Source organism: Marinomonas piezotolerans (genome assembly GCF_003362755.1).
Classification (GTDB): domain Bacteria; phylum Pseudomonadota; class Gammaproteobacteria; order Pseudomonadales; family Marinomonadaceae; genus Marinomonas; species Marinomonas piezotolerans.
Window position 1 is genome coordinate 689943 of the sequence record NZ_QKRA01000002.1, and the last position, 57671, is coordinate 747613.

Here is a 57671-nt window from a genome sequence, read left to right on the forward strand (position 1 = left end):
TACTGTGATTAAGTGTGTCGTATACGGTCACTGCACCGTTCATTTCTACTGCTAGACGATTCGGGAACACCGCGTAACGCAAATTGTTTTGCGCACCACTGCTAAAGGGCTGACCTAGGTTGGCTGGCCACCACTGGTTACTGCCAGGTGTGCCAGCAGGAATAACAGGGAAAATGGTCATATTTGCGAGGCCGTTCGCCAATTCATTACAAAGGTTGTCGACGGTGTTTTTTAAACCATTGTTAAACATGTCGCCAACCATGGTCATACCGCCTCGCATCCATTGGCCTGATCCGCCCAGTTCTGGGCAGTTAAATTGTGCCATACCACCACCGCCATTGTTAACGGCGATAAGCATATGGATGACGGCGTCTTGGCTAAGACCGTATCGATTGGATACGTCGTTTACAAAGTTGCGGCCTGTGTCGGTGAGTTGTTGCATGTGAGTCTTCCTGAATAATGCCTTTCCTTGATTACGAGTGCTTGTTAGCACTGACTACGATGAAGGTGGGGCGATGAGTGAGCGCTGCGCGATCGTGCCGCATCGTATGAGGGATTAGAATAGACGCACATTGTGACACATAGACGGTCTTAGGTGTTGATTATTTAGCCAAAGTCGAAATTTGCTCATTCCTATTATCGCGTCTTGCCTGTAATGTTTAAGAAGTGGGGTCATCACCCCGTCATGTACTCATGTTATGAGTACATGAACAGTCAATATGCAGGGAGATTTAGATGGGTAAGGTTCATTTTATAGGCGGTGAGAAAGGTGGTGTGGGCAAGTCTATGACGGCGCGGTTGCTTGCACAGTACTACATTGATCATAACTTGCCATTTTTAGGGTTTGATTGTGATGTCTCTCACGGTACTTTTTCTCGTTTTTACAGCGAGTTTGCGTCCCCCGTGGTGGTTGGGGAAGAAGACAGCCTCGATGGTTTGTTGGAAGCGATGGAAGCCAATCCTGATAAAGACTTAATTATTGATCTGGCCGCTCAGGCAGCCAAACCATTAGGAGATTGGATAGAAGAAACGGATGTATTTGGTCTGTTGGATGAAATGGATTACCAAGTGTGCTTGTGGCATGTCATGGACGATGGCGCGGATTCAGTTGCATTGCTCGATAAGCTACTGACTCAGTATCAACAGCCTGAGTTGGAGTTCATTGTGGTGCAGAACTTAGGCCGCGGGACAGATTTTTCACGCTTCCAAAAGTCAGAGACGTTTAAAAAGGCTCAAGCTAGAGACGCATTCATCATAGAGCTGCCAAAATTACAAAGTAAGCTGACTCAAAAAATCGACTTCAATAACACCAGCTTTTGGGCCGTTGCCAATAATCGTAGTTTAATGAATATTGCAGAGCGCCAACGTATGAAAGTTTGGTTACGCAATGGTTATGAACAGCTAGCGTTTTTAGAATAATCTCTCTTCTACATCGCAGCGCAAAGGCGGTTGGCTTATGCGCTGTTTTACTCTCTACTATCCTTAATTTGACCGACTGGTTAAATTTGGCAAGATTCCTGCTACCCTTTACCTATATGTTTATCAAAGAGGTCTGCTGAGTGATGCTGATTCATCCGCTCGACAGAAATATTCGAGCCTGAAAACACGTTAAACGCAGTAAAAACAATGTGTTACTGTTGCATGCAGTAGGCTTCGGTTCATTACTTAAAAGAATGGGAAAGGGAGTGGTCAGGCGATGATCCGTTTTTTGCTAAATGAGCAACTTGTCAGCTTAGATAATTGCTCCCCAGATACGACCGTGTTGGAGTACTTGCGCACTAAAGCCGAGCAGCGCGGTACAAAAGAAGGCTGTGCGTCAGGAGACTGCGGTGCCTGTACTGTAGTTTTGGTTGAGGCTAAAAACGGTCGATTGCAATATATCAATGTGAATAGCTGCATTACCTTTGTTGGCAGTTTACATGGCAAACAACTACTGACGGTTGAGCATTTAAAAAGTAGTGGCGCACTGCATCCCGTGCAGCAGGCGATGGTAGAGCAACATGGTTCTCAATGCGGTTTTTGTACGCCGGGCTTTATTATGTCGATGTTCGCCCTGTACAAAAATATTGCTCAGCCGAGCCGCGCGGACGTTGAGCGTGGATTAGCAGGCAATTTGTGTCGTTGCACGGGGTATCGTCCGATTATTGATGCGGCATTGAGTCTCGCGGGCAAAGGTGTAACAGACCAGTTTTCCCAAGCCGAGGCGTCGGTCTATCAACAACTACGAGACATTGAAGAGACATTGCCTACGGCAGAGTTGTCTTTTGCAAATCGACGCTTTTTTGTACCGTGTAACAGTGATGAACTCGCTGATTTGTTGCAGCGCTATCCCGAAGCACAAATGGTCGCTGGTGGGACGGATCTTGCGTTGGCGGTCACCCAACAATTACAGCAACCGGATACGCTGATTTATCTTGGTCGCGTTGCACAGTTGCAGTGTTTAGAGGAGCACAAAGATCGCTTAGTGATTGGCGCTGGGGTGACCTACAGTGATGCAGAGCCTTTATTGCATAAACACTTTCTACCGTTTGCGCAGTTGTTAGAGCGGTTGGGGTCCTTACAAATACGCAATCAAGGCACTCTAGGTGGAAATGTGGCTAACGCTTCGCCCATCGGAGATACGCCGCCTGTTTTATTGGCTCTAAACGCCACGTTACATATCCGCACTGGTCATACCTATCAGCAAATTGCGATCGATGAATTTTTCACAGGGTACCGACAGACCGCATTACCGAAAAATGGCTTTATCGAGCGCATTGACATTCCTATAGATCATCAACAAACGCACTTTGTCTATAAAGTGTCGAAGCGTTTGGATGATGATATTTCAGCGGTCTGCGCCGCGTTTTCGATCACACTTGAAGACAATATGGTCGTCGCCGCTCGACTTGCTTTTGGTGGCATGGCTGCAACGCCTGCACGAGCTTTCAAAGCAGAGCAAGCGTTAATCGGGCAGCTCTTTAGCGAAGCAGGCATCATCGCGGCTCAGCAGGCACTCACTGAAGATTTTTCGCCGATTGATGATGTGCGTGCCACGGGCAGCTATCGCTTGAAAGTTGCTCAAAATTTATTGCTAAGAGCGGCGTTGGAGCATCAGTCCACGACCGATGAACCAATGGAGGTTGTCCAATATGCGTAATTTAACGGACGTAACACCGACAAATACGGCATCAAAAAACAGCGCTCGCAAGCACGAAAGTGCGCCTAAGCATGTGGCCGGTGAAGCAACCTATGTTGATGACATCATCGAACCGCGTGGCACTCTTTATGGGGCGGTGGGGTTCAGCTCAATTGCTAAAGGTAAGATTACAGCGCTGGATTTGAGTGAGGTGCGAGCCAGTGAAGGGGTAGTAGATGTGCTCGAAGTGGATGATATCCCCGGGCATATTGATATTGCCGCGGTGTTTGACGGCGATCCGCTGTTAACAAAGGATGACATCAAGTATCAGGGGCAGCCTATTTTCGTTGTCGCTGCAACGACAGAGCTGCAAGCACGCCGTGCAGTACGTAAAGCCAAGATCGACTATCAAGAGATGGAACCGCTGCTGAATGTCACACAAGCGCTTGAGCGTGAGCAATTTGTCCGACCTTCACATTACATGAAACGGGGTCATTATGATGAAGCCATGGCGCAAGCTGATTACCGCTTACAGGCGCAGCAACATGTTGGCGGACAAGAGCATTTTTATCTAGAGGGCCAAGTGGCCTTGGTCGTACCAATGGAAGATCAAGGCATGTTGGTATACAGCTCAACGCAGCACCCAAGTGAGGTTCAGAAACTGGTTGCTGAAGTGCTTAATGTCCCATTTAACCGTATCACCGTAGACATGCGACGCATGGGTGGTGGTTTTGGAGGGAAAGAAAGCCAGGCTGCTGCATGGGCATGTATGGCGGCATTGCTGGTATTGAAAACAGGGCGCGCCGTGAAAGTGCGTTTGCCTCGCAGCGATGATATGACCATGACGGGCAAGCGCCACCCATTCTATAACACCTATGATATCGGCTTTGACGAAAACGGCCTGATTCAAGCTGCTGATATTATGGTGGCAGGCGATTGTGGTCATTCTGCGGATCTATCCGATGCCATCGTTGATCGAGCCATGTTTCATGCAGACAACGCTTACTATTTGCCGAATGTCACCATCGCAGGACATCGTTGTATGACCAATACCGTGTCGCATACGGCGTTTCGAGGTTTCGGCGGGCCGCAAGGGATGATGATCATTGAACGGGCGATGGATGACATTGCGCGGGCGGTTGGATGTGATCCGTTGGATGTGCGCAAACGCAATCTATACGGGGGTGTTGGGCGCGACACGACGCCTTATCATCAGCAGGTAGAGCACAACCTTCTTCCCGAGCTGATTGAGCAGCTAGAGACAAGCAGTGACTACTGGCAACGACGAGCGGACATCACTCAATGGAACCAAACCAGTCGTGTCCTGAAGCGCGGTTTGGCGCTGACGCCCGTTAAATTTGGTATCTCATTTACTCTGCAACACCTCAATCAAGCGGGCGCGCTGATTCATATCTACACCGATGGCAGTATTCAAGTGAACCACGGTGGTACCGAAATGGGTCAAGGCTTACATACCAAGATTATTCAGATCGTGGCGCAAGCTTTGTCGTTAAACCCTGACGATATTCAAATAACCGCCACCCGTACGGATAAAGTCCCCAATACCTCACCAACCGCAGCGTCCAGTGGTACAGATTTGAATGGTCAAGCGGCGAAAAATGCAGCATTGATATTAAAACAGCGTATCTGTGAGTGCATAGCCGAGCACAAAGGCTGTGAGATTGAGACAGTTCGCTTTGAGGATGGGCAAGTCCGATGGCGCGAGCAGGATCAAGAGGAGAGTATGAGTTTTGCTCAAGCTGCACAATTTGCCTATGTGAATCGAGTCTCTCTGTCCGCTACGGGATACTACAAGACACCCAAAATTTGGTACGACCGCAATGCGGCAAAAGGGCGACCGTTTTTCTACTTTGCAAACGGAGCGGCGGTGTCAGAAGTGATTGTCGATACCTTGACTGGCGAATACCGTGTCGTTGCGGTCGATATTCTGCACGATGTCGGACGCAGCTTAAATCCTGCAGTGGATCTAGGTCAGATTGAAGGTGGTTTTATTCAAGGAATGGGCTGGCTGACCACGGAAGAACTCAAGTGGAATGATAAGGGCGTGCTGACCAGCAATGGCCCCGCGACCTATAAGATTCCCGCAATCAGCGATACACCTCCGCGTTTTAAGGTCAGCTTGTTTGAGCGTGATAACGATGAAGAAACCGTTTATCACTCTAAAGCAGTGGGAGAACCCCCTTTTATGCTGGCGATTTCGGTTTGGTCGGCATTGCGGGATGCCGTGTCTAGCCTCTCGGATTACACCATTAGCCCTTCGTTAGATTCCCCGGCCACGCCAGAGCGAGTGTTGGATGCGGTGATGGCGACTCGGGATCAATTACGACAAGGTGAAACCTTATGACACGTTGGGGCGAAATGATTGCGCAGTTGCAACGTACCTCTGAGGCATACGTGTTGGTAACTGTCATCGGGACACGTGGCTCTACCCCGCGTGAGACGGGTAGCAAAATGGTGGTCACGGCAGAGAACAGCTACGACACCATCGGCGGTGGTCATTTGGAATTTAAAGCCATTGCCCGAGCTAGGGAGTTGCTATTGGGTCACAGTGATTCACAAACGTTGGAACAATACCCCTTAGGCGCAACCCTAGGCCAGTGTTGCGGTGGCGAAGTGTCTGTGTTGTTTGAGTATTTCGCGGCGGTTGGTAAGTCTGTTCTTGTGTTTGGGGCGGGCCATGTCGCGAAGGCGTTGGTGCCTCTACTTGCAGAACTACCGTTGCGTGTTACTTGGATTGACAGTCGCGCCGAGCAATTTCCAGAAACGATACCGGTCAATGTGGAAAAGCGTCTGGTTGATGATCCAGTAGCTGAAGTGGATAGCGCTGAAGCCGGAGTGTATGTGCTCATCCTAACCCACAATCATCAGTTGGATTATGAGTTAACCGAAGCCGCATTGAAGCGCGGCGATACTGCTTTTGTGGGGGTCATTGGCTCTGACACTAAGGCTCGGCGTTTTCGCCAGAGATTAGCGTATCGTCAGTTTGATCAAGCGCTGATCGAGCAGATGACCTGTCCAGTTGGATTACCTGAAATACAAGGCAAACAACCGATGGAAGTGGCGGTGTCGATTGCGGGTCAGCTGATTGCGCTGTATCAAGCCGATCGACCGGCGCAAGGAAAGACAAATGGTATTGATTGGCGAACATTGAAAGAGACGTTCGCCATGGAGTCTGATCATGTTGAAAAGGCTTCCAACAAATAATCAATTAATGCTTTCACACGGGCATTTGGGTGTCGTGCTTTGGGATACACCAAATGCGCGGTAGACTCCGCAAGCTTCCATTGCGGGAGTACTTGAATAAGTCTGCCTTCTTGTAGGTCTTGTTCGACGTAATAACTGGGTTGGCGAGTAATTCCGACACCTTTTAGCGCGAATTGTCGGCTAACGTGCCCATTATTGCATTGAAATGACGCTTGAATGGGGATATCTAAGACTTTCTTGTCATTGTCCTGTGGATAAAATGACCACTTTTTCACACTGCCATTGATTAATGTGTGGTTGTAGAGATCTTTCGGGTGGTCAAGCTTTGGGGCGTGGCGCAGATAATCTGAGCTGGCCACCAAGTAGTTCTGATAATGTGTTAACGGGCGTCCGACTAAAGAAGAGTCTTCAAGTTTCCCCATACGTACGACGACGTCAAATTTCGCTTCGATTACGTCTTCACGAACACTCGAAAAATCCAACTCAATTCGAATCTTAGGGTGCTTACGCATGAAAGTAGCCAGTTTGGGCGCTAAGATCTGTTCGCCGAAGAGCCCACCCACTGAGTTAATTCGGATTAACCCAGTCAAATTGGTGTGCATCTCTTGAGTGTTTTCAATCGCATAATGTAACTGGTCGATGCCCTGGCGGCACTGCTGATAAAACGACTCCCCAGCGCTCGTCAATGACACAACGCGTGTAGAGCGATGAAATAGCTGCACTCCAACATTCTGTTCTAGCTGCCGGATAATCTGAGACATGCGTGCTCTTGAAAGCCCCATTTGCTCAGCGGCCAATGTAAAGCTGGATAGCTCGGCAACCAACAAGAATTCAGAAATGCCAGACGGCAAGGCGGTGCGGTTCATTGTTAAGTATTTCTAGTCAATAGGTTTAATGTATCGGTAATGATAGACAATAGGGCTTTTATTACACTGAGTCCATGATTGAGTTTTCGCAAACATAAACGATTAGGTGACAAAGCAATGAACTATCGTACATTAGGTAAAACCAATTTTCAGGTATCCGAAATAGGGCTGGGTTGCTGGCAATTAGGGAACGATTTCGGACCTGTGGAAGACAGTACTGCCCGAGAGATCTTGCATACCGCTGCAACCCATGGCGTAACTTTTTTTGATACCGCAGATGTGTACGGTGGTGGCCTATCGGAAGAGCGCATTGGTCAGTGGCGCAAGAGTTTGTCAGAACCCCCTTACATCGCAACCAAAGTTGGCCGTGATGCGGCTTTATACCCAGATGGTTACAGCAAAGACGGTATTCGAAAAAGTCTGCAAGCTTCAGCAAAAAGACTCGGCGTAGACGTGATCGATTTAGCGCAACTGCATTGTGTACCGAGGGAGGTGCTATTTGCTGGAGATATATTGGCGTGGATGGAAGACCTGCAACAAGAAGGCTTAATTCGTCATTTTGGTGCCAGTGTCGAGATGATCGATGAAGCCCTGTTTGCGGCAGAACACCCAAAGCTGGCAACTCTACAGGTGCTGTTTAATATGTTTCGACAGGATGCCATCCAGTCACTCTTTCCGGTCGCGGAACACAATAACGTCGGCATCATTGTTCGTTTGCCGTTAGCGAGTGGACTGTTGAGTGGCAAGATGACCCAACAGCATCAGTTCGATGCGAATGATCATCGCTATTACAACCGTGACGGGGCGGCGTTCCATGTGGGGGAAACCTTTAATGGTATCCCTTATGAAACAGGGGTGGCATTGGCAGACGAAGTCAAAGCGTTATTGCCTGAAGGGCAACAGCTAGTCGATGTGGCGCTGCGCTGGATTCTTGACCAGCCTCAGGTATCCAGTGTCATAGCAGGCGCTACCAAAGAGTCACAAATTTTACGAAATACCCAAGCGTCTGGGTTGCCTTCGTTGAGCCCTGAGTTGCATCAAACGCTAGCGGATTTCTATGTTAAAAACGTTCGCCAACATATTCGTGGCGGCATTTAGACGCGTTGCCATCACGCTCAATCAAAGAGGCGTGATGGCTTGTTTGATCTACGCGTAAAAGCGAGTGATGTCATCCTCCTGCCAAACAAAGACGTACAACCACTCATTATGAATTAAGTGTTGAAGTACTTCATGCTTGGCGACAATCTCTGCAATCGTATGCTCTGCAGCACGAATATAGACATTTAGCCGCTGTGGAGTATGCATCCAGCGTTCTCCATCGTAGATAGATTGTGTGGCTAAACCGATGCGTAAATCTCCACCATTCCCTTCGAATAAACCGATATGATCGCCAACGGCATTATGGAGTACCTTATTGCCACTGCCGAACTTAAAGTTATCCGTGGTCGAAAGGTTGTACTGCATGTTGATCCAATGAGTCACAAGCATGGGAGCCGTGAGCAAACGTTCTAAAATGCTGCCTTCTGGGTCGTTTTCATATTGATAATCATGTAAAAAAGCGCGGCCTTCTAGATCGATACCACGGGTCAGCGCCCGCGGTGCAATGATAAAGGCGTTGTTGTCGGCTAGTCCCCATTCTGGGCGAGTTTGCGACCAATCGTTGGCGCGCTGCTGGTAGGCAAGATCGCGTTCGTTACGATCCATGTTCATCAGCTTTGGATCAACGTCAAAGGCGCGTTCTTGTTGTGTTATATAGGTGGCTTGTTGCAACCAGTCTTGGACTGCTGTTTGTTCTGGGGGGATATAGCAGGTGACATGATCAGTAATGGTGTTATGCAGTGCAGGCACAAATTGCGTTTGGTTAGGGATGTTGTAACCCAGAGGGATGAGCGCTTTGCGTACTTTGTCATCGTTTAACAGCTGTGCTAAGACCCGAACATTGACCTCTCCAGTTTGGCCGCCACATGCGCCACATTCTAAGCCCGCGCTCTGCAAGTTATTACAGCTTCTACTGCCGTGTCCAACTAGCATAACGGTCGGTGCAAAATGCGGTAATCCCATCACATCCAAGATGCCTTTGGCGAGTTGCGCTTGATCTTCTACGGTTAATGCACTGCCATCACGAATCAATGTCCATTGTGTCGTGGGCGGATTTACGCTCGCGGGTCGCAGAGACTGTTCTTTTGAGACGGCATTCAGGCAGGTCTTTTTAAACATTTTAAATGCATACCACCAACCCATGGATTCCACCATCGAGAAGGTAGCGGCTGCGGTATTGCCCCAACGATGCCAGCTTACATGACGTGCTGCTTCATCAAGTTGTGCCTCGTTTGTTTGCTGTTCAAACACTTGGATCGAAGGGGCAAGTAAGCCTGGTAATTGAGGGCGTGTGCTTTGGGTGCCTGCTTGCTTGTATTCAATTGGCAAGCCAAAGAAGCCAGCGAAGCCATATGTTTCGATGTCTGCGTCTTGTTGTTCTAGAGCGCGACGGTAGACTTCTGAGCGTACATCGATGCAGAAAATGGCTTGCAGCCTTGGTGCCGACGCCGCTTTTTCGGGTTGAGCTAAGAGCTTTTTCTCAAGTTTGGATTGTTCGCTCAGCTCCAGTGCTCGAGCCCATATGGCCTGTGGAATCAAGGCAGATTTATGGTGCTCTACCAGTGATGGCAGCGCTTGAACTTGATGCGCAAAGCGCTGTGCTAGCACTTCGTGTTCTTGGATGTAATGCTTGCGCATATAGCGCCAAATGACCCATTCCCAAGCAAGTTTAATGGCCAGTAGTGCCAGTAGGTCTGAATCATCTTGCTCGGCTTTTTGCGCTTCGAAGCGGCGATAGGCGAGATACGCCCCCCAGCCATTAATATCCAATAGCAGTGCCTGAGCGTAAACAGCAAGCGTACTGTCGGATAGCTGCATGTCATTCGCAACAAGAGATATGAGGTCAAGATGATTATCTGGTAACTCGTTAAACTCGTGATGCAAACCGTCTTCAGACATAATGATGCTAAGCCCACGGTCCATACGCGTGACCTGTAACCAGTGTTGGTAGAGGTTAAGCGAATGGCCGCGATACTGATGCTGAAGCATAGGGCGTTGCTTTTGGTAGTGGGCGGCGCAAAATTGGCTAATCTGATGCGTAATTTCATCGTGCCAAGACATACGAGTTTCAGGCCGCGATTGATCTGCCCAGTCAGCAATATTGCGCCAGCTATCTGGACGAGCGATAGGGGTTGTTAAATAGGTGATTAGATCATCGCCTTGCTGAGCCACTTGATATTCGCTCGCTGCTTGGTGAATCGCGTTATCACTAATCAACCCCTTTTGATACCAACCATAGTAGGTGTTTTGATCCATATAGCAGTGCGCGCCAGCGAGCAGTGATACATCGGCTGCGACTTGATCGAAATGATGATGGATGCGCTGCCACAAAGGATTGACGGCAATCATTTGGTCTAACGGCCAGTTGGGAGCGATGCTGTTGATTGCCAGAGCTAGCGCTTGATGCTGATTGTCCGAAAGAGGCTGTGTTGCAATGACACTTTCCATATTACTTCTTCCACCGTTTAGTTAAAGTTGGCAAGCTGAATGCGCGACGTTGATGCTTGGCTTTGGAGCGCGCCGGTAAGTTGACGGGCCACGTCTTGAGTGTGATTTTGGTAAACCATTCGTCCAAATAAAACCCTGCAAACAAAGCAGTAGAGAACCGTCTTACCCAACCCAAGTGAGCGTAATAACGTAAACAGATCGCTAAACTAACCAGTGCAACAAACAACATGCAGGCCCATATATCTGGAGCGCTGTAGGCAGCCACAGTATGAAACGCCGCATCGCCTTCCAATGAGTTTTCTAGTAGCCAAGCGATCAGGGTTTTCAATCCGCCATACAGCACAGCCAAACCTACGCTGGTGGCCGCTAACCGGAAAATACTATAGGGGCGTGGAATGCTGCGCCCTTGCGCCACTAAGATGATCAGGGCAAAGCCGAATAGCCACCATGGACTCATAGGGCCTTCGTATCCCCATAGCCAAATGGACACGGTTACAGCGATAGCACTAAATAGGATGGCAATGAGCCAAGCCGTTGCACTAGGCGTTTCGTCGGGGGCGAGTTTACGCTGTAAAAAGTCCTCCACTGCACTACTTGAGTTTAAGAATGCATGCGCTTTATAGACAGAGTGAGCGAGTAGATGTAACACAGCGAGTTCGTAGAGACCCAATGCGCATTCCAGCAACATAAGACCCATTTGTGCGCTGGTAGACCAAGCAAGCCTCACTTTGACACTGATACGCGTGGTCATAATCAAGGCACTGAGAACGGTCGTTAGTCCCGCTACAATCAGCAGTAACCAAATAGCGATAGGGCTCAAGTGTAGTAATGGGTAAAAGGTCAGAACTAAAAAGCCTCCAAGGTTAATGATGCCGGCATGCAGTAACGCACTGACAGGTGTGGGAGCCTCGACGACTTGCATTAGCCAGCCATGTACTGGCAATTGTGCACATTTCATGAGCGCCGCGACGGCTATGAGTACTGCTGCGGTTTGCTCTTGCCATGTAAGCGGTTCACCCATTTGAGTCATAATAGTGGTGATGTACCAGCTGTCATGGGCTTGTGCGAGTAAGTAAAAAGCTGAGAGAAGCGATATTTCTGCGGTGCGCGCTAAGATGAACTTTTTATGGGCAGCAATGATGGCGCGTGGACGATCAGGATAATAAGTCAGTAAAAAGTGTAACCCTAAGCTAATGCCTACCCAGCCGGCCCAAAAAGCCAAAAGATGATTACTGGTGAGAGTTAACGTGACCGCACTTAACGTCAGCATGAGCCAACGGTAATAACGCGCAACTCGCTTCGAACCCTGCATATAGTGCTGCGAGAACTGCACTAAAATCCAAGCCATAAAGACGACTAAAATCAGCATTAAGGCCGTGAGCATCGTGCCGTTGACGGGCGCCTCTTGCGCCAAACTGTAACGACTTGGGGCATAGAATGACCAAGATATAAGGCTCATGAGCAAAACAATCGGTGCTAAACGAGCGCCGAATAAAGCGATTTGAGCAGAATGGCCACGCCACCTTTTGATGTCACATGCGATGCCGGTCAAAGCAAATACAATGGGCAGTAAAAATGTGAAGAAAGTCATGGTGAATCACGGTCGTCCTGTTATGTCAGTGGGTGCAGTATGAGTGATCCTAAAAGTTAATAAAAATACATATATTTTAACCAATCGTTCTTTTTTGGTTATGATTGGGTTCGTACTGAGCTGCCAGCAATAGGAAGACGTGTGTCGCGATTAAACTACCATCACTTATATTACTTTTGGCGAGTCGCCAGCATCGGCCATTTAACGCAAGCGGCTGAACAGTTGCATGTCTCCCAGTCCGCTCTGTCTGCACAGATTAAACAATTAGAAGGTAATATCGGTCAGTCACTGTTCGAAAGAGAAGGGCGTCGGTTGGTGCTTACTGATATTGGCAAACGTGTTCAGTTGTATGCGCAAGATATTTTCTCTACCGGTGAGGAGCTAGAGCAGTTTCTAAAAAATGGCAGCAGTAGTAGCCACCAACATTTAAACATTGGTGTGGAAATGCATTTATCGCGTAATTTCATTGAGGCTTTTATCACACCATTGCTCAGTGAGGCGAATGTGAGCTTCTCTCTTTACGCGCGCACTATGAATGATTTGATGGAAGGCCTGACCAATCATGCATTGGATATTGCCTTAACGAACCGAGCGCTGAGCAATGATGTTCATGGCGTGTTGTGGCAAAACCAGCTGGTTGCACGTCAATCGGTGGCGATTGTTGGTCCATATGGGGAACAACCTTTGCATGCATTTCCTCATGGGTATGAAGGTAAAAAGTGGATACTGCCTGCTCGTAACATGGGGATTCGTTCGGTCTTTGAATCCTTTTGCGCTACGCATCAATATCAGGCGGAAATTAAAGCAGAGGTGGATGATATGGCAATGATGCGATTGCTTGCTCGTGATAGCGGCTATTTATCCATCATGCCGCGAGTTGTGGTAAAGGATGAGATTGAATCCAAGCGGTTGCAGGTTTATCAATCATTACCCCAAGCATTTGAACATTTTTACGCCATCAGCTTGCCGCGTAAGTTCATCCCCGAAGTCCTATTGCACTTGCTACGCACAAATCAGGTCGACTAATAAAGTGCTGACCTAGAGATGCTGCGTCCTGCAATGAAAGGTAAGCGCTGTGATATTTTAGTATTAGATTTATGAGTAAACGTTGCTTCAGCGGTATCATATCTTGACTGAAAAGTCAGGGTGGAGGTAACGTCGTAACATCACCATTGGTAGGTCGAGTTTTAGATGAGTAAACAATACGATCATCTGATCCATATAAAGGATCATTCCGAAGTTGCACTGTATGAGCTTATTCCTGATGTCGTTTGGATCTTTGATCTGGACAAACATGGTTGGTGGTGGGGTAACTCTGCTGCGTTGAGCTTTTGGGGCTTAAATGAACTGGATGAGTTGATTAACAAAGACTTATCGGGCGATACCCAAGGCGCAAAAGATCGTACGGCCCAAACCTTTGAGTTGGCTGCTAAAAATGGTCTCACAATCGATCCTTGGACCACCTATCCCAACGGCAAACCCAAAACCTTGTATATGCGTCACCGTGCGGTGCTAGTGGGTCCAGATAAGCACCGAGCAATCATTGCCTTCATTAATGAAGAGGTTAACCTCGGTGACACACCAGAGAACCTGTTGTTGGTCGAAGCCATGCGCTATACCCAAGTACTGGTGACGAGTTTTACCTACGCGGGGGAGCCTGTGGTAGAAAATCCAGCCGCCACAGAAGCGTATAAGCACCTAAAGCGAGGAGGGTTTGGACCAGAACGGTCATATTTTACTGAGCGGTTTCTCGATCCCGAACAGGGAGCTCAAGTGTTGGCTCAAGCCATTGAATTACAGGGAGGGCAGTGGACCTGTGAAGTACAGACTAGCAATGGGGTGAAATCCCACACGTTGGATCTGCGCGTCACTCGACATCCACTTACAGGGGAGTTTTTGCTGCTCGTATCGGAATACGATGTATCTCCCTTGCATGCCGCGCTGAGATCGGCTCATGAGGCACAAGCTAAGTTACGTCAATTAGCCCATTATGATGCAGTGACAGGCATCCCTTCGATGAATTACTTGTTAGAAAAAGAATCTGAACTGATCGAGCGAGCCCAGCAGCCAAATGGCGCGCTGTCGATTCTGTATTTGGATTTGGATGGCTTTAAAGCGGTGAATGATAGTCAAGGTCATGAAGCGGGTAACCAAGTGTTGACGCGCATTGCTGAGCGGTTAGTGAACACGGTCAAAGATTATGGTCAGGCCGTGCGAATTGGCGGCGACGAATTTGTGATCTGGCTCGATAAATTGCCCAATTTAGAAGATGTTCATGCATTGGCTGATAAGGTGTTAACCGCCGTGTGTGAAGGGATCAATCTGCCCAATCAAACCGCCCCTATCAACTTGACCACGAGTATTGGTGTGGCTCACTACCCGCAACATGGCACGCGCCTTGAAACACTGATTCAGGCAGCAGACAGTGCCATGTATCGAGTGAAAAAATCCGGCAAGTGTGCGGTGGCAGAGAGTTAGTGTATTAGCCTTCATGAAAGGGGCGGATGGTTTCTTTATTCGGCGTTTTAGATTCGCCTAATTCAGCGATGATCATTCCTAGTATGATCGCTGCCGCCCCGACCATGCCTGCTAGTCCAAGCTGTTCGTTAAGAACTAGCCAAGCGGTTAAGCAGGCAAATAGCGGCTCTAATGTAAACACTAGCGCAACTTTGTAGTCTGGTAACAGCTGTTGGCAAGCTGATTGCGCCCAGTAAGCGTAGGCCGTCCCGAATACCCCCGCGATAACGATCGCGCTGAATACAAGCGGGGTCGTCACGAGCTCGCCAAATGTCAGGGGTGGATGGCCTTCATAGTGAAACACAGGGGTTGGTGATATATAGGCCGCACAGGCGCTGTAAATAGACACCGCGAACAATTGCACAATGGTCAAAGGGATGACGGGTAAGGTCGTCACAAATCGTCCAGTTAGTACGATATGGATAGCGAAGCAAAGTGCGCAGATTAATACTAACCCATCGCCGAAATTAAACATCAATTTATCACCGACGGTGAGTAAATACAGACCAGTCATGGCAAGCCCCACGCCTAACCAGACACTGAAACGGACGTAGGTCCGAAACAATAGAAAGCTCATAATGGGGACCAGTGGCACGTTGAGGCCAGTGATAAAACCCGCATTGGAAACGCTGGTATATTTCATCCCCGCTGTTTGCATATAGAAGCCCACACACAGCAGTAGCCCTAAAACGGCTCCTTTGGATAATAAGCTGCGCAGTGCATAGGTGCGCGGTTGTGGGGAGGGTAACGAATGACGCGTGAACCAATAGAGTGGCAGGAGTGCGCAACCCGCTAACGCAAAGCGTAACGCGTTGAAGGTATTTACGGGAATCGTCTCAATTGCCATGTCTATCAGAACAAACTCAGCGCCCCAAATAAAGCTCACTAAAATGAGTAGCTGCATCGCGACGCGATGAGATTGAATGGTCATATACCCTCTATTATCAAACGATGATGTTGAGTTCGTTACACAAATGTTCCTACCCTACGCATTTGACGGGCCATCTTCTATACCTACTAAGGGTTATGTAAGCGTGAAATTATTGTCATTATCTCGTCAGAAATATGTCGGCTGTGCTCCATTCTTATATGAAAATATGCTTTTATACCCCTTGCCATGAAAGGCTTTTTGACACAGGTGGATTTGAAAAACGGTTATGGAATTTATTTGGATTTTATTCGCATTTTTATGTGGATTAGCGGTTAAGTTAATTAATTTACCGCCGTTGATTGGTTTTTTAGCGGCTGGCTTTCTGTTGAACTTTATGCAGGTGGAACCCTCCAGCGTACTGACACATCTTTCGAATTTAGGCATCACTCTGATGCTATTTTGTATCGGCCTCAAACTGCATGTGAAAGACTTACTTAAGCGTGAGGTGTGGGCCTCTACGTTAGGGCATATGGGCGCATGGAGTATAGTGTTTGTTGGTGCGGCTTCTCTGCTCGGGATGATCGGCTTACAGTATTTTGATGTCTTGTCATTGCGCACGGCAGCGTTGATAGGATTTGCTCTGAGTTTCTCTAGCACTGTGTGTATTGTGAAGTTGCTGGAAGAAACCGGCGAAATGAAAACCCGTCATGGTCAGCTTTCGTTAGGTATCCTAGTGATGCAGGATATTGTCGCCGTTGTCTTCTTAGTGCTTGCGACAGGCAAAGTGCCTACTCTATGGGCGATATTGCTCTTCGCATTGATTCCGCTGCGTCCTTTACTTGGTCGCATTTTGGATAAATCAGGCCACGGGGAAATGTTGCCTTTAACAGGGTTGTTTTTCGCTTTGGGCGGTTATGAGCTGTTTTATCTTGTAGGCGTTAAAGGTGATTTAGGGGCATTGGTGCTGGGGATCTTGTTAGCGTCCCATACTAAAGCGGCGGAGCTGAATAAATCTCTAATGAATTTTAAAGATTTGTTCTTAATCGGCTTCTTCCTATCCATCGGATTTAGCGCTTTGCCAACTTGGCAGATGTTTGGCTTGAGTTTGGTTTTGGCCGCGTTGTTGGTGGTGAAGTTTTTATTGTTTTTTTTCTTGTTTACCAGTTTACGTCTGCGCGGGCGCACGTCATTTTTGGGCGCGTTGGCACTGTCCAACTACAGTGAATTCGGCCTCATTGTGGTGGCACTGAGCGTCCAGTCAGGTTGGATCAGTAATGATTGGTTAGTGATTCTAGCGTTGGCCGTCTCCTTCTCGTTCGTGATCACTAGCGTTTTATATCGTAAGGCACACAGTTATTTTCGTCGTTACAAAGACAAGATACGTCGCTATGAGCATGCAGTTGCACTTCCCGAAGACACCTTGTCACAGCCGAAAAATATGGAGATCCTTGTTGTCGGATTAGGTCGAGTGGGGCGCGGTGCGTACGATTCGCTGAATAACATGGTCTCCGGCGGCGTGGTAGCTGGAATGGATGCGGATCAATTTCGGATAAAGGCGATGCAAGCCGAACAACATAATGTGTTCGCTGGCGACGGTGAAGACGTTGACTTGTGGGAGCATTTAGATCTGTCCGGCGTCAAGTTGATTTTGTTGGCTCTGCCTTCTGCTGATGACAGTGTCAATGTCGTGAAGCAGCTGCGTAGTACTGGGTTTACAGGACAAGTTGCCGCGATTGCTCGCTACCAAGATGAGCGTGAGTATATGATCGGAGCGGGCATTGATAATGTCTTTAACTTCTACACTGAGGCCGGTACGGGCTTCGCGGAAGAGAGCCTCGCTTTGATGCGTTAGCGGCATCGTAAATCGTACGCTATTAGGCGTTTTGTGCTAGCCTATTGTCCTTACTGATAAGGATTATGCATGAAGCGCCTCTATCTCGGCTGGAAAAATCACGCCCAAAATGCACTCTCAGAGCGAGAGTTTATCGCTCTGTTTGCCTTAATGATGTCCCTCACCGCGCTGAGTATGGATGCGGTCTTACCGGCATTTCGAGACATCGCGAATGACTTTGCTATTTCGGATACCAAACAACTGCAATGGATGGTCTCAGCTCTAATTGGCGGGATGGTGTTCGGCGAGCTGTTGTTCGGTCCGTTGTCCGATGCGATAGGCCGCAAAAAAAGCATCTTAATTGGGGTGGGGGTATATATTGCAGGCTCCATTGTGGCAATGAACGCCGACTCGCTCAGCACGCTATTATTGGGGCGGTTTATTCAGGGGTTTGGTGTGTCGGGCCCGAAGATCGCATCCAGAGCCTTGGTTCGAGATCTGCATAAAGGCGCGTCGATGGCGCGTATTATGTCGTATGTGATGGTCATTTTTATTCTGGTGCCTATGTTGGCGCCCTCCTTCGGACAACTTATTTTGTTGGTTGGGAACTGGCGCTGGATCTTTGGGGCATTAATTCTGCAGGCCTTGATCGCTTCTTTATGGTTGATTATACGTCAACCCGAAACGCTCCTTTCTGAAGCCCGAACCCCCCTTAGATTTGGGCAGTTGAAGCGCGATGCGCTAAGCATCTTGGCGCGTAAAGAAGTGCTTTGTTACGCCGCTATGGCGGGGCTGACGTTTGGTGGCCTAATGCTGTATTTGGGGCTGTCTCAGTCCATTTTTCAAGATCTCTATCATGTTGGCGATGCGTTTCCGCTCTATTTTGCTCTGATGGCTTGTGGCGCTGGGGCCGCATCTTTTACGAATGGTCGTATTGTGGTTCGCTTGGGGATGCAGCGTTTAGTGAATTTTGCGCTTCGATTAAAGTGCTGTGTGGCGTTATGTTTGCTCGTCGTGTCTTTGGCAAGTGACGGCATCCCGCCTATGTGGTTATTTCTGAGTCTTGGTACGGTGATTTTTTTCAGCATGGGGTTGTTGTTTGGTAACGTCAATGCCATGGCGATGGAGCCATTGGGCAAGACGGCAGGTTTGGGGGCGTCGCTAGTGTCCTCTATATCCAGTTTGATTGCCGTCGTTATGTCAGTCGTAGTGGGCGCATTTTATGATTTCTCCGTCACTGTGTTGGCGCTTGGTTTTGTGATGTTTGCGTCCGCCGCCTTATTTTTATTGCATCAGGCAAATCGCATTAAAGCGGCTAAGCAAGAGACGTAAAACTCACGCTAAAAATAGTTTTTGGACGGTATTACGGTCGTCCACGTTGTGACTCTGTGACCCCTTCATTTTAAGAATTTGTGGAGTGTTATGAAATCCAATAGAGCCCTTGCTGGGCAACTCTTTTCGATGACTTGGCCAATGCTGTTTGGCATTTTATCGTTGATGAGCTTTCAATTGGTGGACAGTGCGTTTATCGGGCAGTTAGGCGTATTGCCGTTGGCAGCACAAGGGTTTACGGCGCCCATTCAGTTGCTTTTTATAGGCTTACAGGTTGGTCTTGGGATTGCAACGACGGCACTGATCTCACAAGCATTAGGTGCAGGGAAAGCTCAGTTTGCAAAGCAATTGGGCGGTTTGGTGATCATATTGGGCGCTGTTGGGATCTTCGCGTTCTCAGTCTTTGTGTGGTGGGGCCGTAGCGGTTTATTAGCGATGCTCAGCGCTCCCGAATCTGTGACTCCGATTATTGATGAATATTGGGGGTGGTGGTTATTCAGTACGTGGCTCGGAGCCATGAATTATTTTATGTACAGTATTTGTCGATCCCATGGCAATACGTTGTTGCCAGGCATCATGATGGTGGTGACCAGTCTGCTGAATATAGGGTTGGATCCGTTGTTTATCTTTGTATTCGATCTTGGCATCGTTGGTGCGGCCATTGCTACGATTGTGTCGTTTGGAATTGGCTTGTCGGTTATGTCGCCAAAGGTATTCAAAAATCATTGGATAAGTTTTGATTTTGGCGACATATCGCTACGCAAAACGCTGGCAAAAATAGGTCATATTATGGGGCCTGCAATGATGAGTCAGTTACTACCGCCAATTTCCTCGGTATTGGCAACAAAACTGTTGGCCGGCTTTGGGACGGCGGCGGTTGCTGCGTGGGCAGTCAGTTCACGCTTTGAGTTTTTTGCAATCGTGACGGTTTTGTCGCTGACCATGACGCTACCACCAATGGTCGGGCGTTTGTTTGGCGCTGGAAACGTTGTAGAAATCCGCCAGTTGATTCGAATCGCAGTTATGTATGTGTTGTTATTTCAAGCGCTGGTAGCACTGTTGGTATGGTGTTTTGCTGAGGGTATTGCGGGCCTGATGTCGAGTGATGTGCAGGTCACAGAGATAGTAACGTGGCATCTGCTTTGGGTCCCGATTTCGTTGGGGCCATTGGGAGTGTGTATGATCATGGTGTCAGTCGCGAATGCGTTGGGGCAGTCCTATCGAGCACTCTGGATTTCAGCGTTACGCTTGTTTGCCTTCTTCTTGCCAGGGCTTTGGATTGGTGGGGAGCTAGGAGGGCTGTCGGGGTTGTTTATTGGCGCGGCCATCGCTAACGTAATGGCGGGTGTTACGGCTTGGCAGATGTATCAACGTCTACTAAAGAGCGCCTGCAACCATGCTGCACAGGCGACCTCTTAAGTTGATTCTATAGACTTTCAATGTTGTCTAAGCACCATTGTGCTCTGTTTAAAATGGCGTCGCGTTGTTGTGCATCTTGGCGATCCCAGTTGCCATAGATAACACTAATACGCGGATTTTTCAGCAGACGCTCTCGGTGTTTGTTCATAAAGCGCCAATACAAGCTATTGAGCGGGCAAGAACTTTCGCCGACCTTTTCTTTAACGTCGTAATGGCAGGAAGAGCAATAATCACTCATCTTTTGGATGTAGCTGCCGCTTGCAGCATAGGGCTTCGAAGCGATCCATCCGCCATCGGCAAATTGGCTCATACTGCGCGTATTGGGCAATTCTACCCACTCTAAAGCATCCACATAGATACCCAAATACCACTCGTCTACTTGGCTTGGCTCAATCTCACTCAAAAGGCAAAAGTTGCCAGTGACCATTAAGCGTTGTATGTGATGGGCGTAAGCAAACTCCAATGATTGTCCAATGGCTTGTGATAAGCAGTTCATCTTTGTGTCACCGCTCCAGAAATAAGAGGGTAAGTCACGTTTCGCATCCAGCTTATTTTGAGTGTGGTAATCTGGCATATTGATCCAATACATGCCACGCACATACTCGCGCCAACCTAATATTTGGCGCACAAACCCTTCCACTTGTGCGATATCTATCTCTTTTTTCCGATACTGGTAAGTCAAAATAGCCGCTTTAATAACGTGTTTTGGGCTGATCATTTTGGTGTTTAGCGCAAACGACAATCGGGAATGATAGAGTGTCCATTTCTGTGGCGTTTGATCTGTCATGGCATCCTGATAGCGCCCAAAGTTTGGCAGTAGATGGTCACAAAAAAACTGCAATAAATGGAGAGCGTCATGGCGGGTTACAGGCCAAAGTATTGCGTTGTCTGCTTTGCCTAGATATTGGATGTTATGACGTTTTATGCGTTCTTGAATGTGGCTCACATCATTATTGAACAGTAGTGGCTCAGGAATGTGGGCCATGTCTTTGGGTTTCAGTTTGTTCCGGTTGGCGCTATCAAAGTTCCACTTACCGGCGACGGGCGTATTTTCATCCTCCATTAGTATATTGAAGCGCTTACGCATCTTGCGATAGAAGTGCTCCATTCGGTTACTCATTTTGGGTTTGAAGTGCTTCGGTATCTCTTCAAACGGTAACATAAAGTGCTCGGTATCATGGATTGAAACCGATTGTTTTGCTTGCTCTGCAACCGATTTGTATTGCATCAATACGCGATACTCATCTGGTCGTTGTAGCTCAATTTTTTTAACCTTTAATGTGTGAGCCGTATCAATAATCAAGGATTCGAGGGTTTCATCAACCGTATCGTCTAAGGTTAGGTAGCGCACGTGATGGCCTGCATCCGTCAGTGCTTGAGCGAATTTTTCCATGGCGAGGAAAAAGGCGCAGAGCTTTTGATTGTGATGTGTCACATATGTTGCTTCTGGGTGCAGCTCAGCGATGAGGTACATCACCCCCGCATCAGGTTTACGCAGCCATTTGTGACTGGCGTTGAGTTGATCTCCAAGGATGACACGCAGTGTGTGAAATTGACTCATGTCTGAGACTCCTGAACGATATACGATGCTCCAGTTTTCGGCGTTGCAAAGTAGTGGTGGCCGATATGGCAAGGATACAAGGCTTCCTCCCCTTATGGTTGTGTTCTCAATGAGAGCCGTAAATTGGCAGACCATTAAAATAAAAAACACACCAGCATAGCGAGCATGACGACGTTAAAACACCCCAATAAAGTGTAAAGCTTGTGGATGGTCCACCAAGTCCATATTTTAGCGGCCTATATAACCAACGCCTAGCGCGGAAGAATGGGCCAATCCGCCGCATCAACAGAATCTAAACGATCATCAAATGTATGTCCGCCCCACTTTTCTATAAAACGACTCTCGGGATCGTATAGTTGTGCCTGTTTTTCAAGATTAAAGTGGCGACCACCACGGGGATCAGCTCCAACGCCAGCGATATATTGCCAATTGCCCCAGTTAGATCCGACATCGTAATCTATTAATTGTTGTTCAAAATAAGCGGCACCATAACGCCAATCCACTCCCAGTTCATGTATCAGGCAGCTGGCTGCAATTTGACGGCCACGGTTGCTCAGATACCCTGTTTCGTTAAGTTGTTTCATACAGGCATTCACCAAGGGGTAAGGTGTATTGCCCTGACTCCATTTGCGAAAGCGCTCGGCATAAAAGCTTCCTTTAGAGGGCCTATTAAAAGGGCCTCCGGCACTAAATAAGTGTTTACCATGCAGGCGAGCATACCAATGAAAATACTCACGCCATAACAACTCAAAGAAAATCCAGTAGGTTGACTCATTGGCCCCATGATCACGTTCGTAGACGTCTAGACAGGCCTTGATCTGCCGCGCAGATAAGCTACCTTGGGCTAGCCAAGGTGAGAATTTGGTAGAGTTTTCCCAACCATCTAGGGCATTTCGAGTGGCTTTGTAGTGAGATGCCAGGTCGGTAGCGAAATAGTCACTGAGGTGGCTCAGGGCGGAAAACTCGCCTCCCGTGAACGATGCGTGTTCTACTCGGGGGCGAAGAGGCCAAGGTTGAATCGCTTGCATGTCGATGGCGGGTGCAGGTGGCAGCTCATCTATTTCTGGCAAAGGGGACTCTATTGATAGTTCTTCAACTAAGCGGCGAAATTTCGAAAACGAACTTGGCAGCTCTGACAACGAAAAAGGTAGCTGAGACTCGTCAAATAGGGAGAGCCCTGCTTCCAAATGAAAATGTACATCAGGATAACGCTTAGCCAACGTGGTAAGCGTTTGTTGCTCATCAAAGCCAGGGTGACGGTTGCGATAGACGTGGGAAATAGGCAGTTCATCAAACAGCAAAGTTAAGCCTATGACGGCTTCGTGAGGAGAAACATAAAGAGTTTGTCCCAAACTGTTCAGTTCACGAGCCAATTCATCCAGACCATCGTTTAAAAATTGCTTGCGACGATTTGACATGCCTTGTGTGGCGTAGCGGCTTGGTCGGTGTTGATGTGGCTGATCACAAAAAATACATACGAGCTGGTCAACTTCTTGGGCAGCGCGCCAGAGTAGTTTTTGGTCGGAACAGCGTAAATCATCACCGAACCAGATCAATCCCATTTTCATACTTCTTCTCCAATTGGCGTATCTTACTTATACGTAGTGCAATGCTAACTAGATTTATAGGCTATCTATGGCCTTTTAGTTGAAAATGCAGTTGAGAATTAATATCATTAATGGCGCTTGTATACTATGGAGCATAGTGATGGATACTACGGTAAATCAAATTCAGGAGTTCCTCCTAATCGGAGGGCCTGTTGTGTGGATATTAATGGGTTTCTCAGTGATCGCATTGACGATTGTGCTGGTGAAATTTTGGCAGTTAACTGCGCTGCGTGCTGAAAGCCGCACAGCCATTGAATTGGCTTTGGAGTCTTGGCGCAATCAAGATGCCGACGGTGCGATTGCTATGCTATCAAATAAGCGCCCAGTTGAAAGTATTGTTGCGTACAGCATGTCGGCGCTGAGCAGTGTTAGTCAAGATGTCAGCACCATTCGAGAAGAAGCCGAGCGACGAGCTCTTAATACGCTGCATGATTTGCGATCTAACTTACGTCCGCTAGAAGTTATTGCATCCTTGAGCCCCTTGCTTGGCTTATTGGGTACGGTCTTGGGGATGATTACTGCATTTCAAAATATGGAAAGTGCGGGTAGTCAAGTCGACCCGTCAGTGTTGTCTGGGGGTATCTGGCAAGCATTGTTAACCACTGCGGTTGGTATTGGCGTGGCGATTCCTGTGGTGGCATTGCATGCATGGTTGGAGCGTAAAGTAGAGCGTGTTGCGCACCTGATGAATGATGCCGTGACACAGGTATTCACATCCCAAGAAGGGAAGCGACTCGCCGCAGCGACTTCGCGAGAGGTGTTGCATGCCGCTTAAGCTCGAACAGCCGCGACGCAGGCAGCTGATCAGCTTAACACCACTGATCGATGTGGTGTTTATACTGTTACTTTTTTTTATGTTGAGCTCTAGTTTCGTAGCGTGGCGAACCGTTGATACCCCTTTAGCCGCGCCATCATCGACGCCAGTCGAAGCGAGTAGTGAGCAGCCCCATGCCGTATTCGAGCTTCGAAGTAACGATGGTTTTGTTTGGTTCGAAGACCAGCGTATCTCGCTAGAGAATAGTCGCCGAATACGAGAACTTGTTAGCCAGCACCTGGACGATTTGTTCGTATTGAAGGCGCATGATGACGTAGAGCTGCAAACGTTAATGAGGTTAGCGGACCAGCTCAAACTTCAGGGCGCAGACACTATCTCCATCGCAAACGCGTTCCGTGAATCTAAGCCATGAATATCAATCAAAAATTCATCACACAACGTGATCGTCATGGAGATGGCAGCGTTATTCCGTTGATCAACGTGGTGTTCTTGATGCTGATATTTTTTATGGTTGCGGGGCAAATTCAACGCTCCGATCCCATCACCATAGATCCGCCGACGTCGATCAATGAAAAACGCCCAAACTTAGACCCAGATGTACTGATCATTGTTGGGCTAGGTAATGAGGTTTACGTTAACGACCAGCCTGTCGCTATGGACGAGGTTGAATCGATGCTGAGTCGATTGTTTGACGAAAGCTCGAAGCCCGATCAATTTTGGGTGCAAATTAAGGCAGATGGACATTTAAATATCGCAAGCTTGCGACCGTTATTTTCGGCGATCCGCCGAAGTGGATTGACCAAAGTAAGCGTTGCGACGCAGTTAGGGCAAGAATAGCAATGATGGCAAAGCACTGGATTATCGCTGGGTGTGTCGCTGTTTCTTTGCACACAGGTGCTTTTTACACAGTTTTCTATCATCAAAAAGAAGGCAGCGTCGACGCTGGCGCGCAAGGCGTTGAGTTCGATTTAGGTATGCTTGGTGATATGGGGGCGGAGTCCGAAACCGTCGTCGCTCAGTCCGAGGTTGATCCAGAACCTGCGATTGCACCAGAGACTATTGTCGAACCAGAACCAGAACCAGAACCAGAACCAGAACCAGAACCAGAACCAGAACCAGAACCAGAACCAGAACCAGAACCAGAACCAGAACCAGAACCAGAACCAGAACCAGAACCAGAACCAGAACCAGAACCAGAACCAGAACCAGAACCAGAACCGCAGCTCGAAAAGGTTAAGCAAAACAGTGTTATCGTTGCGCCTAAGCCTAAGCTTAAGCCTGAACCCAAACCTGAACCAAGACCTGAAGCAAAACCAAAGCTCGAACCGGAACTTGAGCCAGCCCGAAACCTCGAACCAAAACCTGACTCGGAGGCTCCAAAGCAAGCAGCAGAAGTAGTCGTGGATTCGCAGGCGAATGCGGAGGAAACGGTGGTGAAACACAAGGCAACCACAGGCCAAGGAAATACATCAGCGAGTGGTGGGAAAGCGGGTGCTGAGGCGACTTACTATACAAAACTTGCCGCAAAATTGGCCAGCAAAAAGCGTTATCCGAACGCATCGCGACGGCGTCATGAAGAAGGTGTTGTGACGATTTCGTTTTATGCGCACCCAAATGGCGATGCAAGTCAGCTCAAAATTGTAGAAAGCTCGGGCGCGCGACGATTGGATCAAGCTGCACTAGACATGGTAAGGCAAGCACAGCCTCTGCCTGCATTTGAGTTGGAAATGGGCGCAGAGCCGCTAAGCATTACATTGCCCGTCTCTTTTCAGCTTCGCTAGATAGGGTCTATATTGTCGGAGGTAGCAAGAGCCATACTCGGCCAAAGTGTTTAAGTTGTCCGGCATGGAAATGTGCTTCTTCCCCGATTCCTTGATACCAATCGATGTGGCCAGGTCCTTTGATCGCGCCACCTTTGTCCTGCGCGAGCAATAAGCGGAATTCATGTCCTTGTAGTTGGCCTTGTTCGTCCAAGAGAGGCACTTCCCCCAATAAAATGCTGCCTAAAGGAATGACGCTTGGATCGACCGCGACCGAATACAATGGTGTGAGTGGTACATTGGCAGCGCCTACGGGATCGGTCAGCCCTTCACTGAAAAACAAGTAGCTAGGGTTGGTTGAAAGCACTTCGCGCATTTGATCTGGGTTGGCGCTGAGCCATTCTCGAATAGATTGCGCTGAGATGTGCTCTCGATCTATTTCGCCCCGCTCTATAAGCTCTTTGCCTAAGCTCCGGTATGGGTGTCCATTGACGCCACCCCATGACAAAAGTCGTCTTTCGCCGTTCTCAAATTCGACTAACCCTGAGCCCTGCACATGCAAAAAAAAGTTATCAACTAAGCTATTGGTATAGGCGAGTTCTAATCCTTGTCCTTCTAAAGCCCCGTCAAAATCGATTTCCTCACGGCTCGGAAGAGGTTGACCTGGCTGGGTCGTGGGTTTGCGGTAAAGAGGAAAGCGGTAGTGATCATCTGGATGATGTCGAACCTGCATAATCGGCACATAGTAGCCAGTGATTTGCACGTTACCACGTTGATCTTGGCCCGCTAATTGATAGGCGCGCAGCTCTGGCCAATCGCTAGGGTCACTTAACCACATTTGTAGCTCGCTCGCAGTGGCACGTAAATCATTGCGACTTAGTTGGAGATTCCCGAGTGTATATTGCTGCTCAGGGATGCGATCTAGGTAGCGTATTTGCTGCGCTAATCCGTCACGAAAACTCTGGTCTGGGATTGGAAAACCAGGTGGTAAACGTTCACTCAGGTAAAGACTGTCACGCTTTAAGGCTGTTTCATCTCGGCCGTTATTAGGGAAATCATTAGAGGGGTCGATTTCGCGTTGGCTACAAGCAGATAGGATCAGTAGCGGTATCAGTAGGGCGGTTCGTCTGTTAATCATGATCAAAATAAGCGCATTCAGAATGTACACGGTAAGAGTGGGAAGGTGAGTTAAAAGTTCACTTTAGGCTGTGTAAAAGCGGAACCTCTAGGCAATTAAGCACTCATAAGCTTGACGTAATAGGATGAAATCATCGGTCTTGCCACCTCGATCCGGGTGCGCTGCATGGGCGAGTTTTCGGTACTGGCGTTTAATGCTCTCTTTGTCATCAAGAAAGCTTTCGTCAAGGTCGAGCACTTTTAAAGCGTCTTTACGTTGGTCGTTAGTCATCGTACCTTGATAAAAGCTATTGAGTAGTCGTTCAACTTCCGCTGTATCGGTTTTGATGTACTCGTCCCAGTTGAGGTAGTATGCCGCAAGTTTGGCATCAACGCTGTCAGCAAGAGTGGTAGAGTCACTTTGTTGGACTTGGTCTGCATGCAAAATTTTAATGTGAGTCGCGGAAATGGCTAATGACAGGTGTTCTTCTTGCCATAAACTGCTTTGTAGCTGATACAGTGCGTTCATGATTAAGAAGTGTTGCCGAAATAGCAGTAAGTTGGGATCTTCCGCTAACTGATTTAGCGCTGTAACTTTAGTCTGTAAGGATTTGAGTAGAGTGAATTCAGAGAGGCCTTCTGGGTGCTCACGCAGAAGTGCGAGGATATTGGGAATTAGCGGGTTTCTCATTATTCGACTCCATGCTTTGTTGCAAGTGTAGGGGAAGGGGCTGTATTGGTCAAAGACCGTCAAATCAAGATGAAGCGAGGCGTGACATGATATATGTGCTGTTAATCGTGATAGTAGCAGCGTTGTTCTTCGGTCCTCAGATATGGGTAAAGCGTATTTTAAAGCGCTATCAAGCTCCCCGACCTGACTTGCCTGGCACAGGTGGAGAATTCGCGCGTCATTTAATTAAGCGTTATGAGTTAGATGATGTGACGGTAGAAGAGGCACCAGAAGGTAAAGATCATTATGATATTTTGGCAAAAAAAGTCCGTTTGAGTCCTTATGTTCTGAATGAGCAATCTTTGACTGCAGTGGCGGTCGCGGCCCATGAAGTCGGACATGCGATTGCTCATCATCGGCAAGAAACCGTCGCGCGTCTGCGAACGCGCTATCTGCCATTGGCCATCATGATGCAGCGTTTGGCGGTGATCATGCTGTTTGCATGGCCGATTCTGAGTGCGGTATTGCGTTTACCCTATACCCCGATTTTACATGCCGTGGTGATTGGTACATTAGGGATATTAACCGTGTTTATTCAGCTAGCCATTCTTCCCGAAGAGTGGGACGCAAGCTTTAATAAAGCATTGCCGATTTTAAAGAAGGGGCGCTACCTAGCGAAGCAAGACCTTCCTAAAGTGCGCAAAATTTTGATCGCGTGTGCGATGACCTATGTGGCATCCGCGTTGATGAACATATTGCTGTTTTGGCGAGTGCCTAGACGTTAGTCTCGATGGCGTCGTTAAGTATTTAATGGCGGTCAGCGCAATGAAAAAAAGGCTCCCGAAGGAGCCAAATAAACGAGGCAAAGTGCGAGGTGATTAGCGCTGCTTCGTTTCGAACTCAGGATGAATCCACACGGGAACGTTCTCTTCAGGCAATAGAGAGTGGCCGAGAATCATATCGGCGGCTCGTTCTGCGACCATGATAGTTGGAGCATTCAAATTGCCATTCGTGATGGTAGGGAAGATGGAAGAATCGACGACTCTTATGTTCTCTAAACCCCGTACGCGACATTCTGTATCCAAGACTGCCATATCATCATCGTCTGAACCCATTTTGCAGGTACATGAAGGGTGATAAGCACTTTCGACGTTGTCTTTTACCCAGCGATCAATTTCTTCGTCCGTTTGTACACTTGCACCCGGTTGGATTTCTTCTCCTCGGAACTCGTCAAGAGCGGGTTGCTGAAGCAGCTCCCGAGTTAGGCGGATCGTGTCGCGCCAGTCTTGTTTGTCCTGTTCAGTGCTAATGTAGTTAAACTGAATGCGAGGATTGGCTGCCGGATCAGAAGATTCGATCCACACTTTGCCACGACTCTCTGGTTTGTTTGGTCCTACGTGTACTTGATAACCATGGCCTTTTACCGCCGCTTTGCCATCGTAGCGCATGGCCGCTGGCAAGAAGTGGTATTGAATGTTTGGCGACTTAAGGCCTGCACGTGAACGAATAAAACCACATGATTCAAAGTGGTTTGTTGCACCAAGACCATCTTTAAACAGAATCCAGCGGGTGCCGATCAAGCCTTTGCTGACCAAGTCTAATTTGCTGTTAAGCGTGACAGGCTGCTTACACTGATATTGAAAGTACACTTCCAAGTGGTCTTGCAGATTTTCCCCTACGCCGGGCAGCTCATGAACAAGGGGAACTTGAGCACCATCTAAAACGGCTTTTGGTCCAACACCTGAGCGCTGCAGTAACGTGGGCGAGCCAATTGAACCGGCACTTAGAATGACCTCTTTACTTGCAATCGCTGTCATAGCGGTGCCGTTAAGCAAATAGCTTAGACCTGTTGCAACCTTATTCTGGAAGAGAACTTTGTCGCAAAGCACGTTTGTTTTTACCGTTAAATTTGCACGCTTCATTGCTCTTCGTAAATACGCATTGGAGGTGGAAGCGCGGACGCCGTTCTTAACGGTCATATGCATCGGGCCGAAGCCTTCTTGGCGGTAGCCGTTGTAATCGTCAGTTTTACCGTAGCCAGCTTGCTCACCTGCCTCTATGAAGGCTTGGTAGAGAGGGTTCAGACGCATGTCATTACCATTGTTAGTGCCTACAGGACCATCACCACCACGATAATTGTCTTCGCCACCCACCCAGGTTTCAGCGCGTTTGAAATACGGTAGTACGGATTGGTAGTTCCAGCCCGTTGCACCGTTTTCTTCCCACTCATCAAAGTCACAAGCGTGGCCTCGTACGTAAACCATGCCATTGATGGAAGAGGAGCCACCAAGCACTTTGCCGCGAGGACAATGCAGCTCGCGATCATCAAGGCCTTTTTCTTTATCCGTGTGAAATTGCCATGCTAAGTGCTCGGTATTCATTGGGTAAGATAGAGCGGTAGGCATCTGGATAAAAATACTGCGATCTGATCCGCCCATTTCCAAAAGTAGTACTTTGTGCTGACCGCTTTCTGTGAGTCGGTCAGCGAGCACACAGCCTGCAGAGCCTGCCCCAACGATAATGTAATCGTATTTTTCAGTCGTCATACCAATCACTCTCCTATCAGTAAGGGCTTGGAATGTCTGTCATGGACACAAGAACGCTTTTGACTTGTGTGTAAGCTCGCAGCGTTTCTAGGCCGTTTTCGCGACCGACGCCTGACTCTTTGTAGCCACCAACGGGCATTTCAGCAGGAGATGCGCCCCAAGTGTTGATCCAGCATATGCCAGCTTCGAGTTGTTTGATAACGCGATGTGCTCGGCTAATGTCTTTTGTGAAAACACCTGCTGCAAGGCCATATTTCGTGTTGTTAGCGCGGCTAATGGCCTCGTCTTCGTCTTTAAAAGACAGCACTGACATGACGGGACCAAAAATCTCATCACGTACCTGTGGCATCTCGTCTGTGCAGTTAATGAATACCGTTGGCGTTACGAATGCACCGTTTTCACATCCGTTATCGGTATAGCGCTCACCACCGCATAGCAACGTCGCGCCAGCCGCTTTAGCCGCCTCCACGTAACTTAGAACTTTTTCCATATGACCTTGGTGAATCAACGAGCCCACTTGCGTTTCAATGTTCATCGGGTCGCCGATGATCATGGCTTCAGTGCGTGTTTTTAGCTCTTTCGTAAACGCTTCTAACATGTCTTCATGTACAAAAACGCGTGTACCGTTTGTGCACACTTCACCTTGTGTATAAAAGTTGGCGAGCATAGCGCCGGATACGGCTTGGTCTACTGGCATATCAGGGAAGATGATCAAAGGAGATTTTCCACCCAACTCCATCGTTACATCTTTTAATGAGGAGGCTGAGGCTGCCATTACTTTCTTACCAGTGCCGACTTCTCCCGTGAAGGAGACTTTATCAATGTCCGGGTGGTTAGTGATCAATTGTCCCGTGCGTGCATCACCTTGAATCACGTTAAATACGCCATCAGGTAGACCCGCTTCGGTGAAGATCTCGGCTAATTTGTAGGCCGTAAGAGGGGTTTCTTCTGAAGGCTTAAAGATCATTGCGTTGCCTGCGGCAAGCGCTGGTCCAGATTTCCAACATGCAATTTGAATGGGGTAGTTCCAAGCGCCGATACCTGCGCAAATGCCAAGTGGTTCGCGGCGAGTGTAGTAGAAGCTATCGCTATCTAGGTCTTGGAAATCCCCTTGAATTTTATCTGCTAGGCCGGCGTAGTATTCGATGACATCTGCACCTGTTTGTACATCAACAACCAATGCTTCTTGTAGCGGTTTACCCGTATCTTGAACTTCGAGCTTGGCGATGGCGTCATTGTGCTGGCGCAAAAGATCGGCGGCACGTTTGAGGATTCGACCACGTTCGACACCGCTCATAGCTGCCCATTGACGCTGACCTTCTTTCGCTGACTGGATAGCTTTTTGCAGCTCTTGTTCGCCAGCGAGCTCTATTGTCGCAAGCACTTCACCCGTTGCTGGGTTTAATGTATCGAAGGTCTCACCTGTCGTCGATGCAACGTAGCGGCCGTGAATATATTGCTGCTGATGTGCCATGTTTCACCTCTCAAAGTTGATCATCTGTTAGATTTTGAACGACTTCATTCAAAGGATATTTTTATTAAATGAGCGTTTAATAAAAAAGCATTGTACAGAATTTGAGTGGTTTTGACATCCTATTGATTAAATTTGAGTAAAATTTAGGGGGGAGTAATAAGAAATGGCAATGAAACAGGCATGCCAAAAGCCCCTAGCTATTGGCACTATGGGGCTTTTGAAGAAACATTATTTTTCTACGTTTAAATATCTATAACGCAATTTTCGTCTGGGCTGACAGGGCTTGGAATGTACGCATCGGCGCTGTCATCGTTGAGCCAAGTCGTGCCATTGATTAAGTAACGAAACTGATATTGCTTGCCTTTTTCAAGGTTGATTGTTGAAGCAAACATACCAGTTTTCTGCTTACGCATAATGGTGGCTGTCTCGTCCCAATCGTTAAAATCGCCAACTAAGGCGATACTTTTCGCACCATTTAGTGCGTCAGCGGGAAGTGCAAACTTCACTTTGCATTGAGGCTTGGTTTTTAGATAGGTTTTTTCAATCATCTTCAGCTCCTAGAGTCTGCTATGAGGAGGTACAGGCGGAATATACGCATCATTTGCCAAGCAAGTCTTACGCCAAATGATTGTATCCTAATGTATGGACGTTACTTTGGTTATAACTGAATAAGCATACCTTTGACGCTAAATATGAGGGCATTTTGTTTGAAATATGCACAATTATTTGGCGTAGAGCACTACACTCTATTTTGAGTACCGCAATAATAAAGGTGATCATTATGGAGTTCGCTCATGTTGTTTTGCTTATTCTAGCTGTCGCGTTTGTCGCGAAACTCGCTTACCTTTGGTATCACAAGCGCCATCATCGTGGTGCACAACATCACTCCAATCATCACCGACGTTAATTCGCTGTGCTATTACTGTGTAAGTATCGCTTTCGTTTACTTTCTTTGACTTGCTTCAGATCGACTAGAACAAGTCCGTCGATGCAGTAGCCGAATTCTGCATCGACGCCAAAATCTAGAAAACGAACGCCATTACCTTCGCATAGTTCGCTGTACTGCTTAAATAATGTTGGTACCGCTGCTCCGACATTACTAAGCTGCTCTTTAAGCGTGCGGAAGTCGTCTTCGTAGTTATTGCCGACAAAATAGCTATGCATCAATGCTTCGTTTTCTCGTTGAATGCGATATGGATTGTAAGATTGAGCAAGTTGCTCACTGTCAGGAAAGTAGGTGCGATAGAAGTAGACTATCATATCCTTTGCAATATCGGGCACATTCCCACTTAGGCTCACGGGGCCGAACATGAAACGTACTTCTGGGTGTTTTACTAGATACGCACCGATACCATACCAGAGATAATCTAAACTGCGCTTACCCCAGTACTTGGGTTGAACGAAGCTTCGACCTAATTCGATGCCTTGCACGAAGTAGGGTTCCATATCACAGTTGTAGCGAAACAAGCTTGTACTGTAGATGGTCCTGTCTTGGTCTGATTGCAGGTATTTGTAGACTTCGCCAATTCGGTAAGCACCTACTATTTCTAGCTCTTCCTCATCCCAAAGTACTAGGTGGCGATAATATTGATCGTACTTATCTAAATCTTTTTTCTCTCCCGTGCCCTCACCAACTTTGCGAAACGCTACTTCACGTAAGCGACCAATTTCTTGCATTAAGCTAGAATCTTGCTCGTAATCGACGAGATAGATTTGTTTGTGGTCTTTCGTTGATCCTAGATGTTCGGCACGCTTTAATTCTATTTTGAGTTGTTGTCGATTTTGTGGGTGAGAAACGGTCTTCTCTGTTTTCAGAAGCGGTTTTTTACCCTTAGCAATACGATACAAATGGCGCTTCACCAGCTTGTTTTTTTCTTTGTTGCTTAAGGGCAATTTACCTAATTCTTGGATGGGAATCGGCTGACCAACTTGCATCGGGATGCGTTTATTACGCTGCCGAAACATTTCGTTCGCCAGTTGCAAAGTAGAGAGCGGTCGATACAACCAAGAGCTTGTGTAAAACAGCATCGAGTTACGTCCACCAATGTGAACAGGCAAAATTGGACTGTTTGTTTTCTGTGCGATCTTTAGGTAGCTTGAGTTCCAAGCGAGGTCTTTTACGCCACTGGGTGACAGTCTTGAGACTTCTCCAGCAGGGAAAATGATAACCGCTTCGTCTTTATACAAGGCGTCCATGATGGCTTTAAGTTGTTGTCGCCCCGTTTTACCGCCAATATTATCCACTGCCAGAACATGGTCTTTTAAAGCGTCAAACCCGAGTAATAGGTCGTTAGCGACGATTTTGACATCTCTACGTATTTCGCCAATTAGGCGCAAGATAGCGAGGCCATCAAGTGCCCCAAGTGGATGATTGGCGACAATGAGAGTCCGCCCCACCGCGGGGATATTCCGGCGGTCCACTTGGCTAACTTGATAGCCAAAGTTGAAATGATCTAAAACGCGGTCAATGAACTCGAAGCCGACACAATCGCTGTTACGCTGTAAAAAGTCATTGACCTCATGTTCGTGAAAGAGCCGTCTTAGCAAGCTCAGTGTAGGCTTGGTAATAATGGGGCTTTTTTCTAGGAATTGAGGTGATTTTTCAGCAATTAGCTGTTCGACTTGTAGCACTTTTCGCTCCGCATAGCCTTCTATCATTGTGTGGTTAGGCTATGGTGGAGAGGTGACAAATCTGTGACGGTTTAATGTACTGTTGATGACATATTGATCAGTGGGTACAAAAAAGCCGACACTGGGTAAGTGTCGGCTCGTTTAAAAGCAGTGGGCGGCTAGGCTTCTTTAGGCTTGCTGTTACCTAAAGTAATATGGCGCGAACCTTTGAAGTTCGTTTGTCCGCTGACGCCTGAGTCTATTTGCTCAATCTGGCCACCACGTGACAAAAATTCTTCCATTTGCTTCGCAATTGAGTCTGAGGTCTCAACTGCAGCCGGTTGCTTTTTCTTGGTCGCCATGATGTGTTCCCTTATTCTTTCCGATAGATGTATCTGTCATCATATCAAATTTCGCCGTCCGTGGCTTTAGTTTATTTTTTCAACGATTTTATGCGTTACTCGGAACGGTGCTCGGATGAAACCTGCGCATGATGGGATTCAGTAACCGAGTAAACCAACCAGTAAACTCAATTGGCGCATCCAATACAATTAAACAAATGCACTCTGCATCTTTAGTGACACGTGGGCGGTGTTTGTCATCATCGTTGCGACAAATAAAATCGCCTTTACGGTACACACCGTCTTCGTCAGAAAACGCACCAGATAAGACTAATGTGATCTCATTGCCCGTATGTGTATGAGTTGGCATGTGCGCGCCCGCTTTAATGCGAGACAGCGCCACTTGCGCACCGCCAGGTTCATTGCTAAGCATTGCAAGTTTAAATGAGGGGGTTAGGCTCATCCAATCCAGCTCGTCATAACCATTTGGAATCAAGCGGCGTAAGGACGCTGGAATCGACCGTAGACGCTCATCCACTGCAGGTGCTCGGCGTTCGGTTGGCTGTGGTTGCTGACCTATTTTCTCCATCAAACTGGCCTTTAAGCTGTCTAGTTTAGCTTCTGGCGCAGTGGTTTCTTGATGAGCGAACAGCTCAGCTCCCAATGTATTGAGGCGACGAAGTTGTTCACGGCAGTCTGCACATTGATCTAAATGAGCAGAGACTCCCAACGCATGAGGCAAGGAAAGAGAACCCGAAGAATAATCGGTCAACATGTCTAGTGATGGATGGTAGCAAAGCATACTAACTACCTCTTAATAAAAATGGATAACTTATTTAACGCGAGACGCACGCGGGATTTAACCGTGCCAAGCGGTAAACCTAGATCTTCAGATGCTTCTGAATGGCTTTTGCCTTCAAGGTACACCTTGGATAGTACTTGGCGTTGATCATTGGGTAGCTTCATAAGCCCCTCCCGAATGCGATCTTGATCGCGCTGCTGTTGTGCCTCTCGAAATGGATCGGCATTTTCATCGACCATTTCACTCCAGAAACTTTCTGGGTCGATGTCACTTTGGTAACGTCCATTTTTACGCATGTAATCAATACGAGCGTTCCGAGCTATGGTAAATACCCAAGTATTCAGTGACGCTGATGACGGATTGTACAAATGCGCTTTGTTCCAAAGTCTAATCATTACTTCTTGAGCAATATCGTCAGCCATTAAATTTGCGCCGGGCTGGGCTGCAAGACAGAACGAGCGGATGCGGGGAGCATAGTGATCAAACAGGCGTGTCAACGCGCGTGTGTCACGATTCTCTGCAACCAGTACAATATCATTTAGTAATGTTGTTTCAGTGTTCGTGTCAGAAACTGTGTTCATCGTATGCTCCAAACGTGCACGTGGTCAGTCTGGGAATGGCGGAGATATGCCGCGTTTAGTCTAGTATACGCTTCCTACCTTTGAGTTGGATCAGTGATCTAATAACTTTTTTGACTCGTATTATGAATTATATCAATCAGTACTTTTTGCAAACGACAGGTGACTACTCATGCATCAAGCTGCTACGGAAGACCAGTTAGCTCTGATCGAAAGATTTAAAGCTTTCTACAAAGATGTAAAGAATCCTAATTTAGATTCGATTGGGGATGTGTACGCTGCCGACATTAAATTTCAGGACCCTATTCATCAGGTGACAGGGATCGCTGAATTACATGCTTATCTCTCTGACATGTGTGAAAACGTGGACAGTGGGCGGTTTGAATATCTGGACCAATTGGTTGGCGTAGACACCGCATACATAAAGTGGAATATGTATTTTAGCCACCCTAAGTTGGGGAAAAAGACGCATGTCGTGCGCGGCATGTCGCAAATCCAATTCAGCGATCGCATTTATTTCCATGAAGATGTCTACGATATGGGGCAGATGATTTACGAGAAAGTTCCAGTGCTGGGATGGGCCGTGAATCGACTAAAACAACGTTTAAGTCAGGGAGGGGGATAATATGCCAGACACAGCGCAATCTAAAACGGTCTGGATAACGGGCGCAAGTTCCGGGCTGGGGTTTTCCATGGTCAAGGAGCAATTGAAAGCAGGACATCGTGTCATTGCTTCTGCTCGCAATGAAGGTAAGTTAGCGGATTTGAAGCAAGAGTATTCCGAACAACTTCATTTTATTGCGTTTGATGTCGCTGATGCAGATCAAGTTGAATCGGTCGGTGATGCGATGTTGCAGCTAACCGATACTCTCGATTTGGCCATATTGAACGCGGGAACATGTGAGTACCTAGATATTGAACAGCCAGATTGGTCACTGTTTGAGCGTGTGAATGAAGTGAACTACATGGGCGTTGTGCGTTCTGTCCAAGTTTGTTTGCCGCTACTCAAGAAGACGCCTAATGCGCATTTAGTTGGCGTTAGTTCACAAGCTGTTCAGGCACCATTTATTCGTTCTGAAGCCTATGGTGCTAGTAAGGCGGCTGTTCGATATTTCATGGCGTCGTTACGGTTAGATATTGCTCCGTATGACATTGATGTGACGTGCATTTTACCCGGTTTTGTGGATACGCCACTGACCCAAAAAAATGATTTTGATATGCCGTTTATTATGTCACCGGAAAAAGCGACAGAGCGTATCAATAAAGCGATAGAGAAACGTGTTTTCGAGTATGCTTTCCCTCGACGATTAACATTAGCGTTGGCATTATCACGTTGGATGCCGACGCTTTGGTTTAAGCAAAATGCTCGCAAGTAGCGAAGCAATGTTAAGGAATAATCAATGAATATAGCGATTATAGGTACAGGGATTGCGGGACTGACAGCCGCTTATTTGCTGAATAAAGAGCACAACGTAACGGTATTTGAGCGTGATAGTCGTATTGGCGGCCATACTGCTTCAAAAGATGTGCTAGATGGGGAGTCTCTCATCAAAGTTGATACGGGCTTCATTGTTTACAACGACTGGACTTACCCAAATTTCATACGCTTGATGGAAGAGCTTGGTGTAAAAACCAAGCCAACCGAAATGAGCTTTAGCGTTAGTTGTGATCGAACTGGTTTGGAATATGGCGGTAACAACTTAAATTCACTGTTTGCTCAGCGTCGTAATGTATTCAATCTACCTTTCTTGGGAATGCTAAAAGATATTGTGGCGTTTAATAAAGAAGCCATTCGAGATTTGGAGTCCGGTACACTTGATCCTGCGCTAACGCTTGGCGATTATCTGAAGAATAAACGCTATGGAAAGAAATTTGCCAGCCATTATTTGATCCCGATGGGGAGCGCGATTTGGTCATCAACGTTGCAAGAGATGCTTGATTTTCCTTTGGTTTTCTTCGTCCGTTTCTTCAAAAATCATGGGCTATTAAGTGTCAATAACCGCCCTCAGTGGCACGTGATTGAAGGCGGATCCTCCGCGTATCTCGATCCACTTACCTTATCTTTTCAGCAGAATATAAGATTGAACTCAAAGATCACGAAAGTGGTTAGACGCCCTTGCCAAGTCACGATCCACTTTGAGGATCAATCCTCTCAAGTGTTTGATCATGTTGTATTTGCTTGTCATAGTGATCAAGCATTAGCGTTGCTGGGCGATGACGCGTCTGAAAAAGAGCGGGCGCTTCTGGGAGCGATACCTTATCGTAACAATGAAGTTGTGATGCATACGGATACTTCGATGATGCCCGACGCCAAACTGGCTTGGTCGAGCTGGAATTACCATTTGAGTAAGGATGAAACGAAGCCTGCGACATTGAGTTACAACATGAATATATTGCAGGGTTTTGAGGATACAGAAGAAACGTATATCGTCACTTTGAATAATACCGAGAATATTGATCCGACAAAAATCATTGGTAAATATCAATACGCCCATCCAGTCTTTACTTTGGCAGGGATCGAAGCACAGAATCGCTGGGAAGAAATTAATCTAGAGAATACATGGTATTGCGGCGCATATTGGCGCAATGGTTTCCATGAAGATGGTTGCTGGAGTGGCGTGCGAGTCGCAAAAGCACTTGGCGTAGAGTGGTAATCTGATGACAGAAGCGTTTGCGAGTGGAATCTATACGGGTGTCGTAAGGCATCGCCGTTTTGTTCCGCGTGGGCATGCTTTCACCTATCAAGTGTACATGATGTACTTTGATCTCGATGAGCTGGACAGCGTACTAGATAAATCCCCCTTTTGGTCTACAAAACGATGGCGTCCTGCTCGATTTGTTCGTTCCGATTATTTTGGGGACGCCAATATACCGCTGAAAACCGCAGTATTGAAAGAAGTGAACCAGCGCCTAGGGTTGTCACTGGATGGTCCTGTTCGCCTTCTCACCAATGCCCGCTATTTTGGGTATCTAATTAATCCTATCTCTGTGTATTACTGTTTTGATCGAGAGGAGCAGCTTCAGGCGATGATGCTGCAGGTCACCAATACACCGTGGGAAGAACGCGTCACCTATGTTTTTAAGTGTGATCCAGATTGTCGCACACAGCGTAAAACAATAGACAAAGCGATGCATGTATCGCCTTTTCATCCTATGGAGCATTTTTATGATTGGTGCAGTACCACTCCTAGGGATAAGGTAGCGATACACATGAAAAATAAAGAGCAAGCGTCACCACACAACTGTGTTTTTGATGCGACCTTGTCACTTCGTCGAGAGCCTGTAACACGGGCAAACTTAAATGCCATATTGTGGCGTTATCCGTGGATGACAGCGAAGGTCGCATGGGGAATCTACTGGCAAGCACTTAAACTATTTATCAAGCGCGTGCCAATTCATGATCACCCTAAGCATAAAGTAGGACATACGTCAGATTAAGGGGCAATAAATGATCAATTCCGCGAGTGCCAACAGAGGCAACAAGTCTTCTTCTCGTCCAGGTATGATGGATAAGGTTGCTAAACGCGCTGTGTTCGCCATGTTAAAACGCTTAGAGATAGGTCATCTCATATTGGAAGATGAGGGCGAGCACTACTCCTTTGGGCAAGATGCAACACAAACCGACTACCACGCGCACATTGTCGTGAAAGATCAGGCGGCTTACCGAGATGTGTTTTTCAATAGCAGTATCGGTGCAGGTGAAGCCTATATGAAAGGATATTGGATCACGCCGGACCTGACGAATGTCATTCGATTGATGGTAGCGAACCTCAATCTCATTAATGAAGCCGACGCCAAACGACCGATATGGTCTCGTATTGGATCAAAGCTATTCCATTCTCTAAACGCAAATAGCCGCAGTGGCTCCAAAAAGAATATCTCCGCTCATTACGACTTGGGTAATGACTTTTTTGAATTATTTTTAGATAACACCATGATGTATTCCGCTGCAGTGTATCCAAACGGTAGTGCTACGTTGGAAGAGGCAGCTACGAACAAGCTTGATCGTATGTGCCAAAAGCTGGAGTTGTGTGAACAAGATCATTTGTTAGAAATTGGAACTGGCTGGGGCGGAATGGCAATTCATGCTGCAAAACACTATGGCTGCCGCGTAACGACGACGACCATCTCAAAAGAACAGTATGAGTATGCTAAAGCAAAAGTCGAGGCCGAAGGGCTGCAAGATCGGATTACTCTGCTGCTTGAGGACTATCGAGATTTAACTGGGCAGTACGATAAGCTGGTGTCGATTGAAATGATCGAAGCGGTCGGCCACGAGTATTACGACAGTTACTTTAGTAAATGTAGTTCATTGCTCAAAGAGCATGGGCTAATGGCCATACAAGCCATCACTATCTCAGACCAGCGTTATGATTATGCGCGTAAATCTGTGGACTTTATTCAGCGATATATCTTTCCTGGCGGTTGTTTGCCTTCAAATGCTGTCATTGCTGAAAAGATTAGCTCCAAAACCGATATGCAAATTGTTCATTTAGAAGACATCACTGAACATTATGCCGACACGTTGCGTGATTGGCGCGAGCGTTTTTTTGACCGTTTAGAAACCGTCAAAAAAATGGGCTTTGATGATGTATTCTGCAGGATGTGGGAATTCTATCTTGCCTATTGCGAAGGTGGTTTTAGGGAACGGGCGATCAGCACTGGGCAATTCGTGTTCGCTAAGCCTAATTATCGTTTTCGGTAATTAGAAGTCTTTTACTCAGAGCCTGATCGGAGGCCAATATGAAGTCTTTGATCAATGCGGCAGCGTTTCAAGTTTTATGGTTTGCCTGTGTATTAGGAGGCGACGATTGGGGCGTTGCAGCGCTTATATTGTACTTACTTTTCCATCATTACTACTTCGTAACCCGCAGTACGGAGTGGTACCTGATTTTGCTGTTTATCGCACTTGGCATTGCCATTGATGGGGCATTGATTTTTGGTGGCTGGATCAGCATGCCTCCTTCAATATGGCCATTGCCTATCCCACCCCCATGGCTTTTAGGATTGTGGGCAGGAGTAGGCTCACTGTTTTTTCATTGCCTAAGGTGGGGTCAACGTTACCCTTGGATTTTGAGTTCCATGGCGGCCATCTCTGCGCCAGGAAGTTATGTTTTAGGTGCGGATTTAGCACAAGTGTCATTAGCAGAGCCTATGCTAGAAACATTAGTGCTGATGGGGTTTATTTGGTTTTGGGTCGTTCAAGTAGGCATCCTCGGTGTTCGTATTTTAGAGAAGGACAGCAGGTATAAATCATGACATGGCGAAATTCACTGATTGTTTCATGCATTGCGTTAGCGTCGGCTAATACAGCTCTAGCCCAACTCCCGAGCGAGGTGGTTGGCAGTGCTTACAGCAAAGAGACAGGAGATCTTCTTTATATTGAGAGGCATCGATATCTTGAAGATCATACCCATGAAGTGCGCTATTTTTCTCCACAAGGGGAAATGTTTGCACGCAAGCAGTTAAGTTACGACGTATCAGAGAATGCCCCAGCCTTTGAGCAATTGAATGAGCTTAAGGGAGAATGGATTAAGGCTTCTTATAATGACGATCAATTGGAGCTTCAATACCGGGAAACCGAAAATGGAAAAGTCTCCTCTAAAAGTTTTGATTTAAAGCCAAATTTATTGGTGGATGCAGGTTTTGATCGGTATGTAAAAAACAACTGGCAAAGTCTAGTGTCCGATCGTGTCGGCTCCATCGAATATCTGGTACCAAGTAAATTAACGACCGTTGGGTTTGATGTGTCAAAAGTTGCATGCTTACCCGACACTCAAGAGAGCGCCGTTTGCTTTACTATTTCTCCGCAATCTTGGTGGGTGTCATTGGTCGTTGATCCGATCATAGTTGCATACGATCAGAGCACTCGGAACTTACTGCGCTTTACCGGCCGTGGAAACATTGCAAACGCTGACGGTAAGTATCAATCGGTCGATATTCTCTACAAATATCCTGATCAAATATCGGCGAACTAGGAGGTTCACATGGGACGTTGGTTAGTTCTAATGTTTGGGGCTATTTTTCTTGCCGGCTGTTCGTCAACATCAGTTGATCATTACGCGAACAATACACCGGTATTCGATGTGCGAAGCTTTTTCGACGGTGATTTGGTTGCCCAAGGGGTGTTGAAAAATCGGAGTGGTGAGGTAACTCGATATTTCTCTGCTGACCTTGAAGGGTCGTGGAAGGATGGTGTAGGCACGTTAGAAGAATGGTTTGTGTTTGATGATGGTGAGAAGCAAGAGCGTATTTGGACACTAACGCCGAACGGCGATGGTACGTATACGGCGACAGCGGGTGACGTGGTAGGCAGCGGACAATTAAAAACGTCAGGTAATGCGCTGTTTATGAAGTACGTGTTACAAGTGCCCTATAATGATGGAATAATTGATGTCAACGTGGATGATCGTATGTACTTAGTTGAGCCCTCAGTGGTGATCAATGAGTCAGTACTAACGAAATTTGGTTTTGAAGTTGGATACCTAACGTTGACGATTCGCAAACTAGCTGACTGAACGACAAGCTTCTCAGTATCTGGTAACCTTGCGCCGATTTCGATAGACAACGAGTAGGTGATTGCGTGGCCCAGCTAGTGTTTCGATTAAAAAATGTGCCAGAACAAGAAGCAGATGATATTCGAGAGCTTTTATCAGAGCACGACATTGAGTTCTATGAAACCAGTGCAGGGCGTTGGCAAATTTCTATGGCAGGTATCTGGGTCCGAGACAAAGAGCAGGCACTTATAGCTAAATCTTTGATTGCGGAGGATCAATCTCAACGAGCTGGCAACGCGATACCTATTTCGCCTTTAGATTGGCTGAGAGGGTTGATAAGCCATGCTCGTCAAAACCCTCTCGAGTTTGTTTTCACTCTAGTGGCGATCGTATTCGTCGGGGCATTAAGTGTGCTGCCGTTCATGCTGTGAAGGTAGCCTACTAAACAGGGACACAAGTGTCTTGTCCTTGTAGTAATGCCAGTGTCACGTGTCTGCGAGTGACAATCCCCACCAATCGACCTTCTTCGACGACAGGATAAATCTTCGGTTTATTTTCCGTCATGACTTTGGCAATTTGCATGACTTGCTGTTTTGGCGTCAGCGACAACACATCTTGGCTCATTACACTGGAGACCTCTTTCGGCCTATTGCAGTAATACACTGCTTGCATCAGAGGCTCCAATAAATCTTGTTCCGAAACAAAGCCTATCAAATTATCGTAGTGATCTGTGACGGGCGCTCCACTTAGTTTTCGAGCAGCCAGTTGGCGCGCGCAGTCATCAATACGTGTGTCTGGGTAAACATGGAATGTGTCTCGAGACATAATCTCTCTGACAGTTAATGCATCAATACTCATAAATCCCCCAAAAGGCCTCTTTTAGTGAAAGCCTATTTTCAGTGTAGCGGGGGTTTTAAAAATTTCCTCTTACGCGGCGGTAGTTTCACTTTTTGTACGCTCAAAGCGACGTTTGTTCAGAGATGCGGTAATAAGTTGGACAGCAATTGCTGCAATGACCACGGTTGCCATACCACCTAGGCTCAGCAAATCAGCATGAGCAGACTGAATAAGATTTGGCCATAGTCCCATGCTTACGACGAGTTCAGTGAGAATAAAGGCGACGGCAGGAGTCATCGCGACTGCAGCGCTGACTTGAACGGTCTGCCAATACTTCATTGCTTGGGCGAAAGCCCCATAGGCAATTAATGTGTTGAGACAACAAAATACAGCAACGATGGTTTCAGAGCGATTCATGCTTAGTAGCTCTGTTGGATGTGTAAAAGGCAGCATGACAATCAGAGCAAAAAGGTAAATTCCCAATAGAATATTGGTTGGGGAGAGCTTTTGGAATAGAGATTTCTGAAGCAATGCGTATAAGCTCCAGCACAGCACAGAGGTCTGTACAATGACAAAACCAATGGCGGTGGCGTAAGGCGTGGTACTGGTCATACGGCCGCTTAATACAGGATGAAAAAACAACATCATGCCTAAACCTAACACTGCAAAACATGCCCATTGTTGCCAGCGAACGTGTTCTTTAAAGATAAACCAGCCGCCTAACGCTAAGAAAAAGGGAGCGACTTGGAAGCTTAGTTGTGCGACGCCTGGGTGTAAGTAATTCAAGCTCCATGCAAAACAGCTGTAGTTGATAATCAGAAAAGAGCCCGCAGCAAAAAGTGTCAGCCAGTGTTTGCGGCTTAACGTTTTGAACTCCGCTAGTTGTCCGCGTGCTGCCTGCCAAATCAGCAAGATTAGACCCGCTCCAGTGAAGCGAAACCACGTTAAGGTGATGGGGTCAGAAAAGCCGCTACTCAGTTTCAGTGCAATGGGAAGCATACTCCAAAACATGACGCACACTGAGCTAAAGAAAAGGCCGCATAGGAATATTTGACGAGAAGTCATGGCACGTTAATCCCAAATTCAAAGACAATACGAGAAGCAATACAGAGTGGCTTGGTTTTGTTGTATTATCCAATGCATAATTGTTTTAAATATTATGCATAAAATGGAAAATGCTATGCTGTCCGTTGCATTGTCACATCTTGATATCAGAAGCCTAACGGGATTACTGTATCTCCTCGAAGAGCGGAACGTGGGTCGAGCAGCGAGCCGACTGCATTTGAGTCAGCCTGCGATGAGTCGCCTTCTAAATCGATTACGCGAAGCCTTTGATGATCCATTATTCATTCGTACTAGTCGCGGAATGAACCCAACGGCAAAAGCGCTCGCTTTGGAGTTACCGTTGCGCCAGTTGCTGGATCAGATTGTCAACTTGAACCATGACCAAGAGTTTAGCCCCGACCGGTCTGAGCGAATTTTCCGCTTACAAACCTCTCATTATCAAGCGCAGGCTTATATGCCGACGATCGCTGAGCGCTTTCATCAGTTGGCCCCTAATGCCACATTAGAAACCAGCTTGGTGACCGAGAATAGCCTGCTGCGAGTGGAAAATCAGATGGTTGACGCAGTGTTATGCAGTGAGTATGTGCAAGTTCCAACACGTTTCGATCAGCAGTTATTAGGGCAAGAGAAGTTTGGCTGTATCATGTCAAAGAAACACCCGCTCGCGGATCAGTCTCACATCAGCTTGGACGAGTTTTTATCCTATCAACATGTATTGGTTACCTTGGGCGGTAGTTCGCAAGTCTATACGGACGGTGCGTTGGGGGAGCGTGCTCGTGAGCGACGCTACAGTTTACGGACGCCGTATTTTATGTCTGCGCTAGAAGCTGTCGGTAAGACAGAGTTGTTGTTCAGTACCAGTCAACTGTTGGCATTACGTTTTAGGGAGCAATTTGGTCTGGTAATTAAAACACTGCCCTTTGATTATCCCTCCATCAATTACTATCTGGCGTGGCCAACTGAACAGACACTTGACCCCGGTGGCATGTGGCTTCGCGCACTATGTGCGGATGTGGTGAAAAGTATGATTCCCTCTCCTGCATAAAGTAGATTTTTTTACTTCTCGGTAAAAGTCTTTAGAATGACGCTTTTGATCTTGCGTCTCCAACTTGGTTTTCCCTATGAAAATGGCTAAAAACGATAACAAGCTCAAGCTTCATCCCCGTAACCCTCACCGAGCGCGTTACAATTTTGCTTTGCTTGCAGATTCGTGCCCAGAATTAGCGCCGTTTATAAAACAGAATCAGTATGGCTCTGAAACCATCGATTTTGCTAACCCAAATGCGGTGAAAGCTCTTAATAGGGCATTGTTAGTGCATTTTTACGGTGTCTTATTTTGGGACATTCCTGATGGATATTTGTGTCCATCCATTCCTGGGAGAGCGGATTACATTCATTATTTGGCGGATTTACTCGCGCAAAGTAATGAAGGGCAAATCCCTCGAGGTCGCAATATTCGGGCTTTAGATGTTGGAACAGGTGCCAATTGCGTGTACCCAATTATCGGTTCACAAGAGTATGGTTGGCAGTTTGTGGGATCAGATGTCAATTCCGTCGCAATCGAAGCGGCAAATACGGTAGTGCAGGCTAACTCAAGTCTTAAGAAGCGAATTAAGTTGCGTACGCAGACTGAATCAAGTGCGATTTTTTCGGGTATATGGGGCGCAGATGAGCGCTTCGATCTTACACTGTGCAACCCTCCTTTTCACTCCAGTGAAAGCGCGATGGCATCAGAAAATAAGCGTAAGTGGCGTGGCCTAAAACAGGGCGATAGTGCGGATAAAGGTACGCTAAATTTTGGTGGACACGCCCCAGAGCTTTGGTGTGATGGGGGGGAAGCTGGCTTCATTACGCGTATGATTGAAGAGAGCTTGAGTGTTAAAGATCAGTGTTTTTGGTTTACCAGCTTAGTGGCGCGTAAGGATAATCTCGCGACGGTTTATCAAGCACTAAAGCAAGTACAAGCGACGCAAGTGAAAACGGTCGAAATGGCACAGGGCCAAAAGATCAGTCGGTTTGTCGCGTGGAGCTTTCTTGATACAGAGCAGATGGATTTCTGGCGACACAATTTCTGGCGTAAATAGTTCTTTATTTGACGCGCTACGTATTTCCGTAAACACTTATAATCTAATCGTCTGACGTAGGATGGCATGATGATCGCAGTAATTCGACTCACCATTTTAATATGCCTTATTGTGTTGGTGACGGCATTGGGTCTTTTATTATGCTTGGTCTTAGGCCGTTCAAAAGATCGAGTTTATTATGTCGCTAAGACATTTGCGCCTGTCGCACGCTTGTTTGGTTTGCGTGTATCAAAGCACATTTCTTACAAATCACTTGATGTGCCGCAAGCCGTTTATATTGGCAATCATCAAAACAACTATGATCTTTTTACGTTTTCCCATGTTGTGCCTCGTGGCGTTGTGACCGTAGGTAAAAGCTCACTGCGCTGGCTGCCGTTCTTCGGTTGGTTGTACTGGGCAAGTGGTAACTTTTTGATTCATCGTCAGGATCGGGATAAAGCGATTGCGACCATCGGTCAAATTGTGGCGAATATGCGTGAAAGTGGTCTGTCGATTTGGATGTTTCCCGAAGGAACGCGAAGCCGTGGTCGTGGCTGGTTACCTTTTAAACGCGGTGCATTTCATGCCGCGATCCAAGCGCAGGTTCCAATTATTCCAGTAGTCTGTAGCTCGACGCACGCGCAAGTGAAACTCAATCGTCTCAATAATGGTGCCGTAAAGGTCGAAGTGTTAGATCCTATTTATACAGATGGAATGACGGAGAAAGACATTCCAGCGTTGGTGTCTCGGTGTGAAGAGGTCATGAAAGCGAAACAAGCTGAGCTGGATCAGTCCATATTGATCGAGTCTTAATCGCGATCATTTAAACGAATAATTTCCTCTTGAAGCTGTTTAATGAGTGAGTGATTGGGTAGCTCTTGAGACGTATCTTCTTGATTCCATTCGGTACGCTGAGCTAGTTTTTTAAACAGTTGTGAGTAGCGAGCAATCTCTTCTTTCGTGGGTGGTTTGGCATCCTCTATTGTGAAGGCCTGCTGAGTGGCATGTCCACGATGATGGAGGTGATTAATCAGCTCTGCACCTCGATATAGTAGTGTGATGAGCGTGGCAGATCCGGTAGCGAGGATGGCACGGTTACGTAGCTTATTAATAATGGATGATTTAAATGATTGTCCTGTTTGCCAGCTTGCTCCAATGAGCGCACCTAGCGTGGTCGCGGTTCCCAAAGTCAGCCCTGCGCTGAGTATATCGATGCTTGCACCAATGGCTGCCCCAGTAGCGGCCACTGTTGTCGTTTGTATTCCCCAGTTTTTTAGCGTATCAGCGTCGAATATATCTTGCTGCCATTGACTTCCATTGATGGCCAGCCCTCGTAGCACTACATCGCTCGTTTGAAAGGTATAAATATCTAAACAGTGCGCTACAAAATGTTGCTCTAAAGAACGGATGTGATCCTCAAATTGCTGAATATCGCTGGGTTGTGGTTTCGCAGAGCGACATGGGAGTTGATACGTCGCACTGTTAACCAGCATATGCATTAAAGCGTGTTGGGCTTTCTTCAGACGTTGCTCAGCATCGAATTCACGGCGTTTTATTAAGTTGTTGAGCTGATCATAATGATCGGGCATGAGGCTTTGAAGGGTTTGATACAGTTTGCGTTCATCGCTAAAAAAGAAAGCGACGGTATCAAAACGTACGTGAGCATGAAGCTGGCGCTCTGCCAAGCATTGTTGCCACTCACGCGCATAGTTCGGTTGCACATGGCAAAAATTAAGGATCGGAACAATTGGCTTGTTGGCGCATGTTAGGATATCTATCTCGTCGAGATACTTGCCAAGCGGCCCGTAGCGCAAATCGATGACGTAGAGAATGATGTCACAGTTTGATAATTGTTTTAGGATTTTTTGCTCTTGCTCAAAGTGAAGAGTGAGTTCAGGTGCATTGGCTGCGTATGAAAGCCAATTATGTCCAGATTCATGCGCCTGTGCCTCATATTTGCGCGTTTGCCAGAGCCCAATAGAGTCTTCAAACCCAGGTGTGTCGATCAGATGTAAAATCGGTTTCTTATCGATGATTAGGTCAATTCTTTCTACATGGCGTGTTGTGCCTGAGCGATTGTCAATCGCGCCAAATTGCTGGTCTCGCATGAGCGTGCGAATGAGGGAAGTTTTTCCAGTGTTGGCATGACCTACGATTAATAATGAAATCGCCATCTCTACTCCACTAATTCCAAGATATTATTGGCAAGAACGCCTTCTTTTAATAATGCAGTCTGCCAATCTTTTTGAAACGGGCTACCAATCATATAGTACGTCTGACATGTAGTATTCGCTTGTTTAAGGAAGCGTAGACTGCCTCGATCAGGGCTGACGGTACTATCGATAATCATATTGCTTGGTTCGGATGATCGTAAATACTGCTGCTGATCATGAGCAGAGTTTATAGTGTCTGAATATCGGGTGGCCGCTAGCGCAAGAGGAATGGGTTTAGTCCATTCAAACAGATAATATGTCTCATTGAGAGGCAGGTGTGTTACCCGTTTTAAAGGTGTATTAGATGGTTCGTCATTCTCCTTTGTGAGGGTATCTGGATCAATAATCGTCGTATGGTGAATTGTTTGTCTGTTGATGTCTGAGATTACTGTTTTGATGCGTTTGCGAGTGGTGGTTAACCAATAAAGGTGGCTAAGGCCTGCAAGCGCAAGGCGAATGAACACGCCATAAATAAGTACGCATCCTAGCACCCATACGGCCCACATACGGCGCATGGCTTCCGGTTGAGCCGCTTGATCAAGGCGGCTTTGACTGATGTCTTGTAGAGTTGGTACGGTTAAGCCGAGTGCTGCAGGCACGATACTAAAAAACTGCGTGAGGGTTGCGAAACTTTGTTCAGTTAATAGTGTGGTCTCCCAAATAAAGTGTACTTGGTGAGTTAGCAAGAAAAAAAGAGCACTCACTAAACCGCCAATTAAGTACGCTCCCCACATCGAGTGCATTAAGCGAGACAAAAACCATTTGCCGCAAGTGTTTGCAAATCGAATCTGTATAAATGCCTCAACGATGATGTTTGGGATTTGCATCCATTTAGCGCCGCGCTTTAACCCCGCTGTCATAGTCGTTCGTAGGTAGCTGTGGCGATGCTGTCCGGCAAAGAAGCTAAGAACCCAAAGTCCCAAGCTAACAAAGTGTGCTCCTAGTAAGACGCCAAGTAGCCAGAAAATATTTAGCTTTTGGTTGATTGAGTTGTCAAAGGCGAGTGGTGCAGCCATTAAGCCTAGCAATAAAAATAGTGCAATGAGCCCCCATTGAATGGAATTAGCGGCATAAAGTAATTGCGTATACTGCTTTATGATTTGGTCTTGATCTAACTTGAAGTGCGCCCCATCGTTGCGCCGTAACGTCTCAAACAAAGCTGTTTTTTCATTGGCACTCAGTGACATGTAAGAGCGGTCCTTAAAAGAGTGTGAATCAGTATTTCGTCAAGTGTATCAAGATCGTAGGTTTTTGGGGGAACTGTTCAAGAGGGGATTACGTTCCACTTTGCTGAGCGGTCTGTGATGGCAATTCTGTAAAGCCTAGAATAATGGAAATATGGTCAGTTACGTTTTGTGGTCGGGGCGGGGCTGTTTTCAAAGTCGCCTATTGGCATTGCGCAGCCTAAGGCGACTTCAAGGTATCTAGTTGCGTTTTTTCAATAGATACAGACCAGCAACAAGACAAATAACAATGGGCACTAAAATGCCCAATATAGGAGGGAATGAACTGACAAGGCTAAAGCGACCACTTATATAAAGGCTGTTTTGAAAGGCAAGACCGATAATGACACCTGAGAAGATTCTCGCCCCCATAGTAGACGATCGTAACGGTCCAAAAATAGTGGATATTGCAACGATCACCAATGCCAATGATGAAAGTGGCCGAAACACTTTATTCCAAAATTCTAGCTCATAATTACCGGTATTAAGTCCTTGCTGGCGTAAAAATCTTGAGTATTGGTTGAGCTGAGTCAGCGATAGGCTGTCTGGTTCTTGCGTGGAGAGGTATAAATAGTCAGACCGTAATGATGATGTCCAGGTTTCCTCCTCCGTCTGCGAGGTTTCAATGTGGTCATCGAAAAATGTGGAAGATTTTATATCCTTCAGCAACCATTGCTCAGCGTTAATTTGCGTGGCATTTTGAGCGAACTTGACGGTTTTAAGTTGCTCACCTTCGCGGTCGTAAATCGTTATGTTATAAAGATTGCCGTCTTGATCAGCCGCGTCAATATAAACATAATCGCCGTTTGTTTTTAGCCAGCTACCGCCTGAGATTGAGAAGTTACTTTCACTTTTTCCTGCTTGTAGTTTATCGACTAGGTTGGCCTTCTGCTCGGCAACAGGTGAGACGAATTCAGCAATTAATAGCCCTAAGCAAGCGAGTATAACGACGGGTTTGCAAGCGGCTAAGCTGATACGCCATAAGGGGATGCCTGCTGCTCGCATTACAGTTACCTCGGATGTTGATGCCAGTGCGCCAAGCCCGATAAGGGTTCCGATTAATGAGGCAACGGGAAGATATTCAGCAAGTTTGCCTGGCAATCGTAAGGCCAACACCTGCATCAGAATGCCGGATGTGTATTGATCATTAATCTTTTTTACTTGGTCGATGAATGTGATGGCAAAGTCTAGCCCAACGAGCACAAATGCAACCAAACAAACGGACAGTAATACGCTGTTTCCAACATAACGATCGAGCTTACGCATTATCTGCTCCTTGAGGGTTTGGTAATCGAGCACGACGCCGTGTAAACGTTTGATTGAATAGTAAAAAAGCGAAAATGCCGATCAATAAAAATATCCCATGGATCCACCATAGACCGAAATGGATTGGGATTTCTTGCTTTTCGAGTGCGGTTTTACCCCAGATTAACATTCCTAGATAGAGAATCATGAGGAGAATAGCGGGCAGCATCTTAAAGAATCGCCCTTGCCGTGGATTCACTTGACTGAGGGATAGCCCGATGATGGCCAAAATAGGGACAATTACCACTAAGCTGATACGCCATTGCAACTCTGCAATATGCTTCGGATTGTCAGACGATAGGAGCTGTAATGTGGGTAAAGCGTATTCGGCCGTTATCGTTCTAGAAGGCGTGTCTTCTAGGCGTAATGCGTAGGTGTCAAATGTCACGATATTATAATTGGCTTGTCCTGGTTTGCCTTCATAGCGAATGCCGTCTTTTAGTACCAAATACTGCAAATCATCATGGCTTGGTAAGCGCACGATCTCTCCGTAGCGGGCGATCGTTTGTGTAGGCACTTTTTGGTCGTTCTTTACGGACACATCCGATAAGAAAATATTTTCCATCCAGCCTTCTTTGCGGGTGAACTCTTCGACGTAGGTCACTTTTTGCCCCGCCCCTTCGAACTTGCCTGGTTGTAAAAAGTCAAAAGCAGTCAGTTGGTCTTGCTCTTGATAAATTTCTTGGACCTTGTACTCAAAGGTCGGAGACATCCAAAAATTAATAACTGCTGAAATAGCGGTTACAAACAGCGCTACGCCAAGAGTGTACGCACCTAATTTGAGTTTACTGATGCCACTGGCGAACAATATCGACATCTCGTTTTCTATATATAAGCGACCGTACGCTAATAAAAGCGATAAGAAAAATGCGAGAGGTAGGATCATTTGAATAAAACTAGGAATATGTAATCCTAGGATGATAAAAAGGAAGTCAAAGCTCATTTTCCCTTCGGCGACACGGCCAAGGTAATTAACAATACGCCCACTTAAAATGACAAGAAGTAATATGAAGGATACTGCTGCGGTTGACACCAACACTTCTTTAGCCAAGTATCTGAATAGTTTCAAAGGAACCTCTTCTGGAGTTCTAGCGTGACTTCAGGCAAACGCTACGTTTAACGGCCAATATTATCTCGATAGTTGCCAAAGGTAGCCAGTATTTTTAGAAAAGTTTTATGGAATTGGATGAGATTATGAAAACACAGTTAGTTACAAATGTTGCAGAGGTAGACGCCAATCTAGTCGTTGTGTTTGTCCCAAGTGAAGGGGCGTTGCCAGCCGCGACAGCTAAAATGGACGATATACTAGGCGGCCAAATTGTTTCATTGCGCGAGCAAGGTGTTTTTAAAGGCAGTGTGGCACAAACGCTTTTATTACCTAATACCACTGCAGATCAAGCGTCGACATTGCTGGTTGGTACAGGTAAAGATGCCCTAACGGATATGAAAGCGAAAAAGGTTGTTGCAGCGATTGGTTCTCAGATCAAACCGCTACCTTTTGCAAAGGTCGCTGTTGCTGCGTCTGGCTTATCTATAAAAGACCGTGACGAAAGTAATATCGTGACATTGCTAGCGCAATGGTTAAACGAATGTTTTTATGAGTTTCTTGGGTTCAAGAAGGACGACGCAGACAAAGCAACTAAAGTGGAGTGTTTGCTGATTGAGGGTTCCGATCAAGCGGCACTCGATGTCGGCGTTGCAACCGCATCGGGTTCGGCTTTTACTCGCCACTTAGGTAACCTGCCTGGCAATGTCTGTACGCCGGCTTACTTAGCCTCTAAAGCACAGCATCTAGGAGAAGAGTTTGGTATTGATGTTGAGCTCTTAGATGAAACGAAAATGGACGAGCTAGGCATGCATTGTATGCTGTCGGTTGGTCGCGGTAGTGATCAGCCTAGCTATTTGATCGTCATGCATTATCGTGGCGGTGCAGAGGATGAAGCGCCACACGTTTTGTTGGGTAAGGGTATTACGTTTGATACCGGTGGTATTTCATTGAAGCCTGGCGCCAAAATGGATGAAATGAAATACGACATGTGTGGCGCTGCCAGTGTGTTTGGTACGATGAAAGCGATTTGTGAGCTGAAACCTGCCTTGAACTTTACTGCTGTGATCGCGGCCGCTGAGAACATGCCAAGTGGTCATGCAACTAAGCCGGGTGATGTCGTTCGTACTATGTCTGGTCAAACAGTTGAAGTCTTGAATACGGATGCTGAGGGCCGCTTGGTACTGTGTGATGCATTGACATATATCGAGCGCTTTAATCCTCAATCAGTTGTGGATATTGCAACATTAACGGGCGCATGTATCGTTGCGTTGGGTAGTGTGAATACTGGGATGTACGCGAACAAACAAGATGTAGCAGACGCTTTGACGTTGGCAGGCAAAGATGCGGCGGATAAATTGTGGCAAATGCCATTAGATGAAGAATATCAGCAACAACTTGATAGCAACTTTGCTGACATCGCAAACATCGGTGGCCCTGAAGCGGGCTCTGTTACCGCGGCGTGTTTCCTGTCTCGCTTTACTGAAAAGTATCCTTGGGCCCATTTAGATATTGCTGGTACCGCATGGACGGGTGGCGCTGCAAAAGGTGCAAGCGGTCGACCAGTCGGGTTGCTGACTCGTTATCTATTGAATAAAGTCAATTAAGCGTTAGGTGTCATAATGGGTTTGATAGGGCGCCTTTGCTGCGGCTTTATTTTATTGATCAGCTGCTCTTTAGGGGTAGCAAGTGACGAGTCAAACGACTCGTTGATCGATAAAGTAGTAGGTGACTATCAAGCCTTCTATTCCGTTTCCACCGTAAAGTCACTTGCCCCTGGCTTTTTGGTCGCGGGCTTGATGGCGAATACCGAGCTGGATGAATCGATTCAAGGCGAGATTCCGCACCATGATCAGCGTTTTATCGAGCATTCCAAGCAAGTGAATTACTTCGGTGATTCGACCCGTACAATCCCTAGTCTTCCTATTTACTTAGCGACAATGGGAATTGATTCTTGGTTGAATGAAGAGCCATCCGTTGTTGGGCAATGGGGGGAATATTCTTTACGAACCTTTCTTGTTGGTGCGCCCTCAGGGTTTCTCTCCGCAAATATACTGGGTGGTAGCCGTCCAACCGATAATCGTGGGAGCAAATGGCGCTTATTCGATGACGTAAACAGTATTAGTGGGCATTCCTTCTCTGGTGCTGTGCCAATGATCAATGCCGCGATGTTGAGCCAGTCTATTTGGGCCAAGAGTTTTTTTTACGGTTTATCTACCTTGCCGGCTTTGGCGAGAGTTTCAATGGACAGGCACTATATGTCGCAGGCAGTTCTGGGGTGGACTTTTGCTTATGTCAGTGCGAAAGTTGTACAGCGTAAGCGCACTGATGTGAGTGTGGCGATTCACTACTATAGAAATACGCCTGTACTGACACTTGTTAAACAGTTTTAATCTTCGTGGTTTTCTATGTCTGATGTACTGTCTGATGCTCAAATGTATTTATCAGAACCGGATGAAACGGTTCTGACGGCTGCTCTTCGTAATCAAGACGATATTCCTATTTTGATGGACATTGTTGGAGACGAGAGTGTTTCTGTTAGCCAAGAAGACTACCTTGCGAAGTCGTTAGCGGGTGACACCGTTCGGCCGAGTTCTGGCATTGACAATACCGAGCCAGAAGATGCGCATGTGCGCGAAGCGGATGCATCAATTCAGTATAGTCAGGAAGCGTTGTCGGCGGCGATCGAATCCGTATTACGTCGCAAATTACCCGAAATCGTAAATGAGGTAGTCTTAGAGTTGTCTAAGAATGAGAAAGCGTGATCGTGCATGGCTTTCTCGGTTGCCTTTGAACCGTTATAATCCCCTCAACTTTATTTTGCCATCCAAGAGCACTAAGACACCATAATGGAAAAGACTTACCAACCCCAAAGTATTGAACAGCCTATTTACACTCGCTGGGAAGAGAATAATTATTTCGCTCCGAGTGGTGATGGCACGCCATTCTCAATCATGATCCCGCCGCCAAATGTCACTGGCAGTCTACATATGGGACATGCATTCCAGCACAGCTTAATGGATGCCATGATTCGTCGAGCACGTATGCAAGGTAAGCGCACTTTGTGGCAGCCCGGTAGTGATCATGCGGGTATCGCAACGCAAATGGTTGTTGAGCGTCAGCTTGCTGCTCAAAATCAGACGCGTACTGAACTAGGCCGCGAAAAGTTCCTAGAGAAAGTTTGGGAATGGAAGGGGCAATCAGGCGGTACGATTTCTGATCAAATGCGTGTGCTAGGTGACTCGGTTGATTGGAGTAAAGAACGCTTCACAATGGACCCAGGTATGTCCGCTGCGGTTCAAGAAGTCTTTGTACGCTTATATGACGAAGGCATCATTTACCGCGGTCAGCGTTTGGTCAACTGGGACCCTAAGCTTCACACGGCTATTTCTGACCTTGAGGTCTTGTCGGAAGAAGAAAATGGCTTTATGTGGCATTTCCGTTATCCATTAGCAGATGGCGTAAAAACGGCAGAGGGTAAAGATTACATTGTTGTGGCCACTACGCGTCCAGAAACAATGTTAGGTGACTCAGCCGTAGCTGTTGCACCAGACGACGAGCGTTATGCTGAGTTGGTAGGTAAAGAGATTATCTTGCCTCTTGTTGGTCGTCGTATCCCAATTATTGCTGATGAATACGTTGATAAGGAGTTTGGTACTGGGTGTGTGAAAATCACGCCTGCTCACGACTTCAACGACTATGAAGTGGGTAAGCGCCATGATCTGCCCATGATCAATATCTTTACTGACGATGCCGCGATTAATAATGAAGCGCCTGAACAATACCGTGGTTTAGATCGCTTTGAAGCTCGTAAAGTTGTGGTTAAAGACTTTGAAGAACTCGGTCTTCTTGAAAAAATTGCCGATCACAAACTGAAAGTGCCGCGCAGTGAGCGTGGTAACACCGTGGTAGAGCCTTACCTGACGAACCAGTGGTACGTCGCCGTTGAGACCCTAGCGAAGCCAGCGATTGAGGCGGTTGAAAACGGTGATATTCAATTTGTCCCAAAACAATGGGAAAACACTTACTTCTCTTGGATGCGCGATCTACAAGATTGGTGTATCTCTCGCCAACTTTGGTGGGGGCATCAAATCCCAGCTTGGTATGATGCTGATGGTAAGTTCTACGTTGGTCAAAGCGAAGATGATGTGCGTCAAAAATACGACTTGGCAGCGGATATAGAGCTGGTTCAAGACGAAGACGTACTGGATACATGGTTCTCTTCTGCTTTGTGGACGTTTGCCACACAAGGCTGGCCAGAAAAGACTGAAGACTTTGAGCAGTTTGCGGAATCAGATGTTCTGGTAACAGGCTTTGATATTATCTTCTTCTGGGTTGCACGTATGATCATGATGACCTTGAAGTTTACCGATAAAGTACCTTTCAAAACCGTGTACATCACTGGTCTTATCCGTGATGAGCGTGGCGATAAGATGTCCAAGTCTAAGGGCAATGTGATCGATCCATTGGATTTGATTAACGGCATTGACCTTGAATCGCTGGTGGCTAAACGTACTTATGGCATGATGCAGCCGCGTTTGGCTGAAAAAGTTGAAAAGAATACTCGTGAAACGTACCCAGAAGGCATGCCTTCCTACGGTACTGACGCACTGCGTTTCACATTGTGTTCATTGGCGTCTGGTGGTCGTGATATCAAGTTCGATTTGAACCGTCTGGAAGGCTACCGTAATTTCTGTAACAAAATTTGGAACGCAACACGTTATGTGTTGATGAATACGGAAGATCAAGATTGTGGCCAAAACGGCGCAGAGGTTGAGCTCTCGTTAGCCGATAAATGGATTATTTCGCGTTTGCAACACGCTATAGAAGCGGTGAATAAAGCCTACGATACGCATCGTTTTGATCTAGCAGCGCAAGCGATTTATGAGTTTATGTGGCATGAATACTGTGATTGGTATCTTGAATTATCTAAACCAGTATTGTGGGATGAGAATTCAACGCCAGCTCAGTTGGCTGGTACACGTCGTACATTAGTGCGTGTATTGGAAGCCTTCATGCGTTTGGCGCATCCGATGATGCCATTTATCACAGAAGAAATTTGGCAGCGTATTGCTCCGTTAGCAGGTCAAGCGGGTGAAACCGTTATGATTCAGACTTACCCAGAAACGGACGATGCGGAGAAAAACCCCGACGCTGAAGTGGATGTTGAATGGTTAAAAGGCGTCATCGAGGGTGTTCGGAATATTCGTGGTGAGATGAATATCGCTCCGTCTAAGCCTTTAGAGGTGTTTTTCCGAAATGGTTCT

The 57671-nt window shown here is 46.9% G+C and carries 54 protein-coding genes (2 of these 54 cut by a window edge); 32 read left to right on the top strand and 22 right to left on the bottom strand.

The annotated features are described in order from the left end of the window. Positions 1-442, bottom strand: partial view of an SHOCT domain-containing protein gene (locus tag DN730_RS07220; protein WP_115467425.1) — the 5' portion only. 338 nt of this gene lie to the left of the window's left edge; 442 of the gene's 780 nt are visible here — the first part of the coding sequence; the start codon lies at positions 440-442; its stop codon lies off the left edge, out of view. 293 nt (positions 443-735) lie between these two features. Here DN730_RS07220 and DN730_RS07225 point away from each other — a divergent pair, with 293 nt between their 5' ends. From DN730_RS07225 to xdhC, 4 genes are all read left to right on the top strand, one after another. Continuing rightward, the gene (locus tag DN730_RS07225) at positions 736-1419 is read left to right on the top strand and encodes a nucleotide-binding protein (RefSeq protein ID WP_115467426.1); all 684 of its coding nucleotides are present in this window, start codon (positions 736-738) and stop codon (positions 1417-1419) included. Positions 1420-1696: 277 nt separating this feature from the next. After that, positions 1697-3139 (top strand): xanthine dehydrogenase small subunit, encoded by a 1443-nt coding sequence (gene xdhA, locus DN730_RS07230; protein ID WP_115467427.1) that lies wholly within the window; start codon positions 1697-1699, stop codon positions 3137-3139. After that, entirely contained in the window at positions 3132-5483 is a 2352-nt protein-coding gene (gene xdhB, locus DN730_RS07235; RefSeq protein ID WP_115467428.1) for a xanthine dehydrogenase molybdopterin binding subunit, read from the top strand. Before xdhA ends, xdhB begins: the two co-directional genes overlap by 8 nt. Beyond that, positions 5480-6343, top strand: coding sequence for a xanthine dehydrogenase accessory protein XdhC (xdhC, locus tag DN730_RS07240; protein ID WP_115467429.1), 864 nt, complete (start codon positions 5480-5482; stop codon positions 6341-6343). Before xdhB ends, xdhC begins: the two co-directional genes overlap by 4 nt. Here the strand turns inward: xdhC and DN730_RS07245 are convergent. Next, positions 6316-7209, bottom strand: coding sequence for a LysR family transcriptional regulator (locus DN730_RS07245; protein ID WP_115467430.1), 894 nt, complete (start codon positions 7207-7209; stop codon positions 6316-6318). The genes xdhC and DN730_RS07245 overlap by 28 nt on opposite strands. A 117-nt stretch (positions 7210-7326) precedes the next feature. Between DN730_RS07245 and DN730_RS07250 the strand changes: the two genes are divergently transcribed. Next, positions 7327-8307: an aldo/keto reductase gene (locus tag DN730_RS07250; RefSeq protein ID WP_115467431.1), complete on the top strand. Its 981-nt coding sequence runs from the start codon at positions 7327-7329 to the stop codon at positions 8305-8307. A gap of 48 nt (positions 8308-8355) precedes the next feature. Here DN730_RS07250 and DN730_RS07255 read toward each other — a convergent pair whose 3' ends face one another. Next, on the bottom strand, positions 8356-10755 hold the full coding sequence (locus DN730_RS07255; protein ID WP_115467432.1) for a DUF2309 domain-containing protein: 2400 nt from the start codon (positions 10753-10755) through the stop codon (positions 8356-8358). A 1-nt stretch (position 10756) separates the two neighbouring features. After that, complete coding sequence (locus DN730_RS07260; RefSeq protein WP_115467433.1) at positions 10757-12346, bottom strand: NADH-quinone oxidoreductase subunit L; 1590 nt, start codon at positions 12344-12346, stop codon at positions 10757-10759. 141 nt (positions 12347-12487) lie between these two features. Between DN730_RS07260 and DN730_RS07265 the strand changes: the two genes are divergently transcribed. Together DN730_RS07265 and DN730_RS07270 are read left to right on the top strand one after the other, a co-directional pair. Further along, positions 12488-13372 (top strand): LysR family transcriptional regulator, encoded by an 885-nt coding sequence (locus DN730_RS07265; RefSeq protein ID WP_115467434.1) that lies wholly within the window; start codon positions 12488-12490, stop codon positions 13370-13372. Positions 13373-13537: 165 nt separating this feature from the next. Further along, positions 13538-14824 carry a GGDEF domain-containing protein gene (locus DN730_RS07270; protein WP_115467435.1) on the top strand — a complete coding sequence of 429 codons (1287 nt, stop codon included), beginning with the start codon at positions 13538-13540 and terminating at the stop codon, positions 14822-14824. 4 nt (positions 14825-14828) lie between these two features. Here the strand turns inward: DN730_RS07270 and DN730_RS07275 are convergent, their stop codons facing one another. Beyond that, positions 14829-15794, bottom strand: a complete 966-nt coding sequence (locus DN730_RS07275) for a DMT family transporter (RefSeq protein WP_115467436.1) — start codon at positions 15792-15794, stop codon at positions 14829-14831. Between the two features lie 226 nt (positions 15795-16020). Here DN730_RS07275 and DN730_RS07280 point away from each other — a divergent pair, with 226 nt between their 5' ends. From DN730_RS07280 to DN730_RS07290, 3 genes are all read left to right on the top strand, one after another. Beyond that, positions 16021-17586: a cation:proton antiporter family protein gene (locus DN730_RS07280; RefSeq protein WP_115467437.1), complete on the top strand. Its 1566-nt coding sequence runs from the start codon at positions 16021-16023 to the stop codon at positions 17584-17586. Between the two features lie 69 nt (positions 17587-17655). Continuing rightward, a complete protein-coding gene (locus DN730_RS07285; RefSeq protein WP_115467438.1) occupies positions 17656-18897 on the top strand; it encodes a multidrug effflux MFS transporter in 1242 nt (413 codons plus the stop codon). Between the two features lie 90 nt (positions 18898-18987). Beyond that, positions 18988-20316 carry an MATE family efflux transporter gene (locus DN730_RS07290; protein WP_115467439.1) on the top strand — a complete coding sequence of 443 codons (1329 nt, stop codon included), beginning with the start codon at positions 18988-18990 and terminating at the stop codon, positions 20314-20316. A 7-nt stretch (positions 20317-20323) separates the two neighbouring features. On the opposite strand, the gene DN730_RS07295 is transcribed toward DN730_RS07290, so the two are convergent. Both DN730_RS07295 and DN730_RS07300 read right to left on the bottom strand, forming a co-directional pair. Next, the gene (locus DN730_RS07295; protein ID WP_115467440.1) at positions 20324-21877 is read right to left on the bottom strand and encodes a cryptochrome/photolyase family protein; all 1554 of its coding nucleotides are present in this window, start codon (positions 21875-21877) and stop codon (positions 20324-20326) included. 251 nt (positions 21878-22128) lie between these two features. Further along, positions 22129-23445, bottom strand: a complete 1317-nt coding sequence (locus DN730_RS07300) for a DASH family cryptochrome (RefSeq protein ID WP_115467441.1) — start codon at positions 23443-23445, stop codon at positions 22129-22131. Positions 23446-23584: 139 nt separating this feature from the next. On the opposite strand from DN730_RS07300, the gene DN730_RS07305 reads away from it, so the two are divergent. The 4 genes from DN730_RS07305 to DN730_RS07320 are packed head-to-tail and all read left to right on the top strand — an operon-like array spanning position 23585 to position 26040. Further along, the gene (locus tag DN730_RS07305) at positions 23585-24259 is read left to right on the top strand and encodes a MotA/TolQ/ExbB proton channel family protein (RefSeq protein ID WP_115467442.1); all 675 of its coding nucleotides are present in this window, start codon (positions 23585-23587) and stop codon (positions 24257-24259) included. Beyond that, on the top strand, positions 24249-24671 hold the full coding sequence (locus DN730_RS07310; RefSeq protein ID WP_115467443.1) for an ExbD/TolR family protein: 423 nt from the start codon (positions 24249-24251) through the stop codon (positions 24669-24671). The genes DN730_RS07305 and DN730_RS07310 overlap by 11 nt, the downstream gene beginning before the upstream one ends. After that, entirely contained in the window at positions 24668-25096 is a 429-nt protein-coding gene (locus tag DN730_RS07315; protein WP_115467444.1) for an ExbD/TolR family protein, read from the top strand. Before DN730_RS07310 ends, DN730_RS07315 begins: the two co-directional genes overlap by 4 nt. A 2-nt stretch (positions 25097-25098) precedes the next feature. Next, positions 25099-26040: an energy transducer TonB gene (locus tag DN730_RS07320; protein WP_115467445.1), complete on the top strand. Its 942-nt coding sequence runs from the start codon at positions 25099-25101 to the stop codon at positions 26038-26040. Between the two features lie 7 nt (positions 26041-26047). Here DN730_RS07320 and mltA read toward each other — a convergent pair whose 3' ends face one another. Further along, positions 26048-27157: a murein transglycosylase A gene (gene mltA, locus DN730_RS07325; protein ID WP_115467508.1), complete on the bottom strand. Its 1110-nt coding sequence runs from the start codon at positions 27155-27157 to the stop codon at positions 26048-26050. 87 nt (positions 27158-27244) lie between these two features. Continuing rightward, on the bottom strand, positions 27245-27826 hold the full coding sequence (locus tag DN730_RS07330; RefSeq protein WP_115467446.1) for a DNA-J related domain-containing protein: 582 nt from the start codon (positions 27824-27826) through the stop codon (positions 27245-27247). 86 nt (positions 27827-27912) lie between these two features. On the opposite strand from DN730_RS07330, the gene DN730_RS07335 reads away from it, so the two are divergent. Beyond that, positions 27913-28590 carry a zinc metallopeptidase gene (locus DN730_RS07335; RefSeq protein ID WP_115467447.1) on the top strand — a complete coding sequence of 226 codons (678 nt, stop codon included), beginning with the start codon at positions 27913-27915 and terminating at the stop codon, positions 28588-28590. A gap of 93 nt (positions 28591-28683) precedes the next feature. Here DN730_RS07335 and betA read toward each other — a convergent pair whose 3' ends face one another. The 3 genes from betA to DN730_RS07350 all read right to left on the bottom strand — a co-directional run bounded on the left by betA (position 28684) and on the right by DN730_RS07350 (position 32373). Then, positions 28684-30351 (bottom strand): choline dehydrogenase, encoded by a 1668-nt coding sequence (betA, locus tag DN730_RS07340; RefSeq protein ID WP_115467448.1) that lies wholly within the window; start codon positions 30349-30351, stop codon positions 28684-28686. Positions 30352-30367: 16 nt separating this feature from the next. Continuing rightward, positions 30368-31825, bottom strand: a complete 1458-nt coding sequence (betB, locus tag DN730_RS07345; protein ID WP_115467449.1) for a betaine-aldehyde dehydrogenase — start codon at positions 31823-31825, stop codon at positions 30368-30370. A 242-nt stretch (positions 31826-32067) separates the two neighbouring features. Then, positions 32068-32373 carry an isoamylase early set domain-containing protein gene (locus DN730_RS07350; protein ID WP_115467450.1) on the bottom strand — a complete coding sequence of 102 codons (306 nt, stop codon included), beginning with the start codon at positions 32371-32373 and terminating at the stop codon, positions 32068-32070. Positions 32374-32606: 233 nt separating this feature from the next. Here DN730_RS07350 and DN730_RS19335 point away from each other — a divergent pair, with 233 nt between their 5' ends. Further along, positions 32607-32732: a hypothetical protein gene (locus DN730_RS19335; protein WP_281270501.1), complete on the top strand. Its 126-nt coding sequence runs from the start codon at positions 32607-32609 to the stop codon at positions 32730-32732. Here DN730_RS19335 and olsF read toward each other — a convergent pair. From olsF to DN730_RS07370, 4 genes are all read right to left on the bottom strand, one after another. Further along, a complete protein-coding gene (olsF, locus tag DN730_RS07355; protein WP_115467509.1) occupies positions 32729-34456 on the bottom strand; it encodes a bifunctional ornithine lipid synthase OlsF in 1728 nt (575 codons plus the stop codon). The genes DN730_RS19335 and olsF overlap by 4 nt on opposite strands. A gap of 158 nt (positions 34457-34614) precedes the next feature. Then, a complete protein-coding gene (locus tag DN730_RS07360; RefSeq protein ID WP_115467451.1) occupies positions 34615-34797 on the bottom strand; it encodes a hypothetical protein in 183 nt (60 codons plus the stop codon). 88 nt (positions 34798-34885) lie between these two features. Further along, entirely contained in the window at positions 34886-35578 is a 693-nt protein-coding gene (locus DN730_RS07365) for a ChrR family anti-sigma-E factor (RefSeq protein WP_115467452.1), read from the bottom strand. A gap of 5 nt (positions 35579-35583) precedes the next feature. Then, a complete protein-coding gene (locus DN730_RS07370; RefSeq protein WP_115467453.1) occupies positions 35584-36159 on the bottom strand; it encodes a sigma-70 family RNA polymerase sigma factor in 576 nt (191 codons plus the stop codon). 169 nt (positions 36160-36328) lie between these two features. Between DN730_RS07370 and DN730_RS07375 the strand changes: the two genes are divergently transcribed. From DN730_RS07375 to DN730_RS07415, 9 genes are all read left to right on the top strand, one after another. Beyond that, on the top strand, positions 36329-36781 hold the full coding sequence (locus DN730_RS07375) for a nuclear transport factor 2 family protein (protein WP_115467454.1): 453 nt from the start codon (positions 36329-36331) through the stop codon (positions 36779-36781). Between the two features lies 1 nt (position 36782). Then, positions 36783-37532: an SDR family NAD(P)-dependent oxidoreductase gene (locus DN730_RS07380; RefSeq protein ID WP_115467455.1), complete on the top strand. Its 750-nt coding sequence runs from the start codon at positions 36783-36785 to the stop codon at positions 37530-37532. A gap of 24 nt (positions 37533-37556) precedes the next feature. Further along, the gene (locus tag DN730_RS07385) at positions 37557-38810 is read left to right on the top strand and encodes an NAD(P)/FAD-dependent oxidoreductase (RefSeq protein ID WP_115467456.1); all 1254 of its coding nucleotides are present in this window, start codon (positions 37557-37559) and stop codon (positions 38808-38810) included. Positions 38811-38814: 4 nt separating this feature from the next. After that, positions 38815-39594, top strand: a complete 780-nt coding sequence (locus DN730_RS07390) for a DUF1365 domain-containing protein (RefSeq protein ID WP_115467457.1) — start codon at positions 38815-38817, stop codon at positions 39592-39594. A gap of 10 nt (positions 39595-39604) precedes the next feature. Continuing rightward, positions 39605-40861, top strand: a complete 1257-nt coding sequence (locus DN730_RS07395; protein WP_115467458.1) for an SAM-dependent methyltransferase — start codon at positions 39605-39607, stop codon at positions 40859-40861. 38 nt (positions 40862-40899) lie between these two features. Further along, entirely contained in the window at positions 40900-41415 is a 516-nt protein-coding gene (locus DN730_RS07400) for a DUF2878 domain-containing protein (protein ID WP_115467459.1), read from the top strand. Next, a complete protein-coding gene (locus DN730_RS07405) occupies positions 41412-42134 on the top strand; it encodes a hypothetical protein (RefSeq protein WP_115467460.1) in 723 nt (240 codons plus the stop codon). The genes DN730_RS07400 and DN730_RS07405 overlap by 4 nt, the downstream gene beginning before the upstream one ends. Before the next feature lie 9 nt (positions 42135-42143). Continuing rightward, positions 42144-42674 carry a DUF3833 domain-containing protein gene (locus DN730_RS07410; protein ID WP_115467461.1) on the top strand — a complete coding sequence of 177 codons (531 nt, stop codon included), beginning with the start codon at positions 42144-42146 and terminating at the stop codon, positions 42672-42674. 65 nt (positions 42675-42739) lie between these two features. Then, entirely contained in the window at positions 42740-43084 is a 345-nt protein-coding gene (locus tag DN730_RS07415) for a DUF6164 family protein (protein ID WP_115467462.1), read from the top strand. 10 nt (positions 43085-43094) lie between these two features. On the opposite strand, the gene DN730_RS07420 is transcribed toward DN730_RS07415, so the two are convergent. Then, on the bottom strand, positions 43095-43511 hold the full coding sequence (locus DN730_RS07420; protein WP_115467463.1) for a CBS domain-containing protein: 417 nt from the start codon (positions 43509-43511) through the stop codon (positions 43095-43097). A gap of 69 nt (positions 43512-43580) precedes the next feature. Next, a complete protein-coding gene (locus DN730_RS07425) occupies positions 43581-44555 on the bottom strand; it encodes a DMT family transporter (protein ID WP_115467464.1) in 975 nt (324 codons plus the stop codon). A 115-nt stretch (positions 44556-44670) separates the two neighbouring features. Here DN730_RS07425 and DN730_RS07430 point away from each other — a divergent pair, with 115 nt between their 5' ends. From DN730_RS07430 to DN730_RS07440, 3 genes are all read left to right on the top strand, one after another. After that, positions 44671-45600 carry a LysR family transcriptional regulator gene (locus DN730_RS07430; protein WP_115467465.1) on the top strand — a complete coding sequence of 310 codons (930 nt, stop codon included), beginning with the start codon at positions 44671-44673 and terminating at the stop codon, positions 45598-45600. 76 nt (positions 45601-45676) lie between these two features. Beyond that, positions 45677-46639: a 23S rRNA (adenine(1618)-N(6))-methyltransferase RlmF gene (rlmF, locus tag DN730_RS07435; RefSeq protein WP_115467466.1), complete on the top strand. Its 963-nt coding sequence runs from the start codon at positions 45677-45679 to the stop codon at positions 46637-46639. Between the two features lie 69 nt (positions 46640-46708). After that, positions 46709-47431 carry a 1-acylglycerol-3-phosphate O-acyltransferase gene (locus DN730_RS07440; protein ID WP_115467467.1) on the top strand — a complete coding sequence of 241 codons (723 nt, stop codon included), beginning with the start codon at positions 46709-46711 and terminating at the stop codon, positions 47429-47431. On the opposite strand, the gene DN730_RS07445 is transcribed toward DN730_RS07440, so the two are convergent. The 4 genes from DN730_RS07445 to lptF all read right to left on the bottom strand — a co-directional run bounded on the left by DN730_RS07445 (position 47428) and on the right by lptF (position 52428). Continuing rightward, positions 47428-48792 carry a DUF3482 domain-containing protein gene (locus tag DN730_RS07445; RefSeq protein WP_115467468.1) on the bottom strand — a complete coding sequence of 455 codons (1365 nt, stop codon included), beginning with the start codon at positions 48790-48792 and terminating at the stop codon, positions 47428-47430. The two genes, DN730_RS07440 and DN730_RS07445, sit on opposite strands and share 4 nt — an antisense overlap. Before the next feature lie 2 nt (positions 48793-48794). Continuing rightward, positions 48795-50018, bottom strand: a complete 1224-nt coding sequence (locus DN730_RS07450; protein ID WP_115467469.1) for a DUF2868 domain-containing protein — start codon at positions 50016-50018, stop codon at positions 48795-48797. 237 nt (positions 50019-50255) lie between these two features. Then, entirely contained in the window at positions 50256-51320 is a 1065-nt protein-coding gene (lptG, locus tag DN730_RS07455) for an LPS export ABC transporter permease LptG (RefSeq protein ID WP_115467470.1), read from the bottom strand. After that, positions 51313-52428 carry an LPS export ABC transporter permease LptF gene (gene lptF, locus DN730_RS07460; protein WP_115467471.1) on the bottom strand — a complete coding sequence of 372 codons (1116 nt, stop codon included), beginning with the start codon at positions 52426-52428 and terminating at the stop codon, positions 51313-51315. Before lptF ends, lptG begins: the two co-directional genes overlap by 8 nt. A gap of 125 nt (positions 52429-52553) precedes the next feature. On the opposite strand from lptF, the gene DN730_RS07465 reads away from it, so the two are divergent. From DN730_RS07465 to DN730_RS07480, 4 genes are all read left to right on the top strand, one after another. Continuing rightward, positions 52554-54011 (top strand): leucyl aminopeptidase, encoded by a 1458-nt coding sequence (locus DN730_RS07465; protein ID WP_211313841.1) that lies wholly within the window; start codon positions 52554-52556, stop codon positions 54009-54011. Between the two features lie 15 nt (positions 54012-54026). After that, positions 54027-54797 carry a phosphatase PAP2 family protein gene (locus tag DN730_RS07470; protein WP_115467473.1) on the top strand — a complete coding sequence of 257 codons (771 nt, stop codon included), beginning with the start codon at positions 54027-54029 and terminating at the stop codon, positions 54795-54797. Between the two features lie 15 nt (positions 54798-54812). After that, positions 54813-55169: a hypothetical protein gene (locus tag DN730_RS07475; protein ID WP_115467474.1), complete on the top strand. Its 357-nt coding sequence runs from the start codon at positions 54813-54815 to the stop codon at positions 55167-55169. Between the two features lie 84 nt (positions 55170-55253). Next, positions 55254-57671 carry the 5' portion of a valine--tRNA ligase gene (locus tag DN730_RS07480; RefSeq protein ID WP_115467475.1) on the top strand. 366 nt of this gene lie beyond the right edge of the window, so the window shows 2418 of its 2784 coding nt (coding positions 1-2418); the start codon lies at positions 55254-55256; its stop codon lies beyond the right edge, outside the window.

Excerpts from the sequence above, each read along its gene's own strand:
- DN730_RS07450 (WP_115467469.1), bottom strand. The coding sequence starts at position 50,018 with ATGTCACTGAGTGCCAATGAAAAAACAGCTTTGTTTGAGACGTTACGG.
- DN730_RS07320 (WP_115467445.1), top strand. The coding sequence starts at position 25,099 with ATGATGGCAAAGCACTGGATTATCGCTGGGTGTGTCGCTGTTTCTTTG.
- DN730_RS07295 (WP_115467440.1), bottom strand. The coding sequence starts at position 21,877 with ATGAGTCAATTTCACACACTGCGTGTCATCCTTGGAGATCAACTCAAC.
- DN730_RS07360 (WP_115467451.1), bottom strand. The coding sequence starts at position 34,797 with ATGGCGACCAAGAAAAAGCAACCGGCTGCAGTTGAGACCTCAGACTCA.
- DN730_RS07425 (WP_115467464.1), bottom strand. The coding sequence starts at position 44,555 with ATGACTTCTCGTCAAATATTCCTATGCGGCCTTTTCTTTAGCTCAGTG.
- DN730_RS07350 (WP_115467450.1), bottom strand. The coding sequence starts at position 32,373 with ATGATTGAAAAAACCTATCTAAAAACCAAGCCTCAATGCAAAGTGAAG.
- mltA (WP_115467508.1), bottom strand. The coding sequence starts at position 27,157 with ATGATTAACAGACGAACCGCCCTACTGATACCGCTACTGATCCTATCT.
- xdhA (WP_115467427.1), top strand. The coding sequence starts at position 1,697 with ATGATCCGTTTTTTGCTAAATGAGCAACTTGTCAGCTTAGATAATTGC.
- DN730_RS07405 (WP_115467460.1), top strand. The coding sequence starts at position 41,412 with ATGACATGGCGAAATTCACTGATTGTTTCATGCATTGCGTTAGCGTCG.
- DN730_RS07290 (WP_115467439.1), top strand. The coding sequence starts at position 18,988 with ATGAAATCCAATAGAGCCCTTGCTGGGCAACTCTTTTCGATGACTTGG.
- DN730_RS07260 (WP_115467433.1), bottom strand. The coding sequence starts at position 12,346 with ATGACTTTCTTCACATTTTTACTGCCCATTGTATTTGCTTTGACCGGC.
- DN730_RS07315 (WP_115467444.1), top strand. The coding sequence starts at position 24,668 with ATGAATATCAATCAAAAATTCATCACACAACGTGATCGTCATGGAGAT.
- DN730_RS07310 (WP_115467443.1), top strand. The coding sequence starts at position 24,249 with ATGCCGCTTAAGCTCGAACAGCCGCGACGCAGGCAGCTGATCAGCTTA.
- DN730_RS07255 (WP_115467432.1), bottom strand. The coding sequence starts at position 10,755 with ATGGAAAGTGTCATTGCAACACAGCCTCTTTCGGACAATCAGCATCAA.
- rlmF (WP_115467466.1), top strand. The coding sequence starts at position 45,677 with ATGAAAATGGCTAAAAACGATAACAAGCTCAAGCTTCATCCCCGTAAC.
- DN730_RS07245 (WP_115467430.1), bottom strand. The coding sequence starts at position 7,209 with ATGAACCGCACCGCCTTGCCGTCTGGCATTTCTGAATTCTTGTTGGTT.
- DN730_RS07470 (WP_115467473.1), top strand. The coding sequence starts at position 54,027 with ATGGGTTTGATAGGGCGCCTTTGCTGCGGCTTTATTTTATTGATCAGC.
- lptG (WP_115467470.1), bottom strand. The coding sequence starts at position 51,320 with ATGCGTAAGCTCGATCGTTATGTTGGAAACAGCGTATTACTGTCCGTT.
- betA (WP_115467448.1), bottom strand. The coding sequence starts at position 30,351 with ATGACGACTGAAAAATACGATTACATTATCGTTGGGGCAGGCTCTGCA.
- betB (WP_115467449.1), bottom strand. The coding sequence starts at position 31,825 with ATGGCACATCAGCAGCAATATATTCACGGCCGCTACGTTGCATCGACG.
- DN730_RS19335 (WP_281270501.1), top strand. The coding sequence starts at position 32,607 with ATGGAGTTCGCTCATGTTGTTTTGCTTATTCTAGCTGTCGCGTTTGTC.
- DN730_RS07365 (WP_115467452.1), bottom strand. The coding sequence starts at position 35,578 with ATGCTTTGCTACCATCCATCACTAGACATGTTGACCGATTATTCTTCG.
- DN730_RS07250 (WP_115467431.1), top strand. The coding sequence starts at position 7,327 with ATGAACTATCGTACATTAGGTAAAACCAATTTTCAGGTATCCGAAATA.
- DN730_RS07420 (WP_115467463.1), bottom strand. The coding sequence starts at position 43,511 with ATGAGTATTGATGCATTAACTGTCAGAGAGATTATGTCTCGAGACACA.
- DN730_RS07430 (WP_115467465.1), top strand. The coding sequence starts at position 44,671 with ATGCTGTCCGTTGCATTGTCACATCTTGATATCAGAAGCCTAACGGGA.
- DN730_RS07225 (WP_115467426.1), top strand. The coding sequence starts at position 736 with ATGGGTAAGGTTCATTTTATAGGCGGTGAGAAAGGTGGTGTGGGCAAG.
- xdhC (WP_115467429.1), top strand. The coding sequence starts at position 5,480 with ATGACACGTTGGGGCGAAATGATTGCGCAGTTGCAACGTACCTCTGAG.
- DN730_RS07305 (WP_115467442.1), top strand. The coding sequence starts at position 23,585 with ATGGATACTACGGTAAATCAAATTCAGGAGTTCCTCCTAATCGGAGGG.
- DN730_RS07465 (WP_211313841.1), top strand. The coding sequence starts at position 52,554 with ATGAAAACACAGTTAGTTACAAATGTTGCAGAGGTAGACGCCAATCTA.
- DN730_RS07330 (WP_115467446.1), bottom strand. The coding sequence starts at position 27,826 with ATGAGAAACCCGCTAATTCCCAATATCCTCGCACTTCTGCGTGAGCAC.
- DN730_RS07475 (WP_115467474.1), top strand. The coding sequence starts at position 54,813 with ATGTCTGATGTACTGTCTGATGCTCAAATGTATTTATCAGAACCGGAT.
- DN730_RS07285 (WP_115467438.1), top strand. The coding sequence starts at position 17,656 with ATGAAGCGCCTCTATCTCGGCTGGAAAAATCACGCCCAAAATGCACTC.
- DN730_RS07410 (WP_115467461.1), top strand. The coding sequence starts at position 42,144 with ATGGGACGTTGGTTAGTTCTAATGTTTGGGGCTATTTTTCTTGCCGGC.
- DN730_RS07300 (WP_115467441.1), bottom strand. The coding sequence starts at position 23,445 with ATGAAAATGGGATTGATCTGGTTCGGTGATGATTTACGCTGTTCCGAC.
- DN730_RS07280 (WP_115467437.1), top strand. The coding sequence starts at position 16,021 with ATGGAATTTATTTGGATTTTATTCGCATTTTTATGTGGATTAGCGGTT.
- DN730_RS07335 (WP_115467447.1), top strand. The coding sequence starts at position 27,913 with ATGATATATGTGCTGTTAATCGTGATAGTAGCAGCGTTGTTCTTCGGT.
- DN730_RS07375 (WP_115467454.1), top strand. The coding sequence starts at position 36,329 with ATGCATCAAGCTGCTACGGAAGACCAGTTAGCTCTGATCGAAAGATTT.
- DN730_RS07370 (WP_115467453.1), bottom strand. The coding sequence starts at position 36,159 with ATGAACACAGTTTCTGACACGAACACTGAAACAACATTACTAAATGAT.
- xdhB (WP_115467428.1), top strand. The coding sequence starts at position 3,132 with ATGCGTAATTTAACGGACGTAACACCGACAAATACGGCATCAAAAAAC.
- DN730_RS07400 (WP_115467459.1), top strand. The coding sequence starts at position 40,900 with ATGAAGTCTTTGATCAATGCGGCAGCGTTTCAAGTTTTATGGTTTGCC.
- DN730_RS07445 (WP_115467468.1), bottom strand. The coding sequence starts at position 48,792 with ATGGCGATTTCATTATTAATCGTAGGTCATGCCAACACTGGAAAAACT.
- DN730_RS07380 (WP_115467455.1), top strand. The coding sequence starts at position 36,783 with ATGCCAGACACAGCGCAATCTAAAACGGTCTGGATAACGGGCGCAAGT.
- DN730_RS07390 (WP_115467457.1), top strand. The coding sequence starts at position 38,815 with ATGACAGAAGCGTTTGCGAGTGGAATCTATACGGGTGTCGTAAGGCAT.
- DN730_RS07270 (WP_115467435.1), top strand. The coding sequence starts at position 13,538 with ATGAGTAAACAATACGATCATCTGATCCATATAAAGGATCATTCCGAA.
- DN730_RS07395 (WP_115467458.1), top strand. The coding sequence starts at position 39,605 with ATGATCAATTCCGCGAGTGCCAACAGAGGCAACAAGTCTTCTTCTCGT.
- DN730_RS07440 (WP_115467467.1), top strand. The coding sequence starts at position 46,709 with ATGATCGCAGTAATTCGACTCACCATTTTAATATGCCTTATTGTGTTG.
- DN730_RS07385 (WP_115467456.1), top strand. The coding sequence starts at position 37,557 with ATGAATATAGCGATTATAGGTACAGGGATTGCGGGACTGACAGCCGCT.
- DN730_RS07275 (WP_115467436.1), bottom strand. The coding sequence starts at position 15,794 with ATGACCATTCAATCTCATCGCGTCGCGATGCAGCTACTCATTTTAGTG.